Genomic DNA, 57671 nt, shown 5'->3' with positions numbered 1-57671 from the left:
CGGGATGACGTAAGATAACGGGGATATAATTATCCAATTCCGTTTGGTCGAAACCATCTGTCAGTTGAAACGCACTTTCGATAAACACTTCGACTGCCGTGCGGATGATTAGAAGACCAACCACAAAGGCCATGATATTATCGAGCCAGTGTAATCCAAGAGCGGCAAATAAAACTGCGATTGCAGTCAAGAAACTGGTCATCGCATCGCTTAAGTTATCTTTCGCGGTTGCCTTTAGCCCTAGTGACTGGATGCGTGCTGCTAGATTCTTATTATAGAAGTACACGCCAATCATAATCACCCCTGAGAAAAATCCAACGATAGAAGAAATGAGTGATGGAGCCTCCGTTACTGGATTAAGAAATGCTTGGAAGGCGTTTCTGACGACTTCAATCCCGATAAAGAACATGATAAATGAAGTCGCAAGGCTGGCGATAGTTTCGAATTTCAAGTGACCGTAGGGGTGGTTTTCATCACTTGGCTTTTGCGATACGCGTAATCCTACAAGTACAAGAACGGATGAAATCACGTCTGTGAAGTTGTTCCATCCATCGGCAAAGAGCGCTTCTGAGTTGAAGAGTTTCCCGACAATCAGTTTTGCTGCGGATAAAAAGATGTATGTGCCGATACTTAAGATGGCGCCACGCTCGGCTTGCTTGAGGCGCTCCGTTGCAGATAATGGCAAAGTTGTCATCTCCTAAAATAAAATTCGTTTATTATAGTAATGCTTTTGAAAAGGGGGTGCAACAGATAAAGTATACCTAAAAACTCGGTGGATAGTGTGCTTAAATCAATTCTTGGTCATCCTTACGGATGGTTATTATCATTACCATAATAGGATATCGGCGCAAGCCTTGGTCTTGCGCCTTTCAAGCCTCAAAGTGGGAGTAGGAAGCAAGCCACCACTCCCACTAGTTCGCATTGAATATCATTCCCTATTATGGTGATGATAAAATCCGTAAGGGCCAAGAATTGATTTACTACGTATTCGCCTTCGTGAAATGGAGAGGTGCAGAGAGTTCATGTGTGCTCCTCACCTTTTATATAGGTTATATCTTTGAGAGAAAAGGGTGCAGGGAGAAAGTGGAGTTTGCTGTAAACTCTCCTATATTTTTAATCAGAAACAATAGACGGAGTTTGGTGGATTTGTTATAATCTTCTTATTGAACGAGAAAGAGAGTGGTATTATGGCAACAGCATTGATCGTATATGCTAGTTTAACAGGAAATACAGAAGAGATTGCAGATATTTTAGCAGAAGCATTAGAAGAGCGTGGCGTGGAAGTGGACATGAAAGAATGTACTTCAGCGCAAGCAAGCGAATTCCATAATTATGATATTAATGTTGTCGCAACTTATACTTACGGAACAGATGGCGACTTACCTGATGAAATCGTCGACTTCTATGAAGAATTAGAGGAAGAGGATTTAACAGGAAAAGTCTACGGAGCGCTTGGTTCAGGAGATACTTTCTACGATAAGTTCTGCCAATCAGTATTAGATTTTGATGCGCAATTTGCAAAAACAGGTGCCAAAAAAGGTGCTGAAAATGTCTTAGTAGACTTAAACGCTGAAGCAGAAGATATCGAACATATCCAAGCTTTCGCGCAAAGTCTTGTTGACGCTTTAGCATAATGATAAATGTTAGCTACCTTAGACCATTTGTTTAGGGTAGCTTTTTTATTGGAGGAAAAGGATGTATTATACCGTACAACAAACTGCAGAGAATTTGGAAATCGACTTAGGTTATCTCATGCATTTAATCCAAACAAAACAAGTGAAGACGGTGGAAGTGGATGGCGAGTTACTGTTAAACAGTGCGCAGTTCGACTTCTTCTTAAAACAACGCGAGCGTCTTTTGGAGGAGTATCAAAAATATTTAGATGAACCAATTCCTGAAGACATCGATATTAAGGATGAAGACTAGAAGCCATTAAAATAAAACAAAAAGAAAACTCTGAAGCCGAGACTTCAGAGTTTATTTTTTTGGTCAATTGGAAATTAATTAGTTTTCTTTGATATCATAGCGTAGTTTCGTAATGAGCACGATTAATATCAGGATATTGTTTGAAAAATAACAGCATTTCTATGAAAATGAAAATACACACTGAAAAAACAATTTTTTTTTGAAAAAAAGTAGTTGACATTAAAGACAAATGAGTTCATAATGAACACATCACTAGAAAAGGAGTTAAGAACATGGCACACTTATGTATCGTATTAGAATTGAATACGCGTTGGCAAAGCCACTAGATACAGGTTGTTCTTAACGTACTTTTGTACATATAGATACAACCTTCATTGACGTGAACTTGTATCTATGTGGATTTCAATTATAAAGCAAACTCGACCACGTAGATCTATAGACTAGAGCTGACGTGGTCTTTCTATTTGTATGAGAGACTCGTAGTAACATACGTAGTCTCTTTTTTAATTGAGTTTGCGAACAACTATTTAATTTTTGGAGGAATTCATCATGAAAAAGAACAAAAGCATTTATTTATTCGGAGCATTATTAGTATTAGTAGTCATTGGAGCATTATTCTTCAATCAATCAGGAGATAAAAATAAAGAAACAAACGCAACTAACACAGCGTCTACGCAAACAGAAACTGTTAAAATTGGGGTATTACAATTACTTAGCCATCCAGCCTTAGATGCCATTTATAAAGGATTACAAGACGAATTGAAGAACGAAGGATATGAAGTTGGTAAAAACTTAGAAATCGACCTTCAAAACGCACAAGGCGACCAAAGTAACTTAGCAAGCATGTCTGAAAAATTAGTTTCAGGCGGAAACAACATTTTAGTAGGGATTACAACTCCTGCAACATTAGCGTTAGCGAACAATACAAAAGAAACACCAATTATCATGGGTGGGATTACTTATCCAGTTGAAGCTGGTTTAATCGCAAGTGAATCAAAACCAGGAAACAACATTACTGGTGTTAGTGACCGTACACCAATCAAACAACAATTAGAAATCATGAAACAAGTTCTTCCTAACATGAAGAAAGTCGGCATTCTTTACACTTCAAGCGAAGACAACTCTGTAAAACAAGCCGAAGAAGCTGAAAAATACGCTAAAGAATTAGGTTTAGAAGTTAAAGTATCGACGATTGCAAACACAAACGACATTCAACAAGTAACTGAAAGCTTAGCAAGCCAAGTAGATGCCATCTTCGTTCCAATCGATAACACAATTGCAAGTGCAATGGCAACAGTGGTTCAAGTAACAGATGCAGTTAAAGTGCCAGTATTCCCTTCAGCTGATACAATGGTTGCTGACGGTGGAGTATTAGGTGTAGGTGTTGACCAATACCAAATCGGTGTAGAAACAGCTAAAGTAGTTGTAAAAGTTCTAAAAGGTGCAAACCCAGCCGATACACCAATCACATTAGCAAACAAAGGTGTTGTTTATGTCAACGAAGAAAAAGCGAAAAAATTAGGCATTACAATTCCAGAAAGTATCTTAAAAGATGCACAAAAAGTAACACCAACAAATAAATAAGATAGTTTAGAAACGTTGATATGATAACAACTCTAAGAGGTGGTGATTCATACACAATATGACTTAAACGTCATATTGATCGTTTCAGAGGAGGATTTTTTTCGAAATGGATTTAGTAATTTCTTCGATTTCTCAAGGGATATTATGGGGCGTATTATCTCTCGGGTTATTCATTAGTTTTCGAATTTTAAATATTGCAGATATGACGACTGAAGGGAGCTTTCCTCTTGGGGCTGCGACTTGTGTCATTTTGATTCAACAAGGGGTGAACCCATTCTTAGCAACGCTTGTGGCGATGATTGCCGGTGCGCTTGCTGGTGGAGTGACAGCGTTTCTTATGACTGTTTGTAAAATTCCAAGTTTATTAGCAGGGATTTTAACAATGACGTCTCTTTTATCCATCAACTTACGTGTGATGGGGAAAGCGAATATTACACTTCTTGGACAAGATACGATTTTTAGTGTCTTTTCAAAACTAGGCTTACCAAAGTATTTTGACATTATCATTATGGGGCTTGTCGTGATTGGGATTTTAATCTTCTTGATGTATTGCTTCTTCAAAACAGAATTTGGACAAGCACTGATTGCGACAGGGGACAATGAAAAGATGGCACGCGCGCTTGGAATTAACACGCGTAAAATGACGGTATTTGGCTTGATGCTCTCAAACGCACTCATCGCCCTAGCCGGGGCAATTTTAGCGCAAAACAATGGATACGCAGACGTAAACTCAGGTCTTGGAACGATCGTTATTGCTCTAGCTGCGATTATTATCGGTGAAGTGATTTTCGCCGACGAATCATTCGTTGGACGTCTTGTCTGCATCCTTTACGGATCAATTATTTATCGTTTACTATTAATGCTTGTGTTATTACTCAATGTCTTCCAAGCAAATGACTTCAAACTTATCTCAGCAGCACTGATTGCATTCTGTTTAACAGTGCCACAAATAAAGAGCTGGATTCAGCAAAAAAGCACACGTCATAGAAAGGGGGAAAACTAAATGAGTATTGAGATTCAACACTTATCCAAAACATTTTTCCCTGGGACTTCACGTGAACATAAGGCGCTAAAAAACGTCAGCTTATCGATTCAAGAAGGGGACTTCATTACGATTGTCGGTGGGAATGGTGCTGGTAAATCGACTTTCCTAAACGCGATTGCGGGTAATTTTTCTTTAGACGAAGGAACAATCTCATTCGGAGGTCATCAAATCGAGCATACGGCGGATTTTGAACGTGCGGCCTACATCAGTCGTGTCTTCCAAGACCCAATGCAAGGAACGGCACCTCGTATGACAGTGGCTGAAAACTTAGCCTTGGCAAATCGCCGTGGGCAAAAACGAAGCCTATTTAAAACGTCGTCAAAAGAAGAGTTGCAACAATTCGAAGCCTTGCTAGCCCCTCTAGGACTTGGCTTAGAAGACCGTCTTCACACAGAAATCGGACTCTTATCAGGAGGTCAACGTCAAGCCATTTCACTCCTCATGGCAACGATGAACGCTCCACAACTATTACTATTAGACGAACATACAGCGGCGCTTGACCCGAAAACACAGCGCAAAATCATGAAGAAAACACAAGAAACCATCGAAGAAAAGAACTTAACCGCGCTTATGATTACACACAATTTATCAGACGCGATTCATTTTGGAAACCGCCTCATTGTGATGCATCGTGGCGAAATCGTCCGCGACTTTGCAAAAGAAGAAAAAGCGGCATTAACAGAGGAAGAATTATTCCGCTTAATGAATGCTCTTGATGAAGCAGATTTACAAGGTGAATAAAATAACGGAAGAAGTGAAAGAATTTTCATTTCTTCCTTTTTTTATGGACAGACTTTGTTATAATGGAAGAGAATAAATCGTAAAGGATGAGTGCAAGTGGAGTTTCTGAGCAACTTAAACCCAAGAAGATACCGTAAATCTGGTTATATCGCTATCGGCGCTTTGATTGGTGTCCTGGCAGGAAGTGCGGTTAGTTTATTTCGATATATGATTGGTTTTATTTTAGAACAAGTAGTAAATGTCTATTCGTTTTTAAGAGAACAACCGCAATGGATTCCGGTCTGGATTCTGTTTAGCCTTGTAATGGGCGTTATTTTAGGACAAATCGTCAAGAGCGATCCAGATATTAAAGGAAGTGGGATTCCACAAGTAGAATTACAACTTCAAGGAAAGATGGATATGAATTGGTTGTCTGTCTGCTGGAAGAAATTCGTCGGTGGAGCGATTTCCATTGGTTCAGGACTATTGCTTGGACGAGAAGGCCCATCCATCCAGTTGGGTGCTTCGGTAGGTCAAGGGGTAGCAGAGACCTTTAAGGCAAACCGTGTTCAGAAAAATGTGTTTATTTCTAGTGGTGCAGGTGCCGGACTAGCGGCGGCGTTTAATGCACCGATTGCAGGGCTTATGTTCGTACTAGAAGAAGTTCATCATACATTTAGTCCGCTTGTTGCTGTCACAACTTTAACAGCGGCAATTATTTCAAATTTTATTTCATTAAATGTATTTGGAATCCATCCATCGTTAAATCTTGGAAATGACCAACGATTTCCGATGGAATATTATGGGTACGTTGTTTTGCTTGGCATCATCCTAGCGATTTTCGGACTAGCGTATCATCGTATCACATTAGCCTTGCCAAAGATTTACAAGACTCTCTTCCCAAAAGTGGCACCATATAATTACTGTATCATTGCCTTTATGTTGATTATTCCACTTGGTATGTGGAATCCGCATGTGTTAGGTGGTGGTGGCGAGTTAGTATTAGCACTCGTTAAGGAAAATCACACTGTTCAATTTTTAGTTGGCTTATTTGTGATTCGTTTTGTCTACTCAATGATTTCATACGGAACAGGACTTCCTGGTGGAATCTTCTTACCAATCCTTTCTCTTGGGGCGCTTCTTGGATTAGCCTACGCAGAATTCTTAATTGATTTCTTAGGTGTGGATCCAAGCGTACGTGTCAGCTTTGTGTTCTTCGCGATGGCGGGATACTTTGCAGCGATTGGGAAAGCCCCTCTAACAGCCTTACTACTTGTAACGGAAATGGTAGGTGGATTGAACCAATTAATGCCGCTTGGAATTTGTACATTAGTGGCGTATATCGTGGCTGACTTCTTGAAGATGGATCCAATCTATGAAGTGTTAGCAGAACGTTTAGATAAAGAACATTCAACGGAAACAAAAGGAGAGCGTACAACCTTCGAAGTGCCCGTAATGGTGGATAGTCCACTAGTTGAAAAAGCGATTCGCGATATTCAGTGGCCGCAAGAAATTATCATTGCGACCGTGCGACGTGGCGCCAAGGAAATTATTGCTCGCGGGGATACGGTTATTCGTAGTGGCGACATTCTAATTGTAGTCTGTGATGAAGGAATAGTTGGAAAGATGACGGAAGAGATGACGCATCTAGTGACAGCTCCCTAGAGTTCTTTCACAATAAATGGTATACTGAGAAAACAAAGAGGTGATATTGATGAGCGGACAAAAAAATGAATTAAAGAAAAATCTTAATCGATACGTAAGAAGGAATCAAACATGGGTGTTTATCTTCCTAACAGGTTTGATTCTATTTATGGCGGTATTCATTTATCGTAGTTTCGCACAATCAACGAAAAAGCCTGCGGAAAGTCGACAAGAGCAGATTATTAAGATGCAAGAACAAATCGATGAACAAGAGGAACGAATTAAGCAATTGGAAGAACAAATCAAACAGTTGCAATTGTTTTTGTAGAGTAGTGGAATGTTCGAAGTGAAGTGAGTGTTCTTCAAGATAAAGGGAGTACGGTACTTCAATTTGAACCGCTTCAATGCTTGGATGTTTTCCAAAGGTCGCAATAATATTGCCACCTGAAAAAGGAGTGTCTACTCGAGTGGATAAGCCTTCTTCGTGGAAGAGAGTTTGGAGTTGCTCCAGAAGCTCTTCGCTAATGGTTTGTTTCCTACGCGTCCCGATAATAATGTCGCTTGTCCTAAAAAGCGTATCATCATAACTATGCAAATCGACTAGCAGTACTCTTTCATGTCGTTCTAATTTTTCGTTCAGTAATTTTTCTAAGTGAAGGTAGTAAGGCACATAATACCGCTCCAACCAGTCGACTTGTTTTTGCTTAGACGGATAGTTGTTAAATAGCAGACTTCCCTTTTCATCTATTCTTGGAATAATGGGCTGTGTCGCTTTTCCTGTGCGTGGTTTAAAACGATTCACATCTACAATATATCGAGAAACAGTGGCTACTAGAATCGTCTCCAAAAGCGGGGCCACAAGTTCTGGAAGAGCCCAGTCCGTATGCTCGCGCTTAGCTGCCAGATTACAAAGCGAGTCAATGTCTTGTGGAATGTCAGTCCCACTATGAGGAATAGAAATCACAAGAGGAGAATTCGTTTGTTTATGAATGACTTGCACCGAGGCACCTTCTTTCGTTTTTCAATATTCCTAGTATAGCAAACGAACCGGAGATTGTGTATAATGGATACTATCGAAAAGGAGTGACTTTTATGGCTGAAATTAAATTAGTACCAAGAAGTGAAGTAGATCCTTCTATTACATGGGATATGACTTTACTTTATCCAAGCGACGAAGCATTTTATGCAGAGTTGGACAACTTAAAGAAAGAAATGAAAGCTTTCAAAGAAAAATACGAAAACAAATTAGGCGATTTAGAAGTATTAGATGAAGCGATTCGCAGATACGAAGCGATTGAATTAGCAGTGTATCGCGCTTCTCATTATGCGGAATTACCAATGACGGTAGACCGTTTAAATCCGAAAGTGGTTGAAAATGCCACAGCATTCGAAGCTGTTAGCGTATCGTATGCTGAAAACATGAGCTTTGTGATGACAGAATTGATTTCATTAGACGAAGCCTTCTTAAACCAATTCGTAGCAGAGAAGAGACCAGACTTAGCATATTTTGTTGAAAAAGTGATTCGTCAAAAGAAACATACGCTTTCTAAAGATGCAGAACAAGTGCTATCAAACTTAAGCAGCTTACCAAGTTTCTATCAATTATATGAAGTAACAAAACACGAAGATATGCAATTCGAGTCATTTGAAGCAAACGGAAAGACGCTTGAAAACAGCTTCGTATTATACGAAAACTTACATGAAATGGATCCTGATAAAGAAGTCCGTCGCGCTGCGGCTAAGAGCTTCTACAAAACATTGAATGCCTATAAAAATACAGTTGCGAATGAATATATTTCTCAATTGAAGAAAGAAAAAATGATGGCAACAATGCGTGGATACGACAGTGTCATTGACTACTTATTAGACGAACAAGATGGAGACCGTGAATTATACGACCGTCAAATTCGTATGCTCATGACAGATTTAGCTCCTCATATGCAACGCTATATCAAATTATTAGCGAAAGAGCACGGCATTTCTGATATGCAATTCATGGATGCAAAAATCAACTTGGACCCAGAATTCGAAGTGGATATGACGATTGAAGAATCTCGCGAGTACTTGAAGAAAGCTTTAGGCATTCTTGGAGAAGACTACAAAGCGATGATTGATGAAAGTTATGACAAACGCTGGACTGACTTCCCACAAAACATTGGTAAGAGTACGGGTGGATTCTGTGCGACTGTTCCTAACGTTGCTGGATTTATCTTATTATCATGGACTGGTAAAATGAACGAAGTATTCGTGTTAGCGCACGAATTAGGGCATGCATACCACTTCATGTCAACAGGAAAAAATCAATCGATTTTAAACAATGAATGTTCATTATACTTCGTTGAAGCTCCTTCAACATGTAATGAAGTCATCGTTTCAAACTACTTATTAAAGACAAGTACAGATGCTCGTTTCAAACGTTGGGTCATCAGTAATATGATTAGCCGTACATACTTCCACAACATGGTAACGCACTATATGGAAGCTGTATACCAAGATCGTATTTACAAGATGATTGATAATAACGAAATGTTGAACGCGGATGTATTATCAAATGTGAAAAAAGAAGTGATGCAAGAATTCTTCGGCGATAGCCTTGTTGTAAACGAAGGGGCAGAGTTAACATGGATGCGTCAACCTCACTATTACATGGGATTATATCCATATACGTATTCAGCAGGTCTAACAATTGGGACTGCGATTGCCAACCAAATCGAAGAAAATCCTGAACACGCAAAAGTGTGGTTAGATACATTATCTAAAGGTGGAAGCATGTCTGCCAAAGATTTAGCGATTCATGCGGGTTGCGATGTTTCAACAGATGAACCATTGAAACAAGCGATTGCTTACGTTGGACATTTAGTAGACCAATTAGAAAGCTTAACAGCAGAATTAAAAGCATAATCATAATAAACAAAAACGCGCTACAATCGTAGCGCGTTTTTGTGTTGTGACTATGAATCAAAAGGCGGTGAAAATATGTATTAGAATCATTACGTAGTTGCAATGATTGCAAAATGTTCAATAAAATTCACTTATTTTCCCCTAACCTTAATCATCTACCAAAGAATTTCGCATTGAGCGCCCACCGTATCTTGGAATGAATCGACAGGAGCTTGATTGGTTACGATATAATCAATCGCGTTGTAATTCGATAGTTTAAAGTAATGACTCGTATTGAATTTCGAGTGGTCTGCCATTAAGACGGCCACATCTGAATTGGCTATCATCTGTTGCTTAAAGAGCGCCTGACTATGATTGGCCTCATAAGCAGCAAAACGGTCGAGACCTCTGCAACTCATAAAACAAATATCTGCATGGAAGTTATTGATAAAACTCGTTGCAAAGTCTCCCAAAGCCGAGTTTGTTCCATAACCGATATGTCCTCCGCAAAAGAATAGAGTAATATTTTCATAATTGTTCAATCTACGTGCGATTTCTATCCCGTTTGTAATGACACGTAAATTTTGAAGAGTTCCTAAGTGAGGTGCGAGCGCAGCACACGTAGATGAACTATCGATAAAAATCGATTGGTTATCTGTTAAGAAAGTGGAGGCCGTTTCCGCTATTTGTTGTTTTCCCTGAGTTTCTTCATGGCTTCTGCTATCGTAAGCGTATTCAATATTGTTTGTAGTAACAAGTCGAACTTCGCCATGAGATCGTATAATCTTTCCTTCTTTTTCCAGTTTAATCAGGTCACGCCTCAGTGTAGAGGTGGAGCAGTACATCAACGCTTCCAATTGGAAGGTAGAGATGATTTTCCTTTTCGCGAGAATGTCCATAATACGAGACATTCGCTCGAAGCATACCATAATAAAACCCCCTAGTTGAACGATTTTGAACATTTATGAACAAATTATAGCACAAATCCTGAAGGATGTTCAATAGCGCTTCCACATATTGTATCCGCTTTCTTTAATTGCTAAGATAGAAATCAGAAAGGGATGATACTATGACTTTTGATGAACAAGTAGTACGCGAACAAATTTGTGACGTGTGTCATAAAATGTGGCAACTAGGATGGGTTGCTGCTAATGACGGAAATGTTTCAGTTCGCATTGATGAGGATACCATCATCGCAACACCAACAGGTATCAGTAAGAGTTTTATCACTCCTGAAAAACTCGTTAAATTAAATATGAAAGGAGAAGTGATTGAAGCCAACGAAGGTTTCCGTCCTTCAAGCGAAATTAAAATGCATATTCGCTGCTATGAAGAACGCGACGATGTGAGAGCTGTTGTTCACGCTCATCCACCAATTGCAACTGGATTCACATTAGCACATATTCCATTAGATACTTATTCACTAATTGAAAGTGCGATTGTTATCGGTTCAATTCCAATTACACCATTCGGAGTTCCTTCAACAATGGAAGTTCCAGATGCGATTACACCATACTTACAAGAACACGACGTGATGTTACTTGAAAACCATGGTGCATTAACAGTGGGTAGTGATGTGATTACAGCATACTACAGAATGGAAACATTAGAACTCGTGGCTAAATCAACATTCCACGGAAGAATGTTATTACTAACAAAAGGCATTGAAGAAAAAGAAATCTCAAGAGAAAAATTAGAGCAAATGTTCAAGATGCGCGAAAACTACAAAGTAACAGGACGTCACCCAGGATACAAGAAATACAATCCAGACGGAACTGTTCGTGAAGTGTAGAAAAATAGGAGGAATAAAAATGATTCAACATCCACGTATTGGGATTCGCCCAACTATTGACGGTCGTCGCCAAGGAGTTCGCGAATCGTTAGAAGTTCAAACAATGAATATGGCGAAGAGTGTAGCTGCTTTAATCGAGTCTACATTGAAATATCCTGATGGCCAACCAGTTGAATGTGTAATTTCACCATCAACAATTGGTCGTGTACCAGAAGCAGCAGCGTCTCACGAATTGTTCAAGAAATCAAACGTGTGTGCAACAATCACTGTAACACCATGCTGGTGCTATGGTAGTGAAACAATGGATATGTCTCCTGATATTCCACATGCTATTTGGGGATTCAACGGAACTGAAAGACCAGGGGCTGTTTACTTAGCAGCAGTTCTTGCTTCTCACGCTCAAAAAGGAATTCCAGCATTCGGAATTTACGGTAAAGACGTAAAAGAAGCAACAGATACAGAAATTCCTGAAGACGTTAAAGAAAAAATCTTACGTTATGCAAGAGCAGCTCTTGCTACAGGTTTAATGAGAGATACAGCTTACTTATCAATGGGTAGTGTATCAATGGGTATCGGTGGTTCTATCGTAGATCCTAACTTCTTCCAAGAATACTTAGGAATGCGTAATGAATCAGTAGATATGACTGAATTCACTCGCCGTATCGATCGTGGTATTTACGATCACGAAGAATTCGAACGTGCGCTTAAATGGGTGAAAGAAAACGTTAAAGAAGGATTCGATCACAACCGTGAAGACCTTGTTTTAAGCCGTGAAGAAAAAGATAAACAATGGGAATTCGTGATTAAGATGTTCTTAATTGGACGTGACTTAATGATTGGTAACCCAAGACTTGCTGAACTTGGCTTCGAAGAAGAAGCAGTTGGTCACTACGCTCTTGTTGGTGGATTCCAAGGTCAACGTCAATGGACAGACCACTTCCCTAACGGAGACTTCATGGAAACATTCCTAAATACTCAATTTGACTGGAACGGAATTCGCAGACCATACATCTTCGCAACTGAAAATGATGCGTTAAACGGTGTATCAATGCTATTCAACTACTTATTAACAAACACTCCACAAATCTTTGCGGATGTTCGTACTTACTGGAGTCCAGAAGCTGTTGAACGTGTTACAGGACATAAACTTGAAGGTCATGCTGAAAATGGATTCTTACACTTAATTAACTCTGGTTCTTGTACATTAGACGGTACTGGTCAAGCTACAAGAAACGGTGAACCAGTAATGAAACCATTCTGGGAATTAGAACAAAGTGAAGTAGATGCAATGCTTGCAAATACTGACTTCCCAGCAGCTAACCGTGAATACTTCCGTGGCGGCGGTTACTCAACTCGCTTCTTATCTAAAGGAAATATGCCTGTGACAATGGTTCGCTTGAACTTATTGAAAGGCGTTGGACCAGTATTACAAATTGCTGAAGGATACACACTTGAATTACCTGAAGATGTACACCATACATTGGATAACCGTACAGATCCAGGTTGGCCAACAACTTGGTTTGCTCCTCGCTTAACAGGTAAAGGCGCATTCAAGTCAGTATACGATGTAATGAATAACTGGGGTGCAAACCACGGTGCTATCACTTATGGACATATCGGTGCTGACCTTATCACTCTTGCTTCAATGTTACGCATCCCTGTAAATATGCATAACGTTGCTGAAGAAGATATCTTCAGACCTAAGAACTGGTCATTATTCGGAACAGAAGATTTAGAATCAGCTGACTACCGTGCATGCCAACTATTAGGACCTATCCATAAGTAAGAGAAAGGAGAGACTAAAATGACAAAAACAATTATTTTAGCCTGTGTCGGTGGATTAACAACAAGTATGCTCGTTGAACGCATTCAAGAAGTAATTTACCGTGATAAATTAGATTACTCATTCTACTCAGTAGGGATTACTGGGATTGATACTCTAAAAAATATTGATGTCTTATTATTAGGACCTCAACTAGCTTATTTAGAAGAGAAAGCTAAATCTTCACTTCATGTTCCAGTTGCTGTGATTTCAGACGATGACTTTGAAAACATGCGCGGAGAAGAAGTTCTAAAACAAGCGATTGAATTATTAGGTTAAGCCAATGAGCGAAACAAAAAAAGCAGATACGCAACGATTGATGCAACTCATTGTCAAAAGCAGCAAAGTAACAACTTTAGCAATGCAATCCGTTAAGAGTGCTCTTGCAGGTGATATTTCATCTGCAAGAGGCCTCCTTGATGAAGCGAGAGTTAAAGGAGTTGAAGCGCATAATGTTCAAACAGAAATGATTCAGCAAGAAATTAGAGGAGAGGGTGCTAGTCCAACACTTCTTTCCGTTCATGCGCAAGATCATTTTATGAACAGCCACTTGCTGCTAGAAGTTGTAAACATCATTGTAAATCAACAAGAACAAATAGAAACGCTAAAAGAGCGTATTACAAAACTGGAACAGGTAGGTGAAATGCATGAGTAATCCAGTTATTCTTGAAATGAAGGGAATTGTGAAATCGTTTGGACCTGTAAAAGCCTTAAAAGGTGTAGACTTTGACCTAAGAACAGGTGAAGTACACGCGCTAATGGGTGAAAACGGGGCTGGTAAATCCACTTTGATGAAAGTATTGACAGGTATTTACGGCGCGAATGAAGGAACGATTCACTATAACGGAAAACAAGTAGAATATTCTAAGCCAAAAGAGGCTATGGACGATGGGATTGTAATCGTGCACCAAGAGTTGAATATGATGAACCACTTAACAGTGGCTCAAAACATCTTCATCGGTCGTGAAGAAATTAATCAAGGTCTCTTCATCAACGATAATGCCGGAAATAAAAAGGCAAAAGAATTATTCAAATTGTTGAAACTGGATATTAATCCACAAGAAAAAGTGGGAAACTTAACAGTTGGTAAACAACAAATGGTTGAAATTGCCAAAGCATTGTCAATGGATGCTAAGATTATTGTTTTCGACGAACCAACAGCAGCGTTAACAGAATCAGAAATTAATGAATTATTCGCAATTATTGATGACTTACGTGCTAAAGGTGTAGGAATTATCTATATTTCTCACCGTATGGACGAAATTGCCCGTATTACGGACCGTGTAACGGTTATGAGGGACGGGGAATATGTTGGAACTGTAAATACAAAAGAAACTACAAAGGACGAGATTATCGCAATGATGGTTGGTCGTACTATTTACGAAGATCCGAAAGCGGTTTCTGCAGTGCCAGAAGGAGCACCTGTTGTATTAGAAGTGGAACACTTAAACTCAGGAAGCCACGTAAAAGATGTTAGCTTTGTGCTTCATAAAGGTGAAATCTTAGGTTTCTCTGGATTAATGGGAGCGGGCCGAACAGAAGTAGCTCGTTTACTATTCGGGGCTGATAAGAAAGATAGTGGAACCATTAAAATTAATGGTAAAGAGGTTGATATTAAAAATCCTCAAGATGCTATTAAAGAAGGTATTGGTTATCTTTCAGAAGACCGTAAACGTTATGGATGTATCGTTGATATGACCATTGCCAATAACACAGTAATGACAAACCTTGATAAGTACATTAAGGGTGGTTTAATCGATGACGGTGAAATTATCAAAGTCAGTGATGAATTCGTTAAACAATTAAGAACGAAAACACCATCATCGAAACAACTAGTTCGGAACTTATCAGGTGGTAACCAACAAAAAGTTGTTATTGCGAAATGGCTAGAACAAAATAGCGATATTCTAATTTTTGACGAACCAACTCGAGGAATTGACGTTGGTGCGAAAAGTGAAATCTACTCATTAATGAATGAACTAGTAGCTCAAGGAAAATCAATCATTATGATTTCTTCAGAGCTTACAGAAATTTTACGTATGAGCGATCGTATTGTTGTCATGTGTGAAGGACGTAAAACAGGGGAACTTGATATCAGTCAAGCAACTCAAGAACGTATCCTCGCTTTAGCAACGGATCGATAATCGAAGAGAGGTATTGATATGGAAGAGAAAAAGTCCCTATGGACGAAACTGGTACAATCAGTTGGATTACAAAAATTAATTGCATTAATCGCGTTGATCGTGATTTTCACATTCTTTGCAGTCTCAAGTGAATCGTTCCGTTCGTTTGATACAGCGGTCAGCATTTTAGACGCATCTTATTACATTGGTTTCTTAGCAATTGGGGTAACATTCGTTATTATCACCGGCGGTATTGACTTATCAATCGGTACAGTAATGATGTGTTCTGCCATCGTTGGTGGAGTGCTCCATACAAAAATGGGTTGGCCATTATGGCTAGCATTGTTGGCAATATTAGTGATTGGGGGTGTATTTGGATTATTCAACGGAATTTTAATTGCGAAATTTGGATTACCACCATTCATCGCAACACTTGGTACAATGATGATTTCACGTGGTTTAAGCTCAATCGTATCAAACGTACAAAGTGTAACGTTCCCATTACGTGGAACTGGTGAAGGCTGGTACAAAGACTTATTCAGAACGCAAGATAATTTTCCAACCGGGTTGATCGTCTTGATTGTCGTAGCGATTATTGCAGCCATTGTTTTAAATAAAACAAAAATTGGTCGTTACATCTTTGCCATCGGTTCAAATAAAGAAGCTACTAGACTTTCAGGTGTAAACGTTATCAAATGGGAAGGTATGGCTTATGTCATCAGTGGACTTCTAGCAGGTTTAGCTGGTATCGCATATGCTGCAACTTATTCAACTATCCTTCCTGGTACAGGGAACGGTATGGAACTTGATGCCATCGCCGGAGTAGTTGTCGGTGGTACTTCACTTGCCGGTGGGGTTGGTTCAGTTGTTGGTACAATCATCGGGGTATTCATCATGTCTGTCTTGAAGATTGGTTTACCATACATCGACTTACAACCACACTATCAATTATTCATCACAGGTTTCGTTGTAATCGTTGCCGTTTACTCTGATATCTTAATCCGCATGAATAAGAAAAAATAGTTTGATATTGACACAATGAGTTGGGAAGACACCTTCAAAGAAAGGGTCAAAAAGGACATATAAAGGAGAATAAATCATGAAAAAATCGTTCAAATATGCTATTGCAACTCTAGCTTGTGCTTCTGCTTTATTAGCAGGATGTACTTCAAATAAATCAAATGCTGACGGTGGAAATAATAAAGCTCAAGCAAGCGGAGACTTCAAAGTAGAAGTAATCGCTAAAGGGTTCCAACATGACTTCTGGAAAGCTGTAAACAAAGGGGCTGAAAAAGCAGCTCAAGAATTAGGTGCTAAAATTACTTTCGTAGGACCTCAAAATGAAACAGCAATCGCAGAACAATTGGAACAATTAAACAATGCGATCAACAAAAATCCAAAAGCAATCGCTTTAGCTGCATTAGATACTGAAGCAGAATTAGATGCGATTAAACAAGCACAATCTAAAAACATTCCTATTATCGGATTTGACTCAGGGGTTCCAGGAGCACCAGAAGGAGCTATCAAAGCTACTGCATCAACAGACAACCATGCTGCTGGTGGTAACGCTGCTGAACACTTATTCAAATTACTTGAAAGCAAAGTCGGCGACAAGAAAGTTCGTATCGGGGTTGTTTCTCAAGAAGTTAACTCACTTTCAATCACTCAAAGAACAAAAGGTTTCATTGATAAAATGGTTGAATTGTTAAACAAAAAAGGCATTAAAACTGCTGTAACTGGACATGACAAATTCAAAAACGATGTAGCTGAAGCTGATGCTAAAGTTGTTATTGAAGTTCGTGTTCCAGCTCAAGTAGACGATGCTGCAGGTAAAACTGAAGCTTCTACAGTTCTTGAAAAAGAAGACACTATCGCAATCTATGGTTCTAACGAATTCGCTGCAAAAGCAATCATCAACGCTAACGGCGGTTTCAAAGAATCTAAACTTGGCGCAGACAAAATCTTAGCTGTTGGTTTCGACTCAGGTGCATTACAACAAGATGCTATCCGTAAAGGAATCTTCGTTGGTTCTGTAACTCAAGACCCAGTTCAAATTGGTTACCAAGCTGTTAAATTAGCAATCGCTGCAGCTAAAGGTGAAACAGTTAAAGACGTGGATACTGGTTCTAAATGGTATGACGCTAAGAACATCGATAGCGAAGAAATCAAAGCTTTACTATACGAATAAAAAATAGGGATTAGTAATGGAGGAGAAAACATGAGCTTGATTAAATTATTAGCCATTGATTTAGGCGCAAGTTCAGGACGTGTTATGCAGGCGATTTATGACGGGCACTCCCTCCAATTATCAGAGGTTCATCGGTTCAAAAACGAACCGGTGAATCTTAATGATGGTTTGTATTGGAATTTGTTGCACTTGTTTGGAGAAATTAAGCAAGGAATCAAGAAGGCTTCCAAAGATTCGATTCCGATTCGTTCCATCTCTGTTGATACATGGGGAGTAGACTATGCCTATCTAGATCAAAATGGAGATTTGCTCTATCAACCACATTGTTACAGAGATAATCGAATGGGTCGATACGAGGAGTCATTTTATAACGCTATCTCGAAGAAAGAATTATTCCAAAAAACAGGTGTGCAGCCTGCAACCATTAATACGGTCTTACAAATCTATTCAGATTTGCAAGAAAAACCACAATTAAGAAATATCGTTCAACGCGTGTTGTTTATCCCAGATTTAATCAACTACTTACTTTCAGGTGTACTCTCAAATGAATACACGATTGCAAGTACAAGTGGGTTACTGGATATCTTCACACAAGACTTCTCAGAAGAAGTGTTTGAACGTTTAGACATTCCGCGTAAATGGTTCACAACGCCAACGAAGAATGGTGAAGTTTTAAGACAATTATCACCACGCATCACTCAACAGTTGAAAGTGGATCCATTTGACGTGATTGCAGGGGCTGGACATGATACAGCTGCTGCAGTACTTGCGATTCCATATGCACATGAAAAAGGCACTGTCTTTATTTCATGTGGTACTTGGTCGCTTGTCGGAACAGAATCTGACGAGCCTGTTGTAACGGATGAAGCATTTGCCTCAGGACTTACAAATGAAGGATGTTTTGATGGTAAATATCGTCTCTTACAAAACACAACAGGAATGTGGATTATTCAAGAATTACAACGTGACTGGCGCTTGCAAGGGGAAGAAATTGGCTTTGGCGAAATGGTCACATTAGCTGAAGAAGTAACAGACAACCAAACTTGGATTCATCCAAATGACCCAGTTTTCGCTTCTCCTGGAGAAATGGAAACAAAAATTAAAGAATGGTGTAAAGTGAGTGGACAAAAAGTTCCGCAAACGAAAGGTCAAATCGTTCGTGTCGTTCTAGAAAGTTTAGCTTTAACTTATCTAGAAACAATTACTCAATTAGAACAATTGACAAAACACAAAATGACAACTGTTCAAATGGTCGGCGGAGGCATTCAAAACAAATTGCTTTGCCAGTTAACGGCAGACTTTACAGGACGTACAGTCATTACAGGGCCGATAGAAGCGAGTGCACTTGGAAACATCTTGTCACAATTGTTGACTCTTGGAGAGATTTCAAGTCGCAAAGAAGCACAAGAGATTATCAAGGCTTCAGAACCTGTAACGCGTTATGAAAGTCGCGCAATTTCAAATTTAGAAGAAATTCGTTTGAAATTCAATAAAGTGAAGAGAGGAATTCAGTAATGTTAAAACAAATTCCTAAAATTTTAAGCCCAGAACTTGTGAAATATTTAATGGAAATGGGACATGGAGATGAATTGGTGCTTGCGGATGCAAACTTCCCAGCTCATCGTATCGGCCAACGAGTGATTCGTATGGACGGACATGGTGTTCCAGTGGCTTTAGAAGCAATTTTACAAGTATTACCATTAGATACTTACAGTTCATATCAAGCAGGATTAATGCAAGTCGTTCCGGGAGATCCAACTGTTCCAGTGATTTGGGATGAATATAAACGTCTCTTAGAAGAAAGTCACCCAGGAGCAGCGATTAAGGAGTTCGAACGATTTGAGTTTTACGAACAAGCTAAAGACGCTTATCTTGTGATTCAAACGGGAGAAAGTGCCTTGTACGGAAACATCATCTTGAAAAAAGGTGTTTTATAAACTTACTTACTAGTTAGGAGAGAAAAATTATGTCAACATTTTATGTACCAGCTATTAACTTAATCGGAAGAGGAGTCGTTAAAGAAATTGGGCCTTACGTAAAAGAACTAGGATATCATAAAGCTCTTTTAGTAACGGATAAATTTATCGAATCAAGTGATATTCTTCCCAAAGTCACAGAACCTTTAAAAGAAGCAGGTGTGGACTTCGTTATTTACTCTGATGTAGAACCAAACCCAACTTGTAAAAACGTTAACGATGGGGTTGCTGCAGTTAAAGAAAACAACTGTGACTTCATCATCAGCTTGGGTGGAGGTTCACCTCAAGACTGTGCAAGCTGTATTTCAGTAATTGCAACAAACGGTGGTAAACCACAAGACTACGAAGGATTACACAAATCTGCTAAAAAAGGGTTACCAGTTGTAGCAATCAATACAACTGCAGGAACTTCTGCTGAAATTACAATCAACTACGTAATTACAGACGAAGAAAGAAAAGTTAAAATGGTAATGGTTGATAAAAACAGCCTAGCTTTAATCTCTGTAAACGACCCTGAATTAATGGTATCTAAACCAGCAGCATTAACTGCAGCAACAGGTATGGATGCTTTAACTCACGCGGTTGAAGCTTTAGTAACTCCAGGTGCTTACGGCGTTACTAAGAAATTATCAATTGGTGCAATTGAATTAATCAAAGAATACTTACCACGTGCTGTTAAAGATGGCCATGACATCGAAGCTCGTGAAGGTATGGTGAACGCAATCTTCTTAGGTGGTATGTCATTCAACAACGCTGGACTTGGTTATGTTCACTCAATGGCTCACCAATTAGGTGCTGTTTACAAACTTCCACACGGTGTATGCTGTGCTATGTTATTACCAGTAATCGAACGCGAAAATGCAAAACGTGTTCCAGCTGCATTCCGTGATGTTGCAAAAGCTTTAGGTTTACAAACTGAAGGTAAATCTGATGAAGAATGTGCAGCATACGCAATTAAAGAAATCGAAACTCTTTCTGAAACAGTAGGTATTCCTAAGAAATTAACTGAATTAGGAATTGAAGAAAAAGACTTCGACTTCGAATATCTATCTAAGAATGCGTTAATCGATGCTTGTGCACCTGGTAACCCATTCATGCCAACATTAGAAGAAACAATTGCTTTCTACAAAGAATTGTTCTAATCGGTAAAATAAACACATTCGTATAGCTTTTAAACGCGGAGTATTGTCACCCCCCAGTGAAACGGCAATGCTCCACGTTTTATTTTTTACGGAAATTTATGAAAACGCATTAATTTGTGCTTGATATTTGATAAAACCTGGTCTAGTATTAAGGTATTAAGTATTTAGGAGGGAATGGAATGATAGGGTTAATTCTTACAGGGCATGGACAATTTGCTGTGGGAGTGGGACAAGCGCTAGAGATGATCGCCGGAAAACAAGCAGCATATCGCGTGGTACCATTTTTAGAAAGTGATCCAATGGATGCTCTTGAAAATAATTTAAGAAATGCAATGGCTGAATTGCAAGAAGAAACAGAAGGGATTGTTGTATTTGCGGACCTTTTAGGAGGAAGTCCATTCAAGGCTGCTATGTTAGCTTCTGTTGATTTTGAAAATGTGGAAGTTGTTGTGGGAACAAACTTACCAATGCTGATTGAAATTGCAATGTTACGTGAATTTGCTGCAAGTGCGCAAGACGTGGTAACACAAAGCTTATTAGCTGGTAAAGAAGCGATTCAACAAGTAAGCTTACCAACGATTCAACATAATGACATTGATGAATTTGATGACGAGGATGGGATTTAATGACTGCCAATATTATTTTAGTGAGTTCCCTTACGTTCATCGTATTCGTCGTTGTAATTTTAGGGATTTATTATTTCTTCTCAAGAAAAAATATGAAACGTCAACAACAGTATTTTGAAAAATTACATGAAGCCCTGCAAGTTGGGAAACGTGTTATCTGCGCGAATGGATTATATGGTACTGTAAAGAAAGTTGATGAAGAGAAAGTAGATGTAGAGATTGCTAAAGGCGTCGTGATTACGGTATCTCGTTTTGCGATTTCTGAAGTCTTATAAGCGGTGACTGTATGCAATCGATTTTTGGAGAGTTTTATACAGGAGCTGACGGTAAGGATTATTTCTATCTGCCATTCTTAAAGACGGTTTATCATATTCCGACAGATGACCTAGTGACTTTTAATGCCTTTAGACATCGCTTTGTTATTGCATTTGCTTTGGGAGCTATTTTTTATAGTTTCTTTCCAGGAGATGTGTTGCTATGCGTATTTGTAGGAGCGTTATTCTACGCGCTTGCGACAGTTGCTTATCTGAAAAGTATTTTGCCAAAGTATGTGGTGCAAAAGGGAGTTCGAGAAGGAGACTTGAACCGAGCGAAGCAAAATGAACAACAAGGATCACTGGCTAAAACATTATTTGTTAGTTTAGCAGGAGTTCTGATTATCGCTGGAAGTTTCTTTGTTTCTGGTGAAATGATCAATCGAATGATTATCATTGCGTTTGGTGTCATTGTGACTATTAGTGGAACTAGTTCTATTATCGGAAAATCAAAATAAAGTGAAATGGAAGCTTAGATTCTAAGCTTCTTTTTTTATGGAAGAAAACTGAGGAGGGCTTTGTTAATTGTGAAGAATTTTAAACATATTTGTAGAGATTAGTACGAGTTATCTGACATTAAAATGGTTAGAAAGTCTTTTATATATAATGTTTTATAAACTTGAAACACAAAAATGTTATAAAAACACAAAAGTGAAGAATTTATTAAAAAAGTTTTTGTAAAACGCTTCCAAAACTTCACAGAATTATGTATAATGAATTTAGCTTTTTATGAAAGGAGAGCTAGTAATGCCAAATATTTTATTAACACGAATTGACAATCGTATGATTCACGGTCAAGTTGCAACTCAATGGTCCTCTTACTTAGGGGCCAACCTACTGCTTGTTGCAAATGACAAAGTAGCTGCGGATCCGATGCGTCAAGGGTTAATGGATATGGCTGCTCCAACTGGTGCACAAACTCGTTATTTCACTATTGAAAAAACGATTAATGTCATCGGTAAAGCAGCAGACCGTCAGTTGATTTTCATTATCTGTGAAAATCCTCAAGACGTAGTGAAATTAGTAGAGGGAGGAGTGCCAATCAAGAAGGTTAACATTGGGAACATGCACATGGCGGAAGGAAAACGCCAAGTAGCAGGTGTTGTTGCGGTTGATGATGCAGATGTTGCTGCATTCAGAAGACTGCAGGAGTTAGGTGTCGAACTTGAAATTCAGAAAGTACCAACTGAAGGAAAAGAAGACGTTTCGAAATTATTCCAATAATTTTTATATATAAAAGGGGTCAATGAATATGCAAGCAAGTTTTATTCAAATCTTACTAGTATTCCTTGTAACTTTTGTTGCTGCGATTGACCAATTCAGCTTTTTAGAATCACTATACCAACCTATCGTAATGGGTCCAGTGATCGGAGCTATTTTGGGCGACGTACAAACAGGGTTAGTTGTTGGGGGTACTTACCAATTAATGACAATCGGTAACATGCCAGTCGGTGGGGCACAACCACCTAATCCCGTAATCGGCGGAATTATGGCGACAGTATTAGCTATCAGCCTTAAATTAGAACCAGCTGCTGCAGTAGGTGCTGCTGTTCCATTTGCGCTTTTAGGTCAATACGGCGTTACTTTAATCTTTGCTTTAATGTCACCAATGATGGCTGTGGCTGATAAGTATGCACACGATGCAAATCCAAAAGGGATTGCTCGCTTGAACTACTTAGCAATGGCTGCATTAGGAGCTATCTTTGGTCTTGTAGTTGTATTATTCTTTATCGGTGGACAAACTATTGGGGATACTTTAACTGACTCAATTCCTAAGTGGTTCATGGGTGGTTTAGGTGCTGCCGGTGGAATGATGCGCTTTGTTGGGTTTGCAATCTTACTAAAAGTAATGGTTTCTAAAGAACTATGGGGCTTCTACTTCTTAGGTTTTGCTTTAGCAAACATTGTTTCTGCAAGTGAAAGCTTAGCAGGATCTGCATTAGTATTATTAGCGTTTGTTGGTTTTGCAATTGCATACTGGGATTTCCAAATCCAAACAAAATTCAAAACAGCTGGTGCTAGCATTGTGAACGATGGAGGTGAAGAAGATGGCATATAATATTCCAGATTCTTATAAAAACCAAACGCCTGCTCCACGCTTAGATAAAGCAACGTTAAACAAAATGGCATGGCGTTCAATTTTCTTACAATCTTCTTTCAACTATGAACGTATGCAAGCAGGTGGCTGGTTATACGGTATTTTACCAGGGTTAGAAAAAATCCATACAGACAAAGATGACTTAGCTGCATCAATGTCACATAACTTAGAGTTCTTTAATACTCACCCATTCTTAGTAACATTCGTAATGGGGATTGTATTATCTCTTGAACAAAACAAAGCAGATATCCCAACAATCCGTGCGGTACGTGTTGCTGCAATGGGACCATTGGGTGGTATCGGTGACGCTTTATTCTGGTTCACATTAGTTCCAATCGTAGCCGGTATTTCTTCAGACTTTGCATTAAAAGGAAGCATCGCTGGACCATTACTATTCTTAGCGGTATTTAATATCTTCCAATTTGTAATTCGTTACTGGTTAATGCACTGGTCTTATAACTTAGGAACTGACGCAATCGGTATCTTTACTGCAAATGCCAAAGAATTCACTCGTGCTGCTTCAATCCTTGGAGTATTCGTTGTTGGGGCTTTAACTAGCCTTTACGGTGGAACTAAATTAGGAATTCAAATCGCAAACGGTGAAAAACCAATTGTTATCCAAGCAATCTTAGATGGTGTATTACCAAAATTAATTCCATTAGGAATTACTTTAGGACTTTACTACTTATTAGCGCGTAAAAAATGGACGCCATTACGTTGTATCGTTCTTCTATTAGTTGCTGGAATCGGTCTTGCATTCTTAGGACATGTACTAGGAGTTACATTCTGGGGTTAATCCTTGAACAATAAAAATAAGCTAGGCATTATGCCTGGCTTATTTTTTATGCTTTTTAAAACTGTTTTTTAGTAATGGCTTTGATACGATCTGCAAGGAATACGGCAACAACTAATTTTCCTAAGTCAGGAAGAATAAATGGATATAAACCGAAGCCAAGAATTTGTTGAAGGCTGAGTTCTTGCATCTTAACGCTTAAGAGTACGAAAGTCATATATGGAATTCCGATGAGGTAGAAGATCACTTCACCCACAAGAGCGGCAATCACCCAACCGAAGATATTGTTGATACGGTTTCCGATAAATGAAATCACAGGAGCCGCAGCCATAAATCCAATGACAAATCCAAATGAAGGTGATACGAATAGTGCTGTACCGCCACCTAATAGGAAAAGTAAAAGGAAGTGGATGAATTGAGCAGCAAAAGCGCCAACTGGCGGCAAGAGTAATGATGCCAAAATAACTGTGGCTGTTTGTGCTGAAAAAGGTACTGGACCAATCGGGATTTTTAAGTAGCTAGATACATAGCAGAGGGCTCCTAAAAGTGCTGCAAGTACAAGTGTTTTAATGTTTAATTTTTTCATGTGTATAACTCCTAATCTTTTAGTTTTCTGGGCGAATACTTACTTCGCCATATGATAATGAATGAATGGTTCCATCGTCTGTTTGAACGATGAGATGACCGTTGTTGTCTACGCTCTTGGCAATAGCGGGATAGGTTTTCATGCCGCTAATCACATTGATTTTCTTGCCGACAATGATGGAATGGTCTTTGTATTCTTCCATGAAGTCTCGTTTACCGGCATTGATGTCTTCGTAGCAGTGATTCCATTCTTTTAGGAAACGTGCGACGAATTCATTGCGGCTGAAACCGTCTGGAATTTCTTGCGGAGAAAAGAGGGAACCGATAATGGATTTTAAATCCTCTGGAATAATAGCGTCATCGATATGCAAGTTAATTCCCATTCCGACAATCAGTGCATCGACTTTTTGAGCTTCAATATTCGTCACGGCTTCTGTTAAGATACCGGCGATTTTTTTATCGTGATAGTAGAGGTCGTTCACCCATTTAATCCCAATTTTTTCATGGATAAAGGATTCCACCGCTCGTGTTGCCGCAACTGCAGTAGCACAAGTGATCAGCGAAATACTATCCAAGTCACCTTCTGGGAAAATACAGATACTCATATAAAGTCCAGATTTTGGTGGAGAGAGGAATGTTCTTCCTAGTCGTCCACGACCTGCTGTTTGTTCTTCTGCAATAAAGAAGGTAGGGACTCTCGAGCTTGATGCGCCGTATGTTTTAGCCAAATCATTGGTTGAAGTAGTTGTCTCAAAAACTTGAATATCCCAGTCTTGAAGCTCCTCTCCCAAATGAGTGCGAATGCCTTCAATGGTTAACAAATCCGTCTGTCTGGATAATTGATACCCAACTTTTGTGCTTGAGGTAATCTCATAACCATCTTTTTTTAATTGCTGGATGGCTTTCCACACAGCAGTACGAGAAAGATTCAGTTGTTCTGCGATATCTTGTCCTGAAAGAGGTTTGTCCACGGTACTATATAATAGACGTAAAACGTCCTGTTTAGTGCTCATAATGTCCTCCTTTCATCAGTATTCATGTTTTTAAGTGTAACAGATTCGGAACGATTGTCAACTGTAAATACTCTAAAGGTTAACAATAGATATAAATGATTAAAAGATAGCGGATTCTAGTGTGAACATGGTATAATAATTGAGAACATTTAGTGAAAGGAATTTGAGTATGAAAAAATTAGTCATTAACGGCGGTAAACCACTTAAAGGCGAAGTAACCATTAGTGGAGCTAAAAACAGTACAGTAGCTTTAATTCCGGCTGCTATTATCGCGAATGAACCAGTCGTGTTAGAGGGTGTCCCTGAGATTCAGGACGTAGATGCCTTAATTGAAATTTTGAATGATTTTAATGTGAAAACAGAATTTGTGGATGGAACATTAACCATCGACCCAAGAGAAATGAAATCAATCCCAATGCCAAAAGGGAAAATCCAAAGCATGCGTGCTTCATATTATTTTATGGGAGCAACTCTTGCTAAATTTGGGGAAGGGGTTGTTGGACTTCCAGGAGGCTGCTTCTTAGGCCCTCGTCCAATTGACCAACATTTAAAAGGATTCAAAGCGCTTGGTGCTGATGTGAGAGACCATGATGGTGCTATCTACTTATCTACTGGCGAAGAAGGCCTTGTTGGTACGAAAATTTATATGGACGTTGTGTCTGTAGGTGCGACGATTAACGTATTGCTAGCATCTGTTCGTGCAAAAGGGAAGACCATTATCGAAAATGCGGCGCGTGAACCAGAAATTATCGACGTTGTAAACTTACTAAATAAAATGGGTGCCAATATTAAAGGTGCCGGAACAAGCATCATTCGTGTGGAAGGTGTGGAAAGCTTACATGGATGTACACATACCATTATTCCAGACCGTATTGAAGCAGGAACGTATTTATCAATTGCGGCAGCAGTTGGTGAAGGCATCCGTGTGAAAAATGTGATTTTCGAACACTTAGAAAGTCTTATTGCGAAAATGAACGAAATGGGCGTGAAGATGGAAGTTGGCGAAGACGATATTTATGTTTTCACAACAGACGAATTAAAAGCCGTGAACATCAAGACAATGCCTTATCCAGGTTTTGCGACAGACTTGCAACAAACCATCACACCGCTCTTTAGTAAAGCAACAGGGACTGCGATGATTGTGGATACCATTTATCCAAAACGAGTCGGTCACGTACCAGAATTAAATCGTATGGGCGCTCGTGGAAAAGTGATTGAAGACATCATTACATTTGAAGGGCCAACACCATTAGTTGGTGCGGAAGTTGCAGCTAGCGATCTACGTGCAGGAGCTGGACTGGTGGTAGCTGGATTAATGGCTGAAGGAACAACGAAGATTTCAAATATCGGACATATCCTACGTGGTTATTCAAACATCGTTGATAAACTACAAGCATTAGGTGCCGATATTACGATGATTGAAGAGTAAGAAGGGACACTATGCCAGAACAAGTGGAAACTGTAACGCTTCAAAGCTTACAAGAAAAAACGTTAAAAGAGATGTATGGCTTTGCCAAACATTATAAAATTCCTTATTACGGTCAAATGAATAAAAAGGAATTGGCGCTTGCGATTCTTCGTGCTCAAGAAGAAGCCACTGGATTTTTCCAAGTGGAAGGTGTCTTGGATATTAATCGTGCAGAAGGATTTGGATTCCTAAGACCGATTAACTATTCAAGCAGTCAGGAAGATATTTATATTTCTTCTTCGCAAATTCGTCGTTTCGACCTTCGAAATGGAGACCTTGTGAGTGGGACGGCGCGTCCTCCACGTCAAGGTGAGAAGTTCAATGGGTTGATGCAAGTTGGATTTGTGAACGGCAAGGATCCTGAAGAAGCTAAAGAGCGTGACCATTTCCCAGGTCTTACACCTTTGTATCCTGAAAAGCAAATGGTGCTAGAAACTACACGTGGTCGTATCGCTTCTCGTATGTTGGATTTAATTTGTCCGATTGGTTTTGGGCAACGTGGGCTTATTGTAGCACCGCCAAAAGCAGGGAAGACAAGCTTGCTAAAAGAAATCGCTAATGGAATTACAACAAATTATCCAGAAGCCGAATTGATTATTTTATTAATCGATGAGCGACCTGAAGAGGTAACGGACATCGAGAGAACTGTGGATGCGGAAGTGGTGTATTCAACATTTGACCAGCTTCCAGAAAACCATATTAAGATTAGTGAATTAGTGCTAGAACGTGCGCTTCGTCTTGTGGAAGATGGACGGGACGTGATTATCTTGATGGATAGCCTCACACGTCTTGCTCGTGCGTATAACTTAACGATTCCACCTTCAGGAAGAACGTTGAGCGGTGGGATTGATCCAGCTGCTTTATACCGTCCGAAAAAATTCTTTGGTTCGGCTCGAAATATCGAAGAGGGCGGGAGCCTAACGATTCTTGCGACGGCGTTAGTGGAAACAGGAAGTCGCATGGATGATGTGATTTATGAAGAGTTTAAAGGAACGGGTAATTCAGAAATCCATCTTTCAAGAGAACTTGCTGAAAGACGTGTATTCCCAGCCATTGATGTGAAACGTTCAGGTACTCGTAAAGAGGACATGCTCCTTTCGCAAGAAACGCTAGAAGCGATTTGGAAAGTACGTCATGCCATTAAAGGAGACGGACTTGAAACGAGTGAACAACTCGTGAAGCAATTAAGAGAAACGAAGTCGAATGCCGATTTCATTCGTCGACTTAGTTTATTAGATTAGATCCTAAATCCCTAAGAGTTTTCTTAGGGATTTTATTTTTTGCAAAAGGTTGTAAGGAAGATGAAAGGAGATTTCAAATAGGATGCTCCTTGTGGTAAAATGGAAAAAGGAGTGATTTTACGTGAAAAAGAAAAAAGTAATCAAAACAAATGCAGTTCGAATGGTCGAACAAGCGAAAGTTCCATATGCGATCCATGAATATGATGTGGATACGGCGCATCTAGATGCTGTACATGCAGCGGATGGAATGGGGATTTCTGTAGATGAAGTTTATAAAACCATTGTATTAACAGGCGATAAGACTGGACATTTAGTCGCTTGTATTGCGGCTCACCTGGAATTGGATTTAAAGACGATTGCGAAAGTTTCAGGAAATAAACGCGTAGAATTATTATCACTAGATAAACTGGAACCATTAACAGGATATGTGCGTGGAGGGTGTTCACCAATCGGAATGAAAAAGAAATTCCCAACCTTTATTGAACACCATGCGATGGAGCAAAAAACGATTCGTATCTCTGCGGGGAAACGTGGACTTCAATTAGAAATTGCACCACAAGATTTACAACAGTTAACACAAGCAACAGTATTCGAAAATCATCCAGATGGGGTGGAAGCATGAGTGAAGTAACGATTCTTCACATCAATGATATGCACTCGAACTTTCACTCCATAAAGACACAAACGCGCTTTATGAAAGAGCGTAGAGCCACTCTTGAGGAGGAGGGGCAGAAGGTGTTTGGCATTGATTTAGGAGACTTGATTGACCGTGTCCATCCACTGGTCGAAGCAGAGGACGGAAAGATTGCTGCAAGAGTGTTGAACGAAGAGCAAATTGATTTTGCAACGCTCGGAAATAACGAAGGGACGGCATATACACCGCTTGAATTAGAGGCAGCGTATGAAGGGCGCAAGTTCGAAGTTATTATTTCGAATGTCAAATGGGCATCAACTGGAGAAGTACCTCCTTTTGCAAAGGAAGTTCATTTTGAAACAGTCGATGATTGCAGTATTGCTTTTATTGGACTCACGGCTTCTTATCCAGAAAGCTATGGCCCAAATGGCTATTTGATTGAAGAGCCGATGGATGCGTTAAAGCGTCTTGTTCCAACCTTAGCTAGAAAAGGACATCAGCTTATTTTACTATCTCATTTAGGAATTGAAATGGACCATCTGATTGCCGAAACCTATCCAGAAATCCAAGTGATTCTTGGAGCGCATACACATCATTTCTTTGAAGAAGGAAAATGGGTCAACCAAACACTGTTAACAGGTGGATTTAAGTATGGTGCTTATATTGGTGAGCTTCATTTGAGAATAGAAGGTAGTCGCTTGATTCCTCTTTCTGACAAAATGATTGCAGTCGAGGATTTAAAAGAGGATTCGACGATTGATGAAGGAGAAGTACTTCGCCAAGAAGGAATTGCTCTCTTGAAAGAAGAAGTGGTACTTCCACAAATTCCTGCGTACTCCGTAAAAGAACTAGCTCTTCTCTCATTAGAAGCGATGACGAGACAAACTGGAGTTGCGGTGGCATTTACTTATACCGGACTTTTCGTAGTACCGTTTAAAGAGGGACCGCTCACAAAGTTTGACTTACATGAATGCATGCCACATCCAATTCATTTGAACAAGAGCCGCTTTAAAGTTTCCGATTTCAAACGACTATTGCAAATTTTTGAAGCGCAGCAGCCTGAATTACTAGAAAAAGCTATTCGTGGATATGGTTTTCGTGGTAAACTGTTTGGAGAGATCCTTTATACAGGATTCCAGTTCGCTAGTGGTGAAATCGTTGTAGACGGCAAAAGATTAGCAGATGATGAGTTCATTACATTTGTTTGCCCGGACCATATGCGATTCGTTCCATTTTTCCCGATGATTGAAGAAAAAGGGGACAACGAAATTATTTATCCAGATTTATTAAGAACAATTATTGAAAAAGAATTAGTATTCAAAGAAAGGAAGAATCATGACTGAACAGAAAGCAGAAACACTTTCACAGGAATTAAGTCAAGTCTTAGAAGAGATTGTGACAACACCTGAAGAAGAAGTGAAGCGTGCGGTAATGGTGGGAGATACAACCGTGATGATTGACGATGTGCATTATGAAATCATCGAAGACTACCGCGACGGATTTAATATTGAAGCATTAAATGAGCGCTATAATGATATTTTTGAGCGCTATGATTATATCGTAGGCGACTGGGGCCATGAGAAATTACGTTTGAAAGGTTTCTTTAAACATTCGCATAAATTGGCGACTCCAGACCGCGATATTGATTATTTACAAGAATATTTATTGGAATATTGCAATTTTGGGTGCCAATATTTCGTATTAGAAAGAGATCCAGAGGCGCAACATAAACCAGTTGTGGAAGAAGAGAAAACACAACAACGTCCAAGACGTGAACGCAATAATCAACGTAAACGTCAAAACAATCAACGCAGAGAACATGTATTTAGTCCGGCGGATTTAGATAGTCCAGTCCGTTCAAATAATAAGCGTAAGTTTAAAGACAAGGCTCAAAATCGTCAGAAGAAACGCAATAATGAGACGAATCAAAAGACGAAAAAAGATCAATCGTTTAACTTGAAAGAATTTATTCCGAAAGAAACGATGAAAGAAAAAGAATATGAAAGCAATAACTTCAAACCAAAACAAAAGAAATCTTCTCAACATTTCTCAATGAAAGAAGTTGAGAAACCAACAAGCAGTAAGGTGAAGAAGAGCCCTGTGAAATCCACTCAGAAGAAAGGATTCCATATTCGAGAAAACCAACAAAGAGGTAACTAAATGTATAAAGCATATTTTATTGATTTAGATGGAACAATGTATCGCGGAAAAGACCGTATTCCAACGGCCGAAGCATTTATTAAGAGATTGCAAGAAGCCAAGATTCCATTCCTATTTGTAACTAATAACGCTACAAAAACACCTGCACAAGTAGCTGAAAACTTACGTGTGAACTATGGCACTGAAGTTTCTGCAGACGAAGTGTATACAAGCGGTGTTGCGGCAGTGGATTATTTGAAGTCTCATTTCGACGTGAACCGTGTCATGGTCATCGGGGAAGAAGCGATTAAAAATCAAGTCGAAGCAGCTGGGTACACGCTTGTTTCGGAAAATCCAGAAGTGGTGTTACAATCGCTCGACCGCAATGTGACTTATAAAGACTTAGAAACAGCAACGCTTGCGATTCGTAATGGTGCAACGTATATCGTAACCAATATTGATTCAAACTTGCCAAGTGAAAAAGGCCCAATCCCAGGATCAGGTGCTATCACTGGTTTCTTAAAAGTGGCAACACAAGTAGAACCAATTATCATTGGTAAACCAAGTAGTGTGATTATGGAGTCTGCATTAGACTACTTAAATGCCAAATTCCCAGACCGTCATTTTACAAAAGAAGACATCGCAATGGTTGGAGATAATTACCAAACGGATATTCAAGCCGGCATTCAATACGGCATGGATACGCTGATGGTATTAACAGGATTTTCAACACGTGAAGACTTAGAAAAAGTGGAAGAACAACCAACGCACTTGGTAGAGGATTTGAGTGAATGGACTATTTAACTAGAACTTACCGCGTACCTAAGTGGATTACTTCTATCGCGCTATTCCTATTCTTCTTAAGTCTAGGAATTACATTTGTGATTTTCTTTGAACCGATGTATCACTGGTCGATTGGTTGGTTTGGAGTGGAAAAACTCACTGGTTACAGTGCAGATACGCTTAAGATGAACTATCATGAACTCATTGGATATTTAACGAATCCGCTAGTGGATGCATTGAAGATGACCGATTTTCCAAGTTCAGAACAGGGATTATTCCACTTCTTTGAGGTGAAACGTCTCTTCTTTGTGAATTTTGCAGTACTACTAGCTTCGGGGCTTATTAGTTTCTTTGGGGTGAGGTATTTACGACAAAGAAGACAAACGTGGCAATTACGTAGACCCATTCGCTGGCTTGTTTTAATTCCAGTTGTCGTTTGCTTTGCGATTGCGGCATTCTTCGACACGCTCTTTGTGAAGTTCCATCAAGTGTTCTTTAACAATGATGCGTGGATGTTCGATCCGAAAAACGACCCGATTATTTTAGCATTGCCAGAGGAATTCTTTATGCTCTGTTTTGCCGTTGTATTCACCTTTTTATTGGTGGGGCTTTTAGGGACAAACGTTGCGATTAAGCGATTAAAAGAAATTTAAAACAGTAAGAAACGAGAAGCTTCTTTCGAAAAGGAAGAGTTCTCGTTTTTTTGTACCAAAAAAATTCGCATATGAGAGGAATTTCACACAAAAAAATGGTATGATATAAGAGATGAACATTTAAAGGATTGAGGAGTGGAATAATGAAATTATCAATTGTCATCCCGTTTTATAACGAGGAAAATATGATTCAGAAAATGTATGATGCCTTAGTAGCTGAAGTGAATAAAATTACTAAAGCAGAATTTGAAATTATTTTTATTAATGATGGTAGTAAAGACCGTACTTTTGAAAAAATGCTTGCAATTGCAGATAGCGATTCTCGTGTAAAATATATTAGTTTCAGCAGAAACTTTGGGAAAGAAGCTGGAACAATTGCAGGACTTGAATACGCAACAGGGGAAGCTGTGATTTTAATGGATGGGGACTTACAACATCCACCTGCACTTCTTCCACAAATGATTGAAGCGTATGAAGAAGGATATGACGTTGTGAGTGCTCGTCGTACACGTACTGGTGAAAAACCACACCGTACATTCTTAGCAAAACATTTCTATCGCCTTGCAAACAAAATGATGGATATCGAATTGATGGATGGGGTCTCTGAATTCCGTCTATTTAGCCGTAAAGCGGTTCGTGCCATTCTTTCATTACAAGAATACAACCGATTCTCTAAAGGGATTTTCTCTTGGATTGGATTTAAAGAAAAAGTCATCGAATATGAAAACCAAGTTCGTACCGTTGGTGAAACGAAATACTCATTGAAGTTCTCATTAAACTATGCGATTCAAGGGATTTTATCGTTCAATGATAAGCCACTTCGTATGTGCATTAACTTTGGTTTATTCTGTTTATTAATCTCACTGGCTTACGTTCTTTGGACATTTGTTCAATACTTTGTAGCGCCAGATTCACTTGTTAGTGGATATTTCACAACGATTTTCTCTGTCGTGCTCTTTGGTGGAATCCAATTGATTTCGATTGGGGTATTAGGAGAGTATATCGGTAAGATTTACTACGAAGTGAAGAAACGTCCGCATTACTTAGTAGATGAAACGAATATGACGGTGAAAGGAGAGCAACATGACGACTAAGAAAAAGGTCTATTTAGCAAGCTTCCTTGCGCCGATGGTCATCATGTTTATCGCTTGGGCGATTGATGGCTTCTTCCCGTTTGGTGCGAAGTCTCTGATGGCGGTTGACTTCAACGCGCAATACATCGGGCTCTATGCTTATTTCAAACATCTTTTCTTAAATTGGGATTGGAGTAGCTTCTTCTATTCTTTCTCGAAATCAATTGGGGGCGGAATGCTTGGGATTTGGGGATTTAACTTATTAAGTCCATTTAACTTCCTATTCCTCTTCTTCTCTGAAGAAAACTTCCAATGGGTTGTTCCTATCGTTATCGCATTGCGTTACGGGACAATGGGACTTACGATGACGCATTTCCTTGTGAAGCGTTATGATGGCCTAAAGAAAAAAGCCTACTTACTTCCAATCGTAGCGACAATTTATGCCTTAAATGGATTTAACGTCAGCTACCAAATGAACCCAATTTTTTATGATGGCATGATTATGTTGCCACTTGTGTTGATTGGGGTGGAACAAGTTCTCGATAACGAGTCTCCACGAGGCTATATCGGAATGCTTGCTCTAGCGCTATTTGTACACTTCTATATGGGTTATATGACATGCATTTTCGTAGTCATCTACGCATTATTCTATGTTATCCGATCTAAAGAATTTACAAATATCAAAGTGATTTTTGAACGCATGTTAAAACTAGCCTGCGCTTCGATTATCGCAGTAGGGATGGTTGCGGCGATTCTATTGCCAATCATCATCAGTTTAGTTTCTACTAAGGGTGGTTTGCAAAACTCATTGAAATTTGAGTGGACATTGCAAATCAATCCTTTAGAAATTTTATCGAAATTATTCCTTGGATCATTCGATAATGATTCATGGCCAGCAGGTCCAAACTTGCCAAACATTTATGTGGCGAGCTTCGGGATTTTAGGAACGATTTATTACTTTATCTCTAAGAAGATTACAAAATGGGGGAAGGTCGCAGCAGGATTCGTTCTTGTTGTTTTCTTAATCTCTTGTGCGCATGAATTTACAAGTAAATTATGGCATATGGGACAAAACCCAGCTGGATTCTTCTACCGCTTCTCATGGATTATCGCCTTCTTCTTAGTGTACCTAGCTTACTTAAGCTTACGCGAAGTTGAACGATTTACCGCAAAAGAAGCGAGCATCTTATTTGTCGGAATGGCGATTATTTTTGGGATTGTTCAATTCCAAGAACATTCATTCTTAACAATTTGGCAACGTATCGCAACACTTGGTATTTTCATGATTATGCTTCTTGCATTGTTCTGGACAAAAGCGAAGAAACCATGGGCAGTGATTGCGGTATTGACGGCAGTTGAATTGACAGCCAATGCGGCCATTGTTCAGTCGCGTGTCGGATATACAGATGCGTATAAATACCATGATGCGGTTCTTCAATTGAAAGATGCCATCAATCCAATTCGCCCTGACGATACAGATTTCTACCGTATCAATAAGACATTTAACTTAAGTAAAAACGATCCGTTTATGGTCGATTACCCAGGTTTATCAGTATTTAGTTCGAACTTGGAAAATAGTACGCGTGATTTATTTGACCGCTTAGGAAATAACGGGATTAACGCAACAACATACTATCAAGGAACACCGCTGCAAGACGCACTCTTCTCAGTGAAGTATTTAGTGGCGCCAAAACCAGTGTATACAAAAGAATATCCTGATACTTCGAAGATGTATGTATTCGGAAATATGGTAACGCGTAAAGATATTACGTCAAAAGAACCAGTATATGAAGCTGTAAGAACGAAGACATATGAAACAGGATTAATCTTACCAATTGCTTATGGTGTGAATGATGCGACAGTGAATGTAAAACTGGAAAATCATCAACCAATTCAAAACCATAACAAGATTGTTCAAGCGGTGGGAGCTACAAGTGAAAACTACTTAACGCTTCTAGCAGCTAACGAAGTGAAGTTGGACAATATGGAAGTTCCAGATTCTTCTAAACCAGAGACGTATAAACGTGTAGATTCATCGAAACCAGGAACAATTACGTTTCATTTAGTGCCGCAGTCTTCTGAAGATTACTGGGTATCGATTCCACAAAAACTTTCTCATACGAATAAAAACAAAGTGAGAATTTTACTCAATGGAAATACGTATGACTTCCAAGATAAATTCCAACAAACACAACTCATTCAAGTGGCCCATGATTCAGTTGGAAAAGCCGTTGATTTAACGATTGAAATTGACACAGATGACGAATACAATTTGTCAGGTTTACGCCTAGCACGTTCAAATAGTGCCTTAGTAAATCGCATGATTGAAGAGCGTCAACTTCAAGGGATGAAAGTCACTCATTGGAATGATAGTCATATTCAAGGAACTGTGAATATCACAGACGATAGCACATGGATGATGACAAGTATTCCATATGAAAAAGGCTGGACAGTTAAAGTGGATGGTCAAGTCGTTGGAACGGCTAAAGTTTGGGATAGTCTTCTTGCTTTCCAAATTACACCTGGTGAACATACGATTGAGATGACTTATATGCCAGAAGGATTTATGGCAGGTTTCGTGATTTCAATCTTATCAATTTGTATTTATGTGTTAGCCATTTATAAAAAATGGATTTAATTGAATAGGAGTAGACTATAATGACAATTTCAAAAATGAAATTAAAATATAGTTCGCTATTCTTCGTTCCATTTGTGGTGATGTTGGGGGTCTTCCTAAGTTTAGGATTGACCCCTTTTTCGCAAAATTCGATTCATAGTGGAGACTTTCTTTCTCAATATTTTCCGCTTTATATCGGATTGCATAAGCTATTTTGGAGTGGAGATTTTAGTGGTCTATTTTGGTCCTTCGAGAAATCGCTTGGAGGAGCCATGCCAAGTGTCTGGGGCTTTAATAGTTTAAGTCCATTCACGTTTTTATATGTGATCTTTCCCATTTCAAGTTTTCAAGTCCTTAGCTATGTGATTCCACTTTTACGTGCTGGGGTGATGGGAGTTGTCTTTGGATATTTCTTAGAAAAGAAATTCCAAGGCGTATCGAAACATTACTGGTTATCATTAGGATTGGCTTCGTCATATGCCCTTAGCGGATTTGTCGTATCGCAACAGTACAATCCAAATTTCTTAGATAATCTGGTCTATATTCCGTTTATTCTCTTGGGAATTGAAGAGGTGGCAAGTGGGAAGCGTTCGGTGAAATTACCGTTGTTTCTTGCCATTAGTTTAATAACGGATTTTTATACAGGATATATGATGTGTCTCTTTGTGGCGCTCTATACATTTTATGTCGTCTTCTCGAAGGATATTTCGTTGAAAGAGGCGACTCTAAAACTAGCGAAAGTGGCATTATTTGCACTGATAGGGGTAGGCCTTGCAGCGTTCTGGCTATTGCCAGTCTTTAGTGCCTTATTAGAAAGTAAAGCAAGTGCGGGAAGTACCTTTGCATGGTCGTGGAATTCCGTGAATGATTTAGTCGCTATGCCGCAAAAATTCATCTTAGGATCCTTTGGTGAAAAAGAGTGGGGCGATTCTAAGGCGTTACCGCAACTCTTTATTGGTGGTTTAGGACTCTTTGGAGTATGTACCTTCTTTGCTAAAAAAGAGATTACACTTCGTAAGAAATTAGCGGCGACAGTCGTGTTACTTGTCTTACTGCTCTCATTTTCAATTCAAGGCTTCGACCAAATTTGGCATATGGGACAACGCCCAGTCGGTTTCTACTTCAGAAATTCGTGGGTAGCCAATAGCTTTATGCTAGTGCTAGCATCTGAAAGTCTAATGCAGTGGAAAGATGAGTTTCGCTTGAATGAGTTCTTAGTGGCCATCTTTGGATTTGGGTCAATTCTAGTATTGTCGACTCTAAGAATTCTGCAATATGTTGAGACCTCACAAAAAATACTCTCGTTTATTATTTGGACGATTATTTTATTAGCCTTCTTCTTTAGAAGAGCTGAGAGAGTTCGTAGGCTTCAATTAACGGCTGGCGTCGTGATTGTTGAGTTAATGGTGAGTTCGTTTGTTGGTTTTAGAAGAGCACCTTATTTTATCGGTAATGCAGGACTAAAGGAACAAATGGAATTTGCGATGGCTTTTGACAAGGAAGGATATAGCAATCCGAATCCTTTTACGCGAATGGAAATGCATAAGGGCTTGTCGCATGCGAACTTCCCGATAGCATTTGGCTATAATGGCGCTTCACATTTCACGTCGAGTCTTGAGCATGAGCTGATTGAAGAGATGAGTCACCTAGGACTTCCAACGTCTCAATCCGTGGTGAACTATACAAATCGTAATGTGATTTTAGATTCGCTTTTTGGAGTATCTCGCTTTATGATGGAAGGCGATGAAAAACGCGTCTTTGCGGATGTTCGCGGAATGTATGCCAAAGAAGGGGCAATGAAGAACTTCGCAATCTATCGGAACCCCTATGCGTTTTCTCTTGGTTATTTAACGAATGAAAATACGGCAACGAATATTGCCTTTGAAAAAAATCAACCAGTAGCCAATATCAACCAGCTCTTACAAGTGATTGGCCTATCTGGAACAAACGCATTGAGTGAAGTGAGCGTCCAAGAACCTGCGACGACGAATTTAACGAAGGGGCAGGAGAAATACACGCTAACAAACGAAGGTGAATCCGCAAAAATTGAATGGAAGTTCAATCTACAACCAAACAAACTTTATTTTGTCGAAATTCCAGAACGCCAAGCAGGTTCCGTGATTAAATCAAAAGTGATGCTAAATGGTATCGGTTATCCGTACGAGAATCGATTCCATGAAAATCAATTATGGATGATTGGAAATGGAAACTTAGATCAGACGATTACCTTTGCGATTGAGGACGCGAAAGCCAAAGAATGGGATCTTCGTGGCTTCAAGTTCTATACGATTGATATTACAACACTCGCAAATGCATTGACGCAGTATAAGAAAGCAAATGATATTACAATTGAGTCGTATACAAATGCGATGGTGAAGGCACATGTCACAGTGACAAATAGCGAACAGTCCTTTGCGACTTTTACGATTCCTTACCATTCGGGTTGGAGCGTCACAGTAGATGGCAAGAAACAAGAAGTGAAAAAAGCGCTTGGATTCTTTATGGGCGTTTCGCTAACAGAAGGAGAACACGAGATTGTTTGGCGTTATACGCCGCCAGGATTACATCTTGGAATGCTTATTTCTATTTCGTCACTACTCTTACTAATTTTTCTATGGAAAAAGCATAAAAATGAATAGATGATCATTAAAATAGTCTCTGAAATCGTGATGATTTTAGAGATTATTTTTTTTCGTGTTTTTACAGGCCGTACTTTTGTAATTGAGGGTGTTTAGTGGGTATAATGACCTATTGATTAGAGAAAGGAAAGTGATGAAGTGATGGATGCGACAAGTATGGCTAATGCCGTTCGCTCGAAAAAAGTGAGTCCTGTAGAATTAGTGACAAAAACGATTCAACGCGCGCAGTCACTGAATCCTTCTCTTAATGCAATTGTTTACGAGCAATATGAAGAAGCGCTAGAAAAGGCAAAACACTTTAAACTAACCAATCAACCCTTTGCGGGAGTTCCTATTTTTCTAAAAGACTTAGGGCAGGAGCAAAAAGGGAGCGTCTGTACATATGGCTCACGCTTATTCAAGGATGTAAAAAGCACGCAGACTGATAACTTTGTCAAACGTTTAGAAGAACTCGGCTTTATCATTATGGGACGTACAAATACTCCGGAATTTGGATTCAAGACCGTCAGTGATAACACTCTCCATGGTCCCGTTCGAAATGCGGTGAATTCTGAGAGAAATGCAGGAGGGTCTAGTGGTGGTGCTGCAGCTATTGTAGCAAGCGGAATTTCACCAATTGCAGCAGCTAGTGATGGTGGTGGATCGATTCGAATTCCGGCTAGTCATAATGGCTTGATTGGCCTGAAACCTTCTAGAGGTCGTATTATTGTTGGCCCTGGTTCCTATCGTGGATGGAATGGCGCAACCGTTCATTTTGCGCTGACAAAAACCGTTCAAGATACAAAAAACTTATTATTTCATATGCAAGAGTGCCAGATGGAAAGTCCATTTCCATTACCGAAACTGAGTTACGAACAGCTTTATAAAACAGAAAAAATAAAACCATTAAGAGTGGCGGTGTTGTTACAGTCACCTGTTGGAGAAGCGGTCTCTAAGGATGCGGTGGATGCTGTGTCACAGATTGCCCGTTTCTTTGAAAATCATGGGCACTCTGTGACACTTCTACAAAAGGATCCGGTCGACGGTGTCGCGCTGCAAAAAGGATTTTATATCATCAGTGCTGTTGAGACGGAGCTGATGTTCCAAAATATTGAACGCCAACTAAAGCGTTCGGTGACACGTGACGATATGGAACTAATGACATGGGCGATTTATCGCAGTGGCCTGGATATTTCAGGAATGGAGTACTCTAAAGTGGCTTCAAGTTGGGATATTTATGCTGAGCAGATGGAGCAGTTACACGAGCAGTATGATGTGCTATTATTGCCAACGGTTGCACAGGCCGCTCCGAGTCTTGTTCCGTATGAGTTATCTGCGGATTTACAATCCAAACTCAGTCGCATTGATGACTTTACAAAAGACCAGAAACAACAATTACTCTGGGAAATGTTCGAGGAGAGCGTAGCAGATACGCCATTTACACAGCGATTTAATATTACAGGTCAACCAGCGATTAGCTTGCCAGTTCACCGCACTAAAGAGGGACTTCCGATTGGAGTACAACTCGCTGCAGCCAAAGGAAGAGAAGACTTGCTCCTACAAATCGCAGAATGGTTCGAACAGGAACAATTATTACAAGTAACAAAACAGTAGAAAGAAGTGAAAGTGTGTCAAAAACAGAAGCTTTATTTAAGCCTTTCGAATTAAAAAAAGGAGTCACATTGGACAATCGATTTGTGCTTTCTCCAATGGTGACGAACTCTTCGACGAAAGAAGGTCATATTACAGAAGATGATTTAAAATACGCCGAGCGTCGTGCGCATGCAGCAACCCTTCAAATTACAGGTGCAGCATACGTGAACAAGCACGGACAGCTTTTCGAGTATGGATTTAGTGCGACTTCTCTAGACGATATCGAAGGCTTAACGAAATTAGCCAAAGCGATGAAATCAGGTGGAGCGAAAGCCATCTTACAATTAACGCATGCCGGACGTTTTGCAAGTCATGCCTTAAACCGTGACCGCTATGTGTATGGTCCAAGTGCGATGACATTGCAATCGCCTTTCCCACATGAAGTGAAAGAATTAACCGTAGAAGAAATTCATGGCATTATCGAAGATTATCGTCGTGCTGCACTAATCGCTGTCCAGTCTGGATTCGACGGGCTAGAAATTTCATCGGCACAGCGATTACTTATCCAAACCTTCTTCTCAACGTTCTCAAATGAACGAACAGATGAGTATGGCTGTAAAACATTAGAGGACCGCTCAAAAATTGGGATGGAAGTTTTAACGGCTGTTCAAGAAGTGATTGATGAATATGCTACAGATGATTTTATTTTAGGATTCCGTGCGACTCCTGAGGAAACGCGTGGAAATCAAATTGGATACACTGTTGATGAGTTCCTAGAGTTCTTCGAAGACGCGCTTAAAAAAGTAAACATTGACTACTTAGCCATTGCAAGCTGGGGACATGATGTCTTTAGAAATAAAGTTCGTGCCAAGGGACCACATCAAGGTGAACTCGTTAATAAAGTCGTCTATGAGCGCTTGAAAGGACGTGTCGCAGTGATTGCTTCAGGCGGCATTAATTCTAAAGAAAAAGCCCTCGAAGCATTGGAAAATGCAGATTTAGTAGGGCTTTCAACACCATTTATCACGGATCCAGAGTTTGCCGTGAAGATTCAAGAAGGTAACGAATCAGAGATTCAACTAACGATTAAACCAGAAGCGCTTGAAGCCTTAGCAATTCCAAAGGCAGCCTTTAAAGATATCGTTCCTTTAATGGATTTTGGAGAGTCGCTTGAAAAAGAAGCACGAGATTTCTTCAGAGGACTCGAAGCCAACTACGAGGGGAGAGAGACGAATGAAAATTAGTCTGTTAGATTATGGTCTCGTAGATGAAGGAAAAACGAGCGCAGAGGCTGTTCGTGAAACGCTGGAGTTAGCGCAATTAGCAGACGAACTGGGATTCCATCGTTTCTGGGTGAGTGAACATCATAATGTGCCGGCTCTATCGATTAGTGCTCCAGAAGTGGTGATTCCTTATCTTGCTAGCCACACGAAGAATATTCATATTGGTTCTGGTGGAATCATGGGGCTTCATTATTCGCCATATAAGGTGGCTGAAATGATGTCAACGCTTGAAGTATTATTCCCAGGACGTGTGGATATTGGTCTTGGCAATTCGCCAGGAACGCCTCTTGTAGGTCGTCATTTACAGTCGCTTTATTCCAAAGAGCAATACGCACTGTGGTTAGAAAAGCTCCAACAGTATTTGGAAGAAGCACGTAGTAAAGGCGTGGTTGTTCCAGAAACGGAGGATGTTCCAGAACAGTTCCTTCTTGGAATGGGCGGCCAGTCGATTGAGTCAGCGGCCTCACTAGGCTTGAGTTTTGTCTATGGTGTGTTTCCGTATATTCCTCAAGACCCTGTGGAGTTGGCGAAAAGTCTTTCTAAGAAATATCGCAGCACCTTTAAACCTGGACCACATAGTAAACCAAGCAACTTCGTACTAGCGGTATTTGTAGTTATTGCAGATACGAGCGAAGAAGCCGAAGAGATGGCGAAACCATTAGATTTATGGATGCTTGGAAAACAGGATTTTTCAGAATTTCATACCTTCCCAACACAAAAAGATGTGGAAGAATATAAACTAACGCAGCGTGATCGAGAGAAGATTGTAAGCAACCGCAGCCGACTCATTGTGGGGAACCCACGTGAAGTTTTTGAACAAATGGAGGCTCTAAGAGCAGTCTCCAACCCTGACGAGCTTTTATTTATCCCACTCGTCGGTTCCATTGAAAAAAGAAAACGTTCAGTAGAATTACTTGCTGAATTATATAAAGGAGAACAATAAAATGAGAAAATTTGCTAACTTTTTATGGATTGATAAAGAAGGAGAAAACTACACGATTCGTATGACGCCAGAACTTCAAGATGATGTCGGTACAATTGGATTCGTTCAATTCAATATGGATGATCAATTAGAAGCTGAAGACGAAATCTTAAGTTTAGAAGCAAGTAAAACAGTGATGTCGATTGTGACACCACTTGCAGGGAAAGTCGTAGCTAGAAACTTAGCGGCAACAGAAAATCCTAAATTACTAAACTCTGAAAAACCAGAAGAACACTGGTTAGTGACATTAACGGATGTTGATGAAGCAGCATTCTTGGCATTAGAAGATGAATAATCATACAGAAGAGCAGTTGCTCAAACAAATGATTGAGATCTTGTCGCAGGAATCAGGAGAAAGCATTGAAGTTGAAGGAAAAACTCCAGAAGAGTTGAAGACGCTATGGCGAGGACTTGTGAATGTAAGACAACCAAAAGACGCCCCTGCAGACTATCTCGTTTTAGAGAATGAGTATTTACAAGAATACCATGCTCCAAGAGTTCAGACATTAGCAGATTGCGCGTCGACAGCAAACGACCAAATCAAACTCTATGATGGCGATTTATGTGAACTGAAAGTCGATGCGATTGTGAATGCGGCGAATAGTGAGATGCTTGGATGTTTTATTCCAAACCATCGCTGTATTGATAATGCAATTCATACTTTTTCAGGAATTGAACTTCGCTCCTTTTGCCACCATTTAATGGAAGAACAAGGGAAAAAGGAACCTGTTGGAAAAGCAAAAATGACGCCAGCATTCAACTTGCCTTCGAAGTACATTATTCATACGGTTGGGCCCTTTTTACCTCCAGGGCAAAAAGTAACGCCACTTCGTGAACAGTTACTTGCTGGTTGTTACAAGAGTTGTCTAGAAACAGCAATTAAAGCAGGACTTACCTCGATTGCTTTTTGCGGAATTTCAACAGGAGAGTTTGGTTTTCCAAAAGAACCTGCTGCGCGTATAGCCGTGGATACAGTGAACAAGTGGTTGCAGGATACGTCTTCAACAATGATCGTTGTCTTTTCAACGTATACTAAAGAAGATCAATCAATTTATCAGAAATTATTATCAGGAGAACAGTAGAATGACGAAATGGAATGCATTACAAAAAGAAAGAACAACTGAAGCTAGTCTACTGGCAGATATATTCCAGGAAGCAGATGCTATTGTGGTTGGTATCGGGGCTGGGATGTCGTCAGCAGATGGATTCACCTATATTGGAAGTCGATTCGAAGATGCTTTTCCTGATTTTATCGAGAAGTATCAATTTTTAGATATGTTACAAGCGAGTTTATTTCACTTTCCAAGTTGGGAAGAGTATTGGGCATTTCAAAGTCGTTTTATTGCACTCAATTACCTGGATCAACCTGTGGGACAATCGTATGTGGAACTCTTAGAAATGCTTAAAACAAAGCCATACCACATTATCACTACGAATGCGGATAATGCGTTTTGGGTGGCTGGATATGACAAAGAGAAGGTTTATCATATTCAAGGCGAATATGGGCTTTTCCAATGTAGTCAGCACTGTCATCCAAAAACGTATAGCGATGATACCTTAGTTCGCAAGATGATTGTCGAGCAAAAAGACATGAAGGTTCCGTATGAACTGATTCCGTTCTGCCCAGAATGCGGAGCACCGCTTGAAATTAATAAGCGTAACGCTGAAAAAGGAATGGTAGAGTCAGCTGATTTCTTTGCACAAAAAGCACGCTATGATGCGTTTTTAGAAGAACATAAAAATGATAAGGTTCTCTTTTTAGAGATTGGAGTGGGCTTTACAACGCCACAATTTATCAAGACCCCTTTCCAAAAATGCGTACAAGCTAATCCAAATGCGCTATTTGTAAGTATGAATCATAAACATTATCGCATTCCACTTGCGCTAAGAGAGCAAACCGTACAATTGTCAGAAAACATCGCCCCATTAATTCATGGGACGTATCAAGAGCTTAAAGGAGAATAAACGATGTATTTAATCGAACCAATCCGTGATGGAAAATATGTAAAAGATGGAGCAGTAGCGCTTGCGATGCAAGTATATGTGCAAAGTAATGTCTTCCTAGACGATGACATCTTGTTCCCATATTACTGCGACCCAAAAGTTGAAATTGGAAAATTCCAAAATACAATCGCCGAAGTGAACGAGGAGTATTTAAAAGAAAACAATATTCTTGTTGTTCGTCGTGACACAGGTGGTGGTGCCGTGTATGTGGACTCTGGTGCCGTGAATGTATGCTATTTAATTCAAGACAATGGAATCTTTGGAGATTTTAAGAGAACGTATGAACCAGCTATTAAAGCTTTACATGAACTCGGCGCAACAGCTGTAGAACAAACAGGGCGTAACGACTTAACCATTGAAGGGAAAAAAGTATCCGGAGCTGCGATGACGATCAGCAATGGTCGTGTATACGGTGGTTTCTCGCTCTTATTAGATGTCGACTATGATGCGATGGAAAAAGTCTTGAACCCAAACAAGAAGAAATTACAATCGAAGGGGATTCAATCGGTTCGTGCACGTGTGGGAAGTATTCGTCCATATCTTGCTCCAGAATATCAAAACGTGACGGTAGATGAGTTCAAAAACTTAATCACTTGTAAGATTTTGGGAATCAACTCGATTGATGAAGCGAAACGTTACGTGTTAACGGAAGAAGATTGGAAAGCAATCGATGAACTCACAGCTTCTAAATATAAAAACTGGGAATGGAATTATGGCCAATCTCCACAATATAGTGATTACCGTGATGGACGTTTCGCATGCGGAACAATTCAATGCTACTTAGAAGTGGAGCAAGGTAGAATTTCAAATTGCCGTATTTATGGAGATTTCTTTGCAAAAGGAAATGTACAAGAAGTCGAAGAAAAACTAAAAGGTGTTCGTATGGTCAAAGAAGACTTAGTGGACGTCTTAAGCGAAATCGATTTAAGCAACTACTTTGGCGCAGTTACTGCTGAAGAATTTGCGGGACTCATTTTAGGAGAATAGAGTAAAAAATAACGTTATACCGTATACGGTATAACGTTATTTTTATAGAAAAGGCTGAAGCGGGGTGCTTCAGCCTTTTTGCTTGATTAGTCTAATTCTTCTTTTGCTGGAATACTGTGAGCTAGACGGCTTGCTGCAGCGGCAGCAATAGCACCAACTAAGTCATCTAAGAAGATGTTTACTTTACCAGTTGATTTATCATCTAAGTTTTTAAGAATTCCCGGTTTTACTTTATCGATATAACCATAGTTTGTAAATCCAATAGAACCATATACGTTTACGATAGATAATGCTAAGATTTCATCGACACCGTATAAGGGCTCGTCTTGAGATAGAATATCGTTTAATAATGGATGTAATTTCTTTTCTTCTGCTAATTTATCCATTTCAATACCTGTGATAACGGCGTTTTGAACTTCACGTTTTTTCAATACGCTATTAACGTTCAATAAGCATTCTTCTTTCGTTAATCCTGGTACATATTTTTCTTGTAAGAAATAAACTAATTCAGCAATTTGTTCTAATTCTACACCGCGCTCAGATAGTAATTCTAAACAGCGATTGTGTAATTCTTTTGGGCTTTTCATATGAAAAATCCTCCTTTTAACAAATTATGAAACCCTTTTAAAAAGAGTAGCTTTTTATTTTAACACAAAATAGAAAAACGCCCAAATGAATTGAGCGTTCTTTTTGAAATTTTGTAAACGGTTAGAACATCGATGAGCTATGAATTGTGCTCGGACGGCTATTGGGGTTTACGTAAGTCATTGCAGCATTAATGGCAACAGGTGCTTCACCAAATCCTGTCGCAATGATTTTAACCTTGCCTTCGTATGTTGCGATATCTCCAACGGCAAAGACACCAGGAAGAGTCGTCTCCATTTGGCTGTTTGTCACGATGGTGTTACGAACCACATCGAATCCCCAGTTCTTCATTCCTCCAATAGAGGAAGAGAAGCCATAGTTCACGATAAAATCGTCAACAGGAAGTTCCATTTGGTCTTCACCTTTAGCGTGTTTCAATACAACGGATTGAATGTTTGTACTATCACCAATGATTTGGTCAGGAAGATACGGTGTTAAGATTTCAACGCTTGATTCTTCTAATTGTTTCACGCTATGTTCTTGTGCACGAAATTGTGGGCGACGATGAACAATCGTTACTTTCTTTGCGATTGGTTCCAAGGCAAGTGCCCAGTCTACCGCAGAGTCACCACCACCGCAGATGGCTACAGTACGGTCGCGGAAACGCTCTAAGTTCGTTACGAAGTAGTGTAGGTTGCTGTTTTCATAAGCTTCTGCATTTTCTACATCGAGTTTACGCGGACGGAAGGCTCCATTCCCACAAGCGATAATCACCGTTTTCGCCAAGTGAGTTTGCTTTGAAGTAATCACTTCATACCCGAAATCTGTTTTGTTTAACTCGAGTGCTTCTTCTTCTAAGCAGAACTGTGTTTCTGGGAAACGTTCGAGCTGCTTTTTCAAGTTCTCGACTAAATCGCCTGCTGTAATTTCAGGGAAGGCTGGAATATCGTAAATCATTTTTTCAGGATAAAGCATTCCTGGTTGCCCACCTAATTGGGGCAATGTTTCAATAATTTTAACAGACGCTTGACGTAAGCCCGCGTAAAAGGCGGTGAAAAGCCCAACAGGCCCACCGCCGATAATAATAATATCAACAATTTCTTGTGTCACTTTGTACCTCCAATTAATAGAAGATTCTTAAAATAAAGGCCATTGCGATACCAGTTAGTACACCGGCGAACACCTCGATGGGTTTGTGACCTAGATATTTTTTGATAATTAATTTTTTGTTTTCTTCTGTGTCAAAGAGATCAATTGGATCGTCTTCAGATTCGATTTCAACATGCTTTAATGCGCTTGATTCTTCACGTATTTGTTCTTCGTATAATTTTTGTAGGAGAATTCCTTGCTCACCACTTTGACGACGAACGGCCATAGCATCGAACATAACGATTAGGCCAAAAGTAGTTGCGATAGCAACAAATGGCGAAGCAAATCCGTGGTCAATAATTAACGCTGTAATCAGCGAGCTAACAGCAGCTGAGTGAGAACTTGGCATTCCACCAGTGCTAGTTACTAATGAAACGTTTGCGCCTGCTTTTTTTGAGAAGAGCGCAATCGGGAATTTGACAAATTGTGCAAATAGAATCGAGCAAACAGAAGCGATTAATGGATAATTTCGTAATATTGTCATTAAACTCTCACTCTTTCTTTTTTCTATACTCAAATACTATACCACGAAACAAAGAAAATCACTAAAGAAAATTTGTAGAACTTTTTTATTTTTTTATTAAGAATGATAAGAACGCTAAATTGCACCCGTTTGGCTTTTGTGGTTTAATAGAGGATGGTAGATGAGTAATCATTAGTATGAATTAAAAGGAGATGGAAAAATGAGTCAATTTCCACAATTGAATGAAGTGAATGAAAAGAATCCACTCGTGATTGTGCATACGAATCAAGGAGATTTCACATTGGAATTATTCCCTGAAGTAGCTCCTAAAACAGTGGAGAATTTCGTAACACATGCAAAAAATGGATATTATGATGGTGTAATTTTCCACCGTGTCATTGAAGACTTCATGATTCAAGGTGGCGACCCAACTGGAACAGGTATGGGTGGCGAGTCTATTTACGGACGTACTTTCGAAGATGAATTTTCAAGAGAAGCATTCAACTTGTATGGAACTTTATCAATGGCAAATGCAGGCCCAAACACAAATGGATCTCAATTCTTCATTGTTACAGCAAAACAAGTGCCCGCACAAATGTTGAAACAATTAAAAGATGGCGGCTGGCCTGAAGAAATTGTTGAAGAATACGCTAAAGTGGGTGGGACACCTTGGTTAGACCACCGTCACACAGTATTTGGACGCGTTGTTGAAGGGATGGACGTTGTTCTTAAGATTGAAGGCGTAGAACGCAATGCGCAAGATCGTCCACTAGAAGATGTTGTGATTGAATCGATGGACGTAAAAGCGTAGGAGGTTCTATGAGCAAAACTTTTAGAATTGGAGACATCGTTACGGCTAAAGTAACGGGTGTACAAAATTACGGAGTTTTCTTGGAGCTAGACGAAGATACGCAAGGTTTGATTCATATTTCTGAGTGTAAACATGGATATATGGATAATGTGCATGATTTTGTAAAAGTGGGACAAGAAGTGACAGCCAAAGTCATTGATGTCGATGAATTCTCAAATAAGATTAGTTTATCGATTCGAGCACTCGAAAAACTCGATGTACCAGATGTTCCGCAACGAATCAAGAAAAATCGTAAACGCTATGTTCCGTCTATAGGCTTTTCAAGCTTAGCGAAGAAGTTGCCAGAGTGGATCGAAGAAGCTCAAGAAAAATTTGTAAAAGATAAAAACAAAAATTAATAAAAAAATCGTTATTGAATACGAAGGAGGCATTCAAATGGGACATATTTCATTTGATTATTCAAAAGCATTAGATTTCTTCAGCCAAGAAGAAATTGACAATTTACAATCAACAGTAACAGCGTTAGATAAAGACTTACGCGAAGGATTAGGCGCAGGAAATGACTTCACAGGTTGGGTTAACTTACCACGCGACTATGACAAAGAAGAATTCGCTCGTATTAAAGAAGCTGCTAAAAAGATTCAAGAAGAATCTGAAGTATTAGTGGTTATCGGTATCGGTGGTTCTTATTTAGGCGCGCGTGCAGCGATTGATTTCTTAAACCACGCTTTCTATAACTACTTACCAAGCGACAAACGTAAAACTCCGCAAGTATTATTTGCAGGAAACAGCATTAGCTCAACTTACTTACAAGGGTTAATCGACTTAATCGGTGACCGTGATTTCTCAGTGAACGTAATTTCTAAATCTGGTACAACTACAGAACCAGCGATTGCTTTCCGTGTATTCAAAGATTTATTAATTAAGAAATATGGTAAAGAAGAAGCTGTAAATCGTATTTACGCTACAACTGACCGCGCTCGTGGAGCATTAAAATCAGAAGCAGATGTTGAAGGTTACCAAACATTTGTAATTCCAGATGATGTTGGTGGACGTTTCACAGTATTAACAGCTGTAGGATTACTTCCAATTGCAGTAACTGGTGCAGATGTAGATGCATTAATGCAAGGAGCTGAAGATGCACGTGTGGCATACAGCTCATCAAACTTAAAAGAAAACGAAGCTTACCAATACGCTGTAGCACGTAATGTGTTATACCGCAAAGGAAAAGTGACAGAGTTATTAATTAACTACGAACCAACATTACAATACTTCTCTGAATGGTGGAAACAATTATTTGGTGAATCAGAAGGGAAAGACTTCAAAGGAATTTATCCTTCAAGTGCAAACTTCTCAACGGATTTACACTCACTAGGACAATACATCCAAGAAGGTCGTCGTAACATCTTCGAAACAGTTATCAAAGTGGGCAAACCAAATGAAGAAGTAACAATTCCTGAAACAGAAGAAGATTTAGATGGATTAGGATACTTACAAGGTAAAACAATGGACTTTGTAAATACAAAAGCCTTCCAAGGAACATTACTTGCTCATACAGATGGTCAAGTTCCAAACTTTGTAGTGAACATTCCTGATATGTCAGCTTACACATTAGGACACTTAATCTACTTCTTCGAAATCGCAGTAGGTCTTTCAGGTTACTTAAATGGCGTTAACCCATTTGACCAACCAGGGGTAGAAGCATACAAGAAAAACATGTTTGCTTTACTTGGAAAACCAGGATTCGAAGATTTAGCAAAAGAATTAAACGAACGTCTATAATCAACTGACCGCATTCTCAAACTGAGGATGCGGTATTTTTGTATCTTTGTACGCTCGAATTGGGAAAAGAACTTGCGACAAAGGGCGTTTTGAACTAACATAGGTCTTACAAGAAGTGTTGGAGGAAAAAGATGAGAGTCATTGGATTAACAGGCGGTATCGCTAGCGGAAAATCAACCGTTTCAAATTTGTTTAAGATCTCTGGAGTTCCGGTTATTGATGCCGACCTTGTAGCAAGACAAGTCGTCGAAAAAGGGACTGCCGGATTAACTGCGCTCGTGAGCCGTTTTGGTGAGGCTATTTTAAACGCTGATGGAACGTTAAATCGAACTGAACTTGGACGGAAAATGTTCAGTGATGATGGGGTTCGAAAGGAAATAAATGACATTCTTCAACCGCTTATTCGCCAAGAGATTACAGGAAAGATGACAGACTACCAAGAGCAAGGAAAACCGCTTATCGTCTTAGACCTTCCACTCTTATTTGAAATGAACTATGAGAGCTTATGTGATGACATCATCGTGGTGGCAGTTTCTGTAGAAACGCAAATTGCTCGCATGGAAAAACGAAACGGATATACAAGGCAAGAAGCGTTAGAGCGAATCCAGTCACAGATGCCTTTAGAAGAAAAAGTAAAGAGAGCAACGATTGTGTGGTCGAATGAAGGAACCCTTCAAGAGTTAGAACAAAAAGTCCATCAGTGGCTACTCGAAAATTTCCTTAAAAAATGATATAATAAATCGAATAAGCACAAAAAAGGAGAGGTGTTTGCAATGCAATGTCCAAAATGTAAAAACAATGGTTCTCGCGTAGTTGATAGTCGTCCAGCCGATGATGGTCGTTCTATTCGTAGAAGAAGAGAATGCGAAGAATGTGGCTACCGTTTTACAACATTCGAGCGCTTAGAAAAGGCGCCATTGCTTGTCATTAAACGTAACGGGAATCGCGAAGAATTTAGCCGTGAAAAATTATTAAACGGATTAGTTCGTTCAGCAGAAAAACGTCCAGTATCACTGGGACAATTAGAGAATATCGTGAATGAAATTGAACGTTCCATCAACCAAGAGGGAGAAAATGAAGTGTCAAGCACTCTTATTGGGGAAATGGTGATGGATCACTTAGCCAAAATTGATGATATCGCGTATATTCGTTTTGCGAGTGTGTATCGTCAATTTACAGACCGCAAAATGTTCTTAAAAGAATTAGAAAGAATGTCTATGATTATGGACAGCCAAGAAAAATAGGAAGGAATTACAAGAATGCACTCAAAAGAGTTTCCGTGGGCACAGTATAAGCCTAAAGACGGTATCCTCGTGGTACAGCCCGTGTGGATTACCGAAAGAGAAATCCAATTTTTAATGCAATTATACGCTCCGTTCATTGGAAAAGAAGCGACTCTTTTGTATGCGACTTTGTACGGTGAGTTATCTCCATCAGAGTATGAGAGCGAAGTCTTCTCCATTTCTGAATTATTGTCGATGACGAATTTAGGAATGCCAGACTTTTACTTAGCAAAGACTCGCTTGGAAGGGATTGGATTACTGAAAACGTATCGTAAGGAGCCAACTGCTTCACGTCCTCAAACGTACACGATGGAATTACAAGCGCCAACGTCTCCGCGTCTCTTTTTCAAAGATGCCTTGCTTTCGACATTGCTGTTAAACCAAATTGGGAATCATCGTTTTGAGAAATTAAAACAACGATTCTTAGTGTCAAAACCAGGCGATTTAGGAGAAAACGAAAGTGCGCAATTTGAAGAAGCGTACCGACTTCCTTATAACATGGAGACTTATACAAGAAACCACGCGCAAGAAAACCGCATGGTATTAGATAGCAAGCAACAACCGGAATTCGAGTTTACGTCGGATGTGGATTGGGATTTAATCGAAGGACTATTAAAAACAGAATTCGTTGATTTGGATTCTATCACAAAAGACGTTCGCAAAATCGTCGATGCGTTATATCGCGCGTATGGTTTTACAGAACAAGAAATCGCACAATTTTTAGTGATTGCTTCTGATCTAACAACAAAAGTTATTGATGAAGAGTTCTTGTTGAAATTAGGACAAGAGGCTGCTCAAGATAAAGTGACGCAACTTCGCAGTGAAGAAGTGGTTGAAACACCAATCGCAGAGCCGACTGAAGTACAAGTGGTGGAAGGAGTCTCACAAGAAGAGTTAGCCATCCAACAATTGATTCAAGCTGCCAAAGCGATGGCGCCGATTGACTTTGTTTCAAGCATCAAGGCGCAAAAGAAAGGCTATGTCTCAAAAGCAGAACGTCAATTAATTTTTGATTTGGTATCTGTCAGTGGGCTACCAAATGAAGTGTTGAATATTTTATTCCACTATGCTTTAGTGCAGCTCGATAACGCGACGCTTGCTCGAAACTTTATCGATGCGATTGCCAACGACTGGGCTACAAAAGAAATCAAGACGGCTCAAGAGGCGATGGAAGCAGTCAGAAACCGCGACTTGCAACGAGAAGTGAAACGAAAACAACAACTTCATAATGCAGGTAAAAATAGCTATAGAAGAAATAATGGTTATCAAGAACAACTGCCAGATTGGGCAAAAGATTCTAATGCGAAGGAGAAACAAACTCCTGCTCCGACTGAAGGTCAACCAACACAGGTTTCAAGTAATTTGGCCGAGCAAATCGCAAAATTAAAAACAAGTAATCAAAGAGAACAACAATAACGGAGGTGAACGAATTGGAAGGATTAAAAGGATTTTTAGATCAAAGAGGAGCCGCACAAGGCATGCCGAACATGCAAAACATCGAAAAAGAAATCTTTGAAGATGAAGAAGTAAAAGCTTTTCTTGAACAACATAAAGAAGAATTGACTCCGGAAGCTATTCGTAAAGGAATGTCTGCGTTATTGGAGTTTCGAATGGAAAGAGATGCCAGAAAGAATCACAAGGAAGTGAAAGCTCCAGGCCTCGAACCATGTTTAGAAGTGCATAATGGATTTATTTTAGTGAATTATAAACGTACTGAAGAAGCGATTCGCCAGGAAAGAGAACGCAAGCGTAGACGTCTGATACATTCGATTAATATGCCGAAAAATATCGCAGAAGCTCGCTTCTCAGATACGGCTCTTACAAAAGAAAGAGAAGATGTCATTCGAGAGTTATTGAATTTTATCGAAGCATACAAAACGGACAGCACTACATACCATAAAGGTTTATACTTAGCAGGACCTTTTGGGGTTGGTAAAACATATATGATGGGCGCTTTAGCAAATGAGCTTTCTGAGAACGGCATTGAAACGACGCTTGTCAATGTTCCAACGTACAGTGCAGAAATTAAGCAAGCCATTGCGACAAATACCGTTGAAGCGAAATTAGTATCGATTAAAAATACACCAATCTTAGTATTGGATGATATCGGTGCGGAAATGAATAGCGCATGGTTTAGAGATGAAGTGTTGATGGTTATCTTACAACACCGTATGTTGCAAGAATTACCAACGTTCTTCACATCGAACTTCACGATTGATCAGTTAGAAGCGCATTTTGCTCATTCAAACAAAGGAGACCAAGAACTTCTTAAAGCAAAACGTCTGATTGAACGGATTCGTTTCTTAGCAAAAGAGTATTTTGTTGATGGACAAAATCACAGAAATCCATCCGAGATGAAAATGCTTGAAAATATGAAAGATTAGTGGTTAAATACTAATGAACTAAATATTTTGAAAATGATGAAAAAGACAAGAAACTATCTCTTGGTTATATTTCAGCGAGAAGTGGGTTGGTGCAACACTTCATCCGGAATAGTTTTACCACTTTTGAATCTTTGCTTGAAACTTAGTAGAGCAAGGCGCATCGGAGCGTTATTCCGTTGAGGTTTATCTTTTTTGATGAACAAATTTGGGTGGAACCACGTAGAATATGACGTCCCATAGTTTGCAGTAGCAGACTATGGGATTTTTTGTTTATTTCAGAAATTTCAAAAAGAAAGAAGGAAGAAAATGTCAATGATTAAAATTACTTTTCCAGATGGTGCCGTTAAGGAGTTTCCAAAAGGAATTACAGTAAAAGAAGTTGCAGAAAGCATTAGCAAAAGTTTAGCGAAAAAAGCATTAGCAGGTAAAGTGAACGGAGAATTAGTAGACTTCGATCGTCCAATCGAAGAAGATGCTTCTATCGAAATCGTTACACCAGATCACGAAGATGCATTAGGAATCTTACGTCACTCAACAGCACACTTATTAGCACACGCATTAACTCGTTTATACCCAGGAATTCACTTCGGAGTTGGACCTGCGATTGAAACAGGATTCTACTACGATACTGATATGCCAAATCAATTAACAGAAGATGCTCTTCCAGAAGTGGAAGCGGAAATGATGAAAATCGTTAAAGAAAACTACCCAATCGTTCGTCGCGAAGTAAGCCGTAAAGAAGCATTAGAAATCTTCGCAAACGACCCTTATAAAGTAGAATTAATTAATGGTTTACCTGAAGACGAAACAATTACTGTCTACCAACAAGAAGACTTCGTAGACTTATGTCGTGGTATCCACGTTCCTTCAACAGGACGTATTCAAGTCTTCAAATTATTATCACTTGCAGGGGCTTACTGGAGAGGAAACTCTGATAATAAGATGATGCAACGTGTATACGGAACTGCATTCTTTGATAAAGCAGACTTAAAAGAATTCTTGAAAATGCGTGAAGAAGCCAAAGAACGTGACCACCGTAAATTAGGAAAAGAATTAGATTTATTCATGATTAGCCAAGAAGTTGGTTCAGGATTACCATTCTGGTTACCAAAAGGGGCTACAATCCGTCGTACAATCGAACGTTACATCGTAGATAAAGAAATCAGCCTTGGATATCAACACGTGTACACTCCAGTTATGGCTGATGTAGGTCTTTACAAAACTTCAGGTCACTGGGCTCACTATCAAGAAGATATGTTCCCACCAATGGACATGGGCGATGGCGAAATGCTTGTATTACGTCCAATGAACTGTCCTCACCATATGATGGTTTATAAAAACCACATCCATAGCTACCGTGAATTACCAATTCGTATTGCTGAATTAGGAATGATGCACCGTTATGAAAAATCAGGTGCGTTATCAGGTTTACAACGTGTACGTGAAATGACTCTTAACGATGGACATACATTCGTTCGTCCAGACCAAATTAAAGACGAATTCAAACGTATCCTAGACCTAATCCGTGAAGTATATAGCGACTTCAATGTAAAAGATTATCGTTTCCGTTTAAGCTACCGTGATCCGGAAGATAAACATAAATACTTCGATGACGATGAAATGTGGAACAAAGCAGAATCAATGTTAAAAGAAGCCATGGATGAAATGGGATTAGAATACTTCGAAGCTATCGGTGAAGCAGCATTCTACGGTCCTAAATTAGATATTCAATTCCGTACTGCAATGGGATTAGAAGAAACAATGTCTACAATCCAATTAGACTTCTTATTACCAGAACGCTTCGACTTAACATATGTTGGGGAAGATGGAGATAACACTCACCGTCCAGTGGTTATCCACCGTGGGGTTGTTTCAACTGCAGAACGTTTCGTAGCATACTTAATCGAAGAATACAAAGGAGCATTCCCAACTTGGTTGGCTCCAGTCCAAGCAACAATCATTCCTGTAAGTGTGGAACATCATTATGATGCTGCACGTGAGTTGAAAGAAAAAATGGCTCGCTTAGGAATGCGTGTAGAACTTGATGACCGTAATGAAAAAATGGGTTACAAGATTCGTGCATCTCAAACTCAAAAAATCCCTTATCAATTAGTAATTGGGGATAAAGAGGTTGAAGAAGGTACTGTAACGGTTCGTCGTTATGGCTCTAAAGAAACTAAATCAATGTCTGTTGAAGCGTACTTAGAATACGTACAACGCGAGATTGCAAACTTCTCTCGCCCGCTTGAAGACTAATTTTTCAAAGGCTCGTAGCAATACGAGTCTTCTTTGTGCTTAATTATAAATATAAAACCGAAGGTTTTGATTTATGGCGGTATTCGGTTTAAGAAGGAGATTTCTGCTTCTTATAAAATATAGGAGAGTGCATTTTTATAGAGGTGTCGTTCTTTCGAATCGATGCGGATGTCTTCATAAAAGCTGTAATGGGATACCGGTGCAAGCCTTGGTCTTGCACCTTCAAAGCCTCAAAAACGGGAGTAAGGAATGAATTCCTAACTCCCGTTAATTCGTTTTGATATGATTCCCCATTACTGCTTTTATAGAATCCGCATGATTCTCCAGAACGAAGCATTAAAAATCTATTCGTATATTTTATAAGATGAGCTATCTTTCTTAGACCGCCATAAATCAAAATGCGGATAAAAAAGACGAGTCTTTCAAGAAATTAGTTATCGCTATAATTGGAGCGCCCGCTGTGTTTTTTTATGGAGCGTCCGCTGGTGCTGTCCATGGTGAGGTGAGTGCTGAAATAGTGGGAGTGGATGTTTGACAAAATCAGATTGCAAAGTTAAGATAAATGTATTGGTAGATCTCTCCGCGTGTGGAGGGACTTTTTTTATGCGTATA

At 39.5% G+C, this 57671-nt stretch carries 56 protein-coding genes and 1 other annotated feature (1 of these 57 only partly in view); of the genes, 48 read left to right on the top strand and 8 right to left on the bottom strand.

Annotated elements, in window-relative coordinates:
• Window positions 1-694: the 5' portion of a cation diffusion facilitator family transporter gene (locus O3793_RS02085; protein ID WP_371445255.1), read on the bottom strand. It extends 191 nt beyond the left edge of the window; 694 of the gene's 885 nt are visible here — the first part of the coding sequence; its start codon is at window positions 692-694; its stop codon lies beyond the left edge, outside the window.
• Between the two features lie 493 nt (window positions 695-1187).
• Here O3793_RS02085 and O3793_RS02080 point away from each other — a divergent pair, with 493 nt between their 5' ends.
• From O3793_RS02080 to O3793_RS02055, 6 genes are all read left to right on the top strand, one after another.
• Window positions 1188-1634 carry a flavodoxin gene (locus tag O3793_RS02080; protein WP_048712835.1) on the top strand — a complete coding sequence of 149 codons (447 nt, stop codon included), beginning with the start codon at window positions 1188-1190 and terminating at the stop codon, window positions 1632-1634.
• 61 nt (window positions 1635-1695) lie between these two features.
• On the top strand, window positions 1696-1926 hold the full coding sequence (locus O3793_RS02075; protein WP_048712831.1) for a hypothetical protein: 231 nt from the start codon (window positions 1696-1698) through the stop codon (window positions 1924-1926).
• Window positions 1927-2475: 549 nt separating this feature from the next.
• Window positions 2476-3510 (top strand): tryptophan ABC transporter substrate-binding protein, encoded by a 1035-nt coding sequence (trpX, locus tag O3793_RS02070; RefSeq protein ID WP_048712828.1) that lies wholly within the window; start codon window positions 2476-2478, stop codon window positions 3508-3510.
• Between the two features lie 106 nt (window positions 3511-3616).
• Complete coding sequence (locus O3793_RS02065; RefSeq protein WP_005606919.1) at window positions 3617-4513, top strand: ABC transporter permease; 897 nt, start codon at window positions 3617-3619, stop codon at window positions 4511-4513.
• Window positions 4514-5296 carry an ABC transporter ATP-binding protein gene (locus O3793_RS02060; RefSeq protein ID WP_371445252.1) on the top strand — a complete coding sequence of 261 codons (783 nt, stop codon included), beginning with the start codon at window positions 4514-4516 and terminating at the stop codon, window positions 5294-5296.
• 96 nt (window positions 5297-5392) lie between these two features.
• Window positions 5393-6940, top strand: a complete 1548-nt coding sequence (locus tag O3793_RS02055) for a ClC family H(+)/Cl(-) exchange transporter (protein WP_371445250.1) — start codon at window positions 5393-5395, stop codon at window positions 6938-6940.
• 181 nt (window positions 6941-7121) lie between these two features.
• Here the strand turns inward: O3793_RS02055 and O3793_RS02050 are convergent, their stop codons facing one another.
• The gene (locus tag O3793_RS02050; protein WP_371445248.1) at window positions 7122-7919 is read right to left on the bottom strand and encodes an N-formylglutamate amidohydrolase; all 798 of its coding nucleotides are present in this window, start codon (window positions 7917-7919) and stop codon (window positions 7122-7124) included.
• A 92-nt stretch (window positions 7920-8011) separates the two neighbouring features.
• Between O3793_RS02050 and pepF the strand changes: the two genes are divergently transcribed.
• Window positions 8012-9820, top strand: coding sequence for an oligoendopeptidase F (pepF, locus tag O3793_RS02045; RefSeq protein ID WP_371445246.1), 1809 nt, complete (start codon window positions 8012-8014; stop codon window positions 9818-9820).
• A 155-nt stretch (window positions 9821-9975) separates the two neighbouring features.
• Here pepF and O3793_RS02040 read toward each other — a convergent pair whose 3' ends face one another.
• Complete coding sequence (locus O3793_RS02040; protein WP_371445245.1) at window positions 9976-10728, bottom strand: DeoR/GlpR family DNA-binding transcription regulator; 753 nt, start codon at window positions 10726-10728, stop codon at window positions 9976-9978.
• A 140-nt stretch (window positions 10729-10868) separates the two neighbouring features.
• On the opposite strand from O3793_RS02040, the gene O3793_RS02035 reads away from it, so the two are divergent.
• The 16 genes from O3793_RS02035 (at window position 10869) to O3793_RS01960 (ending at window position 24676) form a co-directional block, all read left to right on the top strand.
• A complete protein-coding gene (locus tag O3793_RS02035) occupies window positions 10869-11591 on the top strand; it encodes a class II aldolase/adducin family protein (RefSeq protein WP_371445243.1) in 723 nt (240 codons plus the stop codon).
• A 19-nt stretch (window positions 11592-11610) separates the two neighbouring features.
• On the top strand, window positions 11611-13377 hold the full coding sequence (locus tag O3793_RS02030; protein WP_371445241.1) for an L-fucose isomerase: 1767 nt from the start codon (window positions 11611-11613) through the stop codon (window positions 13375-13377).
• 18 nt (window positions 13378-13395) lie between these two features.
• Window positions 13396-13692 carry a PTS sugar transporter subunit IIB gene (locus O3793_RS02025; protein ID WP_048712401.1) on the top strand — a complete coding sequence of 99 codons (297 nt, stop codon included), beginning with the start codon at window positions 13396-13398 and terminating at the stop codon, window positions 13690-13692.
• A gap of 4 nt (window positions 13693-13696) precedes the next feature.
• The gene (locus tag O3793_RS02020) at window positions 13697-14068 is read left to right on the top strand and encodes a PTS lactose/cellobiose transporter subunit IIA (RefSeq protein WP_371445239.1); all 372 of its coding nucleotides are present in this window, start codon (window positions 13697-13699) and stop codon (window positions 14066-14068) included.
• Window positions 14061-15557 carry a sugar ABC transporter ATP-binding protein gene (locus tag O3793_RS02015; RefSeq protein ID WP_048712404.1) on the top strand — a complete coding sequence of 499 codons (1497 nt, stop codon included), beginning with the start codon at window positions 14061-14063 and terminating at the stop codon, window positions 15555-15557. The genes O3793_RS02020 and O3793_RS02015 overlap by 8 nt, the downstream gene beginning before the upstream one ends.
• 18 nt (window positions 15558-15575) lie before the next feature.
• Window positions 15576-16559, top strand: coding sequence for an ABC transporter permease (locus O3793_RS02010; protein WP_005606897.1), 984 nt, complete (start codon window positions 15576-15578; stop codon window positions 16557-16559).
• Window positions 16560-16635: 76 nt separating this feature from the next.
• On the top strand, window positions 16636-17724 hold the full coding sequence (locus O3793_RS02005; protein ID WP_048712405.1) for an ABC transporter substrate-binding protein: 1089 nt from the start codon (window positions 16636-16638) through the stop codon (window positions 17722-17724).
• Window positions 17725-17754: 30 nt separating this feature from the next.
• Window positions 17755-19239 (top strand): rhamnulokinase family protein, encoded by a 1485-nt coding sequence (locus O3793_RS02000; RefSeq protein WP_371445237.1) that lies wholly within the window; start codon window positions 17755-17757, stop codon window positions 19237-19239.
• The gene (locus O3793_RS01995) at window positions 19239-19661 is read left to right on the top strand and encodes an RbsD/FucU family protein (protein ID WP_005606893.1); all 423 of its coding nucleotides are present in this window, start codon (window positions 19239-19241) and stop codon (window positions 19659-19661) included. Before O3793_RS02000 ends, O3793_RS01995 begins: the two co-directional genes overlap by 1 nt.
• A gap of 29 nt (window positions 19662-19690) precedes the next feature.
• Window positions 19691-20842 (top strand): iron-containing alcohol dehydrogenase, encoded by a 1152-nt coding sequence (locus O3793_RS01990; RefSeq protein ID WP_371445235.1) that lies wholly within the window; start codon window positions 19691-19693, stop codon window positions 20840-20842.
• A 179-nt stretch (window positions 20843-21021) separates the two neighbouring features.
• A complete protein-coding gene (locus O3793_RS01985; RefSeq protein WP_053091399.1) occupies window positions 21022-21468 on the top strand; it encodes a PTS sugar transporter subunit IIA in 447 nt (148 codons plus the stop codon).
• Window positions 21468-21743 carry a preprotein translocase subunit YajC gene (gene yajC, locus O3793_RS01980; RefSeq protein ID WP_371445234.1) on the top strand — a complete coding sequence of 92 codons (276 nt, stop codon included), beginning with the start codon at window positions 21468-21470 and terminating at the stop codon, window positions 21741-21743. The genes O3793_RS01985 and yajC overlap by 1 nt, the downstream gene beginning before the upstream one ends.
• An 11-nt stretch (window positions 21744-21754) precedes the next feature.
• On the top strand, window positions 21755-22240 hold the full coding sequence (locus O3793_RS01975; RefSeq protein WP_371445232.1) for a hypothetical protein: 486 nt from the start codon (window positions 21755-21757) through the stop codon (window positions 22238-22240).
• 289 nt (window positions 22241-22529) lie between these two features.
• Complete coding sequence (gene agaV / locus O3793_RS01970) at window positions 22530-23006, top strand: PTS N-acetylgalactosamine transporter subunit IIB (protein ID WP_371445230.1); 477 nt, start codon at window positions 22530-22532, stop codon at window positions 23004-23006.
• 28 nt (window positions 23007-23034) lie between these two features.
• Window positions 23035-23841, top strand: coding sequence for a PTS mannose/fructose/sorbose/N-acetylgalactosamine transporter subunit IIC (locus tag O3793_RS01965; protein ID WP_371445229.1), 807 nt, complete (start codon window positions 23035-23037; stop codon window positions 23839-23841).
• Entirely contained in the window at window positions 23831-24676 is an 846-nt protein-coding gene (locus tag O3793_RS01960) for a PTS system mannose/fructose/sorbose family transporter subunit IID (RefSeq protein ID WP_371445228.1), read from the top strand. Before O3793_RS01965 ends, O3793_RS01960 begins: the two co-directional genes overlap by 11 nt.
• A 55-nt stretch (window positions 24677-24731) precedes the next feature.
• Here the strand turns inward: O3793_RS01960 and O3793_RS01955 are convergent, their stop codons facing one another.
• Window positions 24732-25259 (bottom strand): ECF transporter S component, encoded by a 528-nt coding sequence (locus tag O3793_RS01955; protein ID WP_371445227.1) that lies wholly within the window; start codon window positions 25257-25259, stop codon window positions 24732-24734.
• A 19-nt stretch (window positions 25260-25278) separates the two neighbouring features.
• Window positions 25279-26271 carry a biotin--[acetyl-CoA-carboxylase] ligase gene (locus O3793_RS01950; protein ID WP_371445225.1) on the bottom strand — a complete coding sequence of 331 codons (993 nt, stop codon included), beginning with the start codon at window positions 26269-26271 and terminating at the stop codon, window positions 25279-25281.
• A 169-nt stretch (window positions 26272-26440) separates the two neighbouring features.
• Between O3793_RS01950 and O3793_RS01945 the strand changes: the two genes are divergently transcribed.
• The 17 genes from O3793_RS01945 (at window position 26441) to O3793_RS01865 (ending at window position 46346) form a co-directional block, all read left to right on the top strand.
• Window positions 26441-27700: a UDP-N-acetylglucosamine 1-carboxyvinyltransferase gene (locus O3793_RS01945; RefSeq protein WP_371445224.1), complete on the top strand. Its 1260-nt coding sequence runs from the start codon at window positions 26441-26443 to the stop codon at window positions 27698-27700.
• An 11-nt stretch (window positions 27701-27711) separates the two neighbouring features.
• Entirely contained in the window at window positions 27712-28980 is a 1269-nt protein-coding gene (gene rho / locus O3793_RS01940; protein WP_048713201.1) for a transcription termination factor Rho, read from the top strand.
• Between the two features lie 121 nt (window positions 28981-29101).
• On the top strand, window positions 29102-29602 hold the full coding sequence (ybaK, locus tag O3793_RS01935; protein WP_371445221.1) for a Cys-tRNA(Pro) deacylase: 501 nt from the start codon (window positions 29102-29104) through the stop codon (window positions 29600-29602).
• Window positions 29599-30957, top strand: coding sequence for a bifunctional UDP-sugar hydrolase/5'-nucleotidase (locus O3793_RS01930; RefSeq protein WP_371445219.1), 1359 nt, complete (start codon window positions 29599-29601; stop codon window positions 30955-30957). The genes ybaK and O3793_RS01930 overlap by 4 nt, the downstream gene beginning before the upstream one ends.
• Complete coding sequence (locus O3793_RS01925; RefSeq protein ID WP_371445218.1) at window positions 30950-31774, top strand: YutD-like domain-containing protein; 825 nt, start codon at window positions 30950-30952, stop codon at window positions 31772-31774. Before O3793_RS01930 ends, O3793_RS01925 begins: the two co-directional genes overlap by 8 nt.
• A complete protein-coding gene (locus O3793_RS01920; RefSeq protein WP_371445217.1) occupies window positions 31775-32557 on the top strand; it encodes a TIGR01457 family HAD-type hydrolase in 783 nt (260 codons plus the stop codon).
• Window positions 32545-33189 (top strand): TIGR01906 family membrane protein, encoded by a 645-nt coding sequence (locus tag O3793_RS01915; RefSeq protein WP_371445216.1) that lies wholly within the window; start codon window positions 32545-32547, stop codon window positions 33187-33189. Before O3793_RS01920 ends, O3793_RS01915 begins: the two co-directional genes overlap by 13 nt.
• Window positions 33190-33332: 143 nt before the next feature.
• Window positions 33333-34283: a glycosyltransferase family 2 protein gene (locus O3793_RS01910; RefSeq protein WP_371445214.1), complete on the top strand. Its 951-nt coding sequence runs from the start codon at window positions 33333-33335 to the stop codon at window positions 34281-34283.
• The gene (locus O3793_RS01905; protein ID WP_371445212.1) at window positions 34273-36900 is read left to right on the top strand and encodes a YfhO family protein; all 2628 of its coding nucleotides are present in this window, start codon (window positions 34273-34275) and stop codon (window positions 36898-36900) included. Before O3793_RS01910 ends, O3793_RS01905 begins: the two co-directional genes overlap by 11 nt.
• Window positions 36901-36920: 20 nt before the next feature.
• Window positions 36921-39518 carry a YfhO family protein gene (locus O3793_RS01900; RefSeq protein WP_371445210.1) on the top strand — a complete coding sequence of 866 codons (2598 nt, stop codon included), beginning with the start codon at window positions 36921-36923 and terminating at the stop codon, window positions 39516-39518.
• 141 nt (window positions 39519-39659) lie between these two features.
• Window positions 39660-41111 (top strand): amidase, encoded by a 1452-nt coding sequence (locus tag O3793_RS01895; protein WP_371445208.1) that lies wholly within the window; start codon window positions 39660-39662, stop codon window positions 41109-41111.
• Window positions 41112-41125: 14 nt separating this feature from the next.
• Window positions 41126-42334, top strand: a complete 1209-nt coding sequence (locus O3793_RS01890) for an NADH-dependent flavin oxidoreductase (RefSeq protein ID WP_371445206.1) — start codon at window positions 41126-41128, stop codon at window positions 42332-42334.
• Window positions 42324-43316 carry an MsnO8 family LLM class oxidoreductase gene (locus O3793_RS01885; RefSeq protein WP_371445204.1) on the top strand — a complete coding sequence of 331 codons (993 nt, stop codon included), beginning with the start codon at window positions 42324-42326 and terminating at the stop codon, window positions 43314-43316. The genes O3793_RS01890 and O3793_RS01885 overlap by 11 nt, the downstream gene beginning before the upstream one ends.
• Window position 43317: 1 nt before the next feature.
• Window positions 43318-43650: a glycine cleavage system protein H gene (locus O3793_RS01880; protein WP_371445203.1), complete on the top strand. Its 333-nt coding sequence runs from the start codon at window positions 43318-43320 to the stop codon at window positions 43648-43650.
• Window positions 43643-44437: a protein-ADP-ribose hydrolase gene (locus O3793_RS01875; protein WP_371445201.1), complete on the top strand. Its 795-nt coding sequence runs from the start codon at window positions 43643-43645 to the stop codon at window positions 44435-44437. The genes O3793_RS01880 and O3793_RS01875 overlap by 8 nt, the downstream gene beginning before the upstream one ends.
• Before the next feature lies 1 nt (window position 44438).
• Window positions 44439-45320 carry an NAD-dependent deacetylase gene (locus O3793_RS01870; protein ID WP_371445199.1) on the top strand — a complete coding sequence of 294 codons (882 nt, stop codon included), beginning with the start codon at window positions 44439-44441 and terminating at the stop codon, window positions 45318-45320.
• Between the two features lie 3 nt (window positions 45321-45323).
• Window positions 45324-46346 carry a lipoate--protein ligase gene (locus O3793_RS01865; protein WP_371445198.1) on the top strand — a complete coding sequence of 341 codons (1023 nt, stop codon included), beginning with the start codon at window positions 45324-45326 and terminating at the stop codon, window positions 46344-46346.
• Between the two features lie 86 nt (window positions 46347-46432).
• Here the strand turns inward: O3793_RS01865 and O3793_RS01860 are convergent, their stop codons facing one another.
• The 3 genes from O3793_RS01860 to O3793_RS01850 all read right to left on the bottom strand — a co-directional run bounded on the left by O3793_RS01860 (window position 46433) and on the right by O3793_RS01850 (window position 48564).
• Complete coding sequence (locus O3793_RS01860) at window positions 46433-46933, bottom strand: phosphatidylglycerophosphatase A (RefSeq protein WP_371445196.1); 501 nt, start codon at window positions 46931-46933, stop codon at window positions 46433-46435.
• Window positions 46934-47054: 121 nt separating this feature from the next.
• The gene (locus O3793_RS01855) at window positions 47055-48041 is read right to left on the bottom strand and encodes an NAD(P)/FAD-dependent oxidoreductase (protein WP_371445194.1); all 987 of its coding nucleotides are present in this window, start codon (window positions 48039-48041) and stop codon (window positions 47055-47057) included.
• Window positions 48042-48054: 13 nt separating this feature from the next.
• Window positions 48055-48564 carry a divergent PAP2 family protein gene (locus O3793_RS01850; protein ID WP_371445192.1) on the bottom strand — a complete coding sequence of 170 codons (510 nt, stop codon included), beginning with the start codon at window positions 48562-48564 and terminating at the stop codon, window positions 48055-48057.
• 199 nt (window positions 48565-48763) lie between these two features.
• Between O3793_RS01850 and O3793_RS01845 the strand changes: the two genes are divergently transcribed.
• The 8 genes from O3793_RS01845 to thrS all read left to right on the top strand — a co-directional run bounded on the left by O3793_RS01845 (window position 48764) and on the right by thrS (window position 57059).
• Complete coding sequence (locus O3793_RS01845) at window positions 48764-49354, top strand: peptidylprolyl isomerase (protein ID WP_371445190.1); 591 nt, start codon at window positions 48764-48766, stop codon at window positions 49352-49354.
• Window positions 49355-49362: 8 nt separating this feature from the next.
• Window positions 49363-49752 carry a CvfD/Ygs/GSP13 family RNA-binding post-transcriptional regulator gene (locus O3793_RS01840; protein WP_048711210.1) on the top strand — a complete coding sequence of 130 codons (390 nt, stop codon included), beginning with the start codon at window positions 49363-49365 and terminating at the stop codon, window positions 49750-49752.
• A 37-nt stretch (window positions 49753-49789) separates the two neighbouring features.
• The gene (locus O3793_RS01835) at window positions 49790-51136 is read left to right on the top strand and encodes a glucose-6-phosphate isomerase (RefSeq protein WP_371445187.1); all 1347 of its coding nucleotides are present in this window, start codon (window positions 49790-49792) and stop codon (window positions 51134-51136) included.
• A gap of 131 nt (window positions 51137-51267) precedes the next feature.
• Complete coding sequence (coaE, locus tag O3793_RS01830; RefSeq protein WP_371445185.1) at window positions 51268-51867, top strand: dephospho-CoA kinase; 600 nt, start codon at window positions 51268-51270, stop codon at window positions 51865-51867.
• Between the two features lie 42 nt (window positions 51868-51909).
• Entirely contained in the window at window positions 51910-52380 is a 471-nt protein-coding gene (nrdR, locus tag O3793_RS01825) for a transcriptional regulator NrdR (protein ID WP_048711213.1), read from the top strand.
• Between the two features lie 15 nt (window positions 52381-52395).
• A complete protein-coding gene (locus O3793_RS01820; protein ID WP_371445182.1) occupies window positions 52396-53835 on the top strand; it encodes a replication initiation and membrane attachment family protein in 1440 nt (479 codons plus the stop codon).
• 14 nt (window positions 53836-53849) lie between these two features.
• Window positions 53850-54803, top strand: coding sequence for a primosomal protein DnaI (gene dnaI / locus O3793_RS01815; RefSeq protein WP_371445180.1), 954 nt, complete (start codon window positions 53850-53852; stop codon window positions 54801-54803).
• Between the two features lie 27 nt (window positions 54804-54830).
• Window positions 54831-55043, top strand: a binding site (T-box leader).
• Window positions 55044-55115: 72 nt separating this feature from the next.
• A complete protein-coding gene (gene thrS, locus O3793_RS01810; RefSeq protein ID WP_371445397.1) occupies window positions 55116-57059 on the top strand; it encodes a threonine--tRNA ligase in 1944 nt (647 codons plus the stop codon).
• Window positions 57060-57671 lie beyond the last annotated feature (612 nt).

Source organism: Granulicatella sp. 20925_1_28 (assembly GCF_041433575.1).
GTDB lineage: Bacteria > Bacillota > Bacilli > Lactobacillales > Aerococcaceae > Granulicatella.
This window is presented reverse-complemented; position numbering and strand designations above follow the sequence as displayed.

Bases quoted from the DNA above. Each gene is read 5' to 3' on its own strand.
- O3793_RS01925 (WP_371445218.1), top strand. From the start codon at position 30,950: ATGACTGAACAGAAAGCAGAAACACTTTCACAGGAATTAAGTCAAGTC.
- O3793_RS01895 (WP_371445208.1), top strand. From the start codon at position 39,660: ATGGATGCGACAAGTATGGCTAATGCCGTTCGCTCGAAAAAAGTGAGT.
- pepF (WP_371445246.1), top strand. From the start codon at position 8,012: ATGGCTGAAATTAAATTAGTACCAAGAAGTGAAGTAGATCCTTCTATT.
- O3793_RS02025 (WP_048712401.1), top strand. From the start codon at position 13,396: ATGACAAAAACAATTATTTTAGCCTGTGTCGGTGGATTAACAACAAGT.
- thrS (WP_371445397.1), top strand. From the start codon at position 55,116: ATGATTAAAATTACTTTTCCAGATGGTGCCGTTAAGGAGTTTCCAAAA.
- nrdR (WP_048711213.1), top strand. From the start codon at position 51,910: ATGCAATGTCCAAAATGTAAAAACAATGGTTCTCGCGTAGTTGATAGT.
- O3793_RS02020 (WP_371445239.1), top strand. From the start codon at position 13,697: ATGAGCGAAACAAAAAAAGCAGATACGCAACGATTGATGCAACTCATT.
- O3793_RS01900 (WP_371445210.1), top strand. From the start codon at position 36,921: ATGACAATTTCAAAAATGAAATTAAAATATAGTTCGCTATTCTTCGTT.
- trpX (WP_048712828.1), top strand. From the start codon at position 2,476: ATGAAAAAGAACAAAAGCATTTATTTATTCGGAGCATTATTAGTATTA.
- O3793_RS01930 (WP_371445219.1), top strand. From the start codon at position 29,599: ATGAGTGAAGTAACGATTCTTCACATCAATGATATGCACTCGAACTTT.
- O3793_RS01995 (WP_005606893.1), top strand. From the start codon at position 19,239: ATGTTAAAACAAATTCCTAAAATTTTAAGCCCAGAACTTGTGAAATAT.
- coaE (WP_371445185.1), top strand. From the start codon at position 51,268: ATGAGAGTCATTGGATTAACAGGCGGTATCGCTAGCGGAAAATCAACC.
- O3793_RS01905 (WP_371445212.1), top strand. From the start codon at position 34,273: ATGACGACTAAGAAAAAGGTCTATTTAGCAAGCTTCCTTGCGCCGATG.
- O3793_RS01845 (WP_371445190.1), top strand. From the start codon at position 48,764: ATGAGTCAATTTCCACAATTGAATGAAGTGAATGAAAAGAATCCACTC.
- O3793_RS01965 (WP_371445229.1), top strand. From the start codon at position 23,035: ATGCAAGCAAGTTTTATTCAAATCTTACTAGTATTCCTTGTAACTTTT.
- O3793_RS01910 (WP_371445214.1), top strand. From the start codon at position 33,333: ATGAAATTATCAATTGTCATCCCGTTTTATAACGAGGAAAATATGATT.
- O3793_RS02030 (WP_371445241.1), top strand. From the start codon at position 11,611: ATGATTCAACATCCACGTATTGGGATTCGCCCAACTATTGACGGTCGT.
- O3793_RS01945 (WP_371445224.1), top strand. From the start codon at position 26,441: ATGAAAAAATTAGTCATTAACGGCGGTAAACCACTTAAAGGCGAAGTA.
- O3793_RS01870 (WP_371445199.1), top strand. From the start codon at position 44,439: ATGACGAAATGGAATGCATTACAAAAAGAAAGAACAACTGAAGCTAGT.
- O3793_RS02035 (WP_371445243.1), top strand. From the start codon at position 10,869: ATGACTTTTGATGAACAAGTAGTACGCGAACAAATTTGTGACGTGTGT.
- yajC (WP_371445234.1), top strand. From the start codon at position 21,468: ATGACTGCCAATATTATTTTAGTGAGTTCCCTTACGTTCATCGTATTC.
- O3793_RS01985 (WP_053091399.1), top strand. From the start codon at position 21,022: ATGATAGGGTTAATTCTTACAGGGCATGGACAATTTGCTGTGGGAGTG.
- O3793_RS02000 (WP_371445237.1), top strand. From the start codon at position 17,755: ATGAGCTTGATTAAATTATTAGCCATTGATTTAGGCGCAAGTTCAGGA.
- O3793_RS01820 (WP_371445182.1), top strand. From the start codon at position 52,396: ATGCACTCAAAAGAGTTTCCGTGGGCACAGTATAAGCCTAAAGACGGT.
- O3793_RS01950 (WP_371445225.1), bottom strand. From the start codon at position 26,271: ATGAGCACTAAACAGGACGTTTTACGTCTATTATATAGTACCGTGGAC.
- O3793_RS01880 (WP_371445203.1), top strand. From the start codon at position 43,318: ATGAGAAAATTTGCTAACTTTTTATGGATTGATAAAGAAGGAGAAAAC.
- rho (WP_048713201.1), top strand. From the start codon at position 27,712: ATGCCAGAACAAGTGGAAACTGTAACGCTTCAAAGCTTACAAGAAAAA.
- O3793_RS02005 (WP_048712405.1), top strand. From the start codon at position 16,636: ATGAAAAAATCGTTCAAATATGCTATTGCAACTCTAGCTTGTGCTTCT.
- O3793_RS02080 (WP_048712835.1), top strand. From the start codon at position 1,188: ATGGCAACAGCATTGATCGTATATGCTAGTTTAACAGGAAATACAGAA.
- O3793_RS01960 (WP_371445228.1), top strand. From the start codon at position 23,831: ATGGCATATAATATTCCAGATTCTTATAAAAACCAAACGCCTGCTCCA.
- O3793_RS01875 (WP_371445201.1), top strand. From the start codon at position 43,643: ATGAATAATCATACAGAAGAGCAGTTGCTCAAACAAATGATTGAGATC.
- O3793_RS02015 (WP_048712404.1), top strand. From the start codon at position 14,061: ATGAGTAATCCAGTTATTCTTGAAATGAAGGGAATTGTGAAATCGTTT.
- agaV (WP_371445230.1), top strand. From the start codon at position 22,530: ATGCCAAATATTTTATTAACACGAATTGACAATCGTATGATTCACGGT.
- O3793_RS01865 (WP_371445198.1), top strand. From the start codon at position 45,324: ATGTATTTAATCGAACCAATCCGTGATGGAAAATATGTAAAAGATGGA.
- O3793_RS02075 (WP_048712831.1), top strand. From the start codon at position 1,696: ATGTATTATACCGTACAACAAACTGCAGAGAATTTGGAAATCGACTTA.
- O3793_RS01850 (WP_371445192.1), bottom strand. From the start codon at position 48,564: ATGACAATATTACGAAATTATCCATTAATCGCTTCTGTTTGCTCGATT.
- O3793_RS02065 (WP_005606919.1), top strand. From the start codon at position 3,617: ATGGATTTAGTAATTTCTTCGATTTCTCAAGGGATATTATGGGGCGTA.
- O3793_RS01990 (WP_371445235.1), top strand. From the start codon at position 19,691: ATGTCAACATTTTATGTACCAGCTATTAACTTAATCGGAAGAGGAGTC.
- O3793_RS02010 (WP_005606897.1), top strand. From the start codon at position 15,576: ATGGAAGAGAAAAAGTCCCTATGGACGAAACTGGTACAATCAGTTGGA.
- O3793_RS02060 (WP_371445252.1), top strand. From the start codon at position 4,514: ATGAGTATTGAGATTCAACACTTATCCAAAACATTTTTCCCTGGGACT.
- O3793_RS02040 (WP_371445245.1), bottom strand. From the start codon at position 10,728: ATGGTATGCTTCGAGCGAATGTCTCGTATTATGGACATTCTCGCGAAA.
- O3793_RS01840 (WP_048711210.1), top strand. From the start codon at position 49,363: ATGAGCAAAACTTTTAGAATTGGAGACATCGTTACGGCTAAAGTAACG.
- O3793_RS01885 (WP_371445204.1), top strand. From the start codon at position 42,324: ATGAAAATTAGTCTGTTAGATTATGGTCTCGTAGATGAAGGAAAAACG.
- O3793_RS01920 (WP_371445217.1), top strand. From the start codon at position 31,775: ATGTATAAAGCATATTTTATTGATTTAGATGGAACAATGTATCGCGGA.
- O3793_RS01955 (WP_371445227.1), bottom strand. From the start codon at position 25,259: ATGAAAAAATTAAACATTAAAACACTTGTACTTGCAGCACTTTTAGGA.
- O3793_RS01915 (WP_371445216.1), top strand. From the start codon at position 32,545: ATGGACTATTTAACTAGAACTTACCGCGTACCTAAGTGGATTACTTCT.
- O3793_RS01835 (WP_371445187.1), top strand. From the start codon at position 49,790: ATGGGACATATTTCATTTGATTATTCAAAAGCATTAGATTTCTTCAGC.
- O3793_RS01860 (WP_371445196.1), bottom strand. From the start codon at position 46,933: ATGAAAAGCCCAAAAGAATTACACAATCGCTGTTTAGAATTACTATCT.
- O3793_RS01975 (WP_371445232.1), top strand. From the start codon at position 21,755: ATGCAATCGATTTTTGGAGAGTTTTATACAGGAGCTGACGGTAAGGAT.